The sequence below is a fragment of the Mycobacterium persicum genome (assembly GCF_002086915.1).
Lineage (GTDB): Bacteria > Actinomycetota > Actinomycetes > Mycobacteriales > Mycobacteriaceae > Mycobacterium > Mycobacterium persicum.
This window is the reverse complement of sequence record NZ_MWQA01000001.1, coordinates 4,234,950-4,292,620: the sequence shown is the minus strand read 5'-3', so window position 1 is coordinate 4,292,620 and position 57,671 is coordinate 4,234,950. Positions and strand designations below refer to the sequence as shown.

At 66.6% G+C, this 57,671-nt stretch carries 51 protein-coding genes and 3 pseudogenes (1 of these 54 only partly in view); 23 read left to right on the top strand and 31 right to left on the bottom strand.

From position 1 onward, the window contains the following. Together B4U45_RS19670 and guaB are read right to left on the bottom strand one after the other, a co-directional pair. On the bottom strand, positions 1-162 hold the 5' end (the start) of the coding sequence (locus B4U45_RS19670; protein WP_075547125.1) for a GuaB3 family IMP dehydrogenase-related protein. 966 nt of this gene lie to the left of the window's left edge; the window shows 162 of its 1,128 coding nt (coding positions 1-162); its start codon is at positions 160-162; its stop codon lies off the left edge, out of view. Between the two features lie 9 nt (positions 163-171). Continuing rightward, entirely contained in the window at positions 172-1,791 is a 1,620-nt protein-coding gene (gene guaB, locus B4U45_RS19665; RefSeq protein ID WP_075547181.1) for an IMP dehydrogenase, read from the bottom strand. Positions 1,792-1,967: 176 nt separating this feature from the next. On the opposite strand from guaB, the gene B4U45_RS19660 reads away from it, so the two are divergent. Continuing rightward, positions 1,968-2,381 (top strand): DUF5319 domain-containing protein, encoded by a 414-nt coding sequence (locus tag B4U45_RS19660; protein ID WP_023371174.1) that lies wholly within the window; start codon positions 1,968-1,970, stop codon positions 2,379-2,381. A gap of 22 nt (positions 2,382-2,403) precedes the next feature. Here B4U45_RS19660 and B4U45_RS19655 read toward each other — a convergent pair whose 3' ends face one another. The 3 genes from B4U45_RS19655 to B4U45_RS19645 form a co-directional block, all read right to left on the bottom strand. Then, positions 2,404-3,285 (bottom strand): anti-sigma-D factor RsdA, encoded by an 882-nt coding sequence (locus B4U45_RS19655; protein ID WP_083153072.1) that lies wholly within the window; start codon positions 3,283-3,285, stop codon positions 2,404-2,406. Beyond that, on the bottom strand, positions 3,278-3,853 hold the full coding sequence (sigD, locus tag B4U45_RS19650) for an ECF RNA polymerase sigma factor SigD (RefSeq protein WP_075541136.1): 576 nt from the start codon (positions 3,851-3,853) through the stop codon (positions 3,278-3,280). Before sigD ends, B4U45_RS19655 begins: the two co-directional genes overlap by 8 nt. An 80-nt stretch (positions 3,854-3,933) precedes the next feature. Next, on the bottom strand, positions 3,934-4,746 hold the full coding sequence (locus B4U45_RS19645; protein ID WP_075547123.1) for a hypothetical protein: 813 nt from the start codon (positions 4,744-4,746) through the stop codon (positions 3,934-3,936). Positions 4,747-5,409: 663 nt separating this feature from the next. Here B4U45_RS19645 and B4U45_RS19640 point away from each other — a divergent pair. After that, on the top strand, positions 5,410-5,718 hold the full coding sequence (locus B4U45_RS19640) for a WhiB family transcriptional regulator (protein ID WP_023371166.1): 309 nt from the start codon (positions 5,410-5,412) through the stop codon (positions 5,716-5,718). Between the two features lie 29 nt (positions 5,719-5,747). Here the strand turns inward: B4U45_RS19640 and B4U45_RS19635 are convergent, their stop codons facing one another. Then, positions 5,748-7,400 (bottom strand): amidohydrolase, encoded by a 1,653-nt coding sequence (locus B4U45_RS19635; protein ID WP_099288639.1) that lies wholly within the window; start codon positions 7,398-7,400, stop codon positions 5,748-5,750. Positions 7,401-7,746: 346 nt separating this feature from the next. Here B4U45_RS19635 and B4U45_RS30480 point away from each other — a divergent pair. From B4U45_RS30480 to B4U45_RS19620, 4 genes and pseudogenes are all read left to right on the top strand, one after another. After that, positions 7,747-7,860 (top strand): annotated as a pseudogene (locus tag B4U45_RS30480) (PPE domain-containing protein); the annotation flags it as partial. 20 nt (positions 7,861-7,880) lie between these two features. After that, positions 7,881-8,099, top strand: a pseudogene (locus B4U45_RS30475) (PPE family protein); the annotation flags it as partial. 601 nt (positions 8,100-8,700) lie between these two features. After that, on the top strand, positions 8,701-10,482 hold the full coding sequence (locus B4U45_RS19625; RefSeq protein WP_075547121.1) for an N-acyl-D-amino-acid deacylase family protein: 1,782 nt from the start codon (positions 8,701-8,703) through the stop codon (positions 10,480-10,482). Positions 10,483-10,825: 343 nt separating this feature from the next. Next, positions 10,826-12,328, top strand: coding sequence for a Gfo/Idh/MocA family oxidoreductase (locus B4U45_RS19620; RefSeq protein WP_131808293.1), 1,503 nt, complete (start codon positions 10,826-10,828; stop codon positions 12,326-12,328). 140 nt (positions 12,329-12,468) lie between these two features. On the opposite strand, the gene B4U45_RS19615 is transcribed toward B4U45_RS19620, so the two are convergent. Then, positions 12,469-13,680 carry an Rv1453 family transcriptional regulator gene (locus B4U45_RS19615; protein ID WP_075547119.1) on the bottom strand — a complete coding sequence of 404 codons (1,212 nt, stop codon included), beginning with the start codon at positions 13,678-13,680 and terminating at the stop codon, positions 12,469-12,471. A gap of 93 nt (positions 13,681-13,773) precedes the next feature. On the opposite strand from B4U45_RS19615, the gene B4U45_RS19610 reads away from it, so the two are divergent. From B4U45_RS19610 to B4U45_RS19570, 9 genes and pseudogenes are all read left to right on the top strand, one after another. Next, positions 13,774-13,911 carry a hypothetical protein gene (locus B4U45_RS19610; protein WP_158006336.1) on the top strand — a complete coding sequence of 46 codons (138 nt, stop codon included), beginning with the start codon at positions 13,774-13,776 and terminating at the stop codon, positions 13,909-13,911. Positions 13,912-13,925: 14 nt separating this feature from the next. Then, positions 13,926-15,062 (top strand): aminotransferase class I/II-fold pyridoxal phosphate-dependent enzyme, encoded by a 1,137-nt coding sequence (locus B4U45_RS19605; RefSeq protein ID WP_122510386.1) that lies wholly within the window; start codon positions 13,926-13,928, stop codon positions 15,060-15,062. Between the two features lie 9 nt (positions 15,063-15,071). Further along, positions 15,072-16,169, top strand: coding sequence for a glycosyltransferase family 2 protein (locus B4U45_RS19600; RefSeq protein ID WP_075547117.1), 1,098 nt, complete (start codon positions 15,072-15,074; stop codon positions 16,167-16,169). Positions 16,170-16,560: 391 nt separating this feature from the next. Beyond that, complete coding sequence (locus B4U45_RS19595) at positions 16,561-16,860, top strand: PE family protein (RefSeq protein WP_083153081.1); 300 nt, start codon at positions 16,561-16,563, stop codon at positions 16,858-16,860. Positions 16,861-16,872: 12 nt separating this feature from the next. Next, complete coding sequence (locus tag B4U45_RS19590) at positions 16,873-17,979, top strand: PPE family protein (protein WP_075547115.1); 1,107 nt, start codon at positions 16,873-16,875, stop codon at positions 17,977-17,979. A gap of 36 nt (positions 17,980-18,015) precedes the next feature. Continuing rightward, the gene (locus tag B4U45_RS19585) at positions 18,016-19,566 is read left to right on the top strand and encodes an MFS transporter (RefSeq protein WP_082275400.1); all 1,551 of its coding nucleotides are present in this window, start codon (positions 18,016-18,018) and stop codon (positions 19,564-19,566) included. A 69-nt stretch (positions 19,567-19,635) separates the two neighbouring features. Continuing rightward, positions 19,636-20,754, top strand: coding sequence for an ADP-ribosylglycohydrolase family protein (locus B4U45_RS19580; RefSeq protein ID WP_219859485.1), 1,119 nt, complete (start codon positions 19,636-19,638; stop codon positions 20,752-20,754). Positions 20,755-20,809: 55 nt separating this feature from the next. Beyond that, positions 20,810-21,491: pseudogene (sodC, locus tag B4U45_RS19575) on the top strand (superoxide dismutase[Cu-Zn]). Positions 21,492-21,789: 298 nt separating this feature from the next. Continuing rightward, positions 21,790-22,278 carry a hypothetical protein gene (locus B4U45_RS19570; RefSeq protein WP_075547113.1) on the top strand — a complete coding sequence of 163 codons (489 nt, stop codon included), beginning with the start codon at positions 21,790-21,792 and terminating at the stop codon, positions 22,276-22,278. A 64-nt stretch (positions 22,279-22,342) separates the two neighbouring features. On the opposite strand, the gene B4U45_RS19565 is transcribed toward B4U45_RS19570, so the two are convergent. From B4U45_RS19565 to glmS, 13 genes are all read right to left on the bottom strand, one after another. Next, a complete protein-coding gene (locus tag B4U45_RS19565; protein ID WP_075547112.1) occupies positions 22,343-23,869 on the bottom strand; it encodes an adenylate/guanylate cyclase domain-containing protein in 1,527 nt (508 codons plus the stop codon). Between the two features lie 87 nt (positions 23,870-23,956). Beyond that, the gene (groL, locus tag B4U45_RS19560) at positions 23,957-25,588 is read right to left on the bottom strand and encodes a chaperonin GroEL (protein ID WP_083153090.1); all 1,632 of its coding nucleotides are present in this window, start codon (positions 25,586-25,588) and stop codon (positions 23,957-23,959) included. A gap of 78 nt (positions 25,589-25,666) precedes the next feature. Beyond that, a complete protein-coding gene (groES, locus tag B4U45_RS19555; protein WP_003418028.1) occupies positions 25,667-25,969 on the bottom strand; it encodes a co-chaperone GroES in 303 nt (100 codons plus the stop codon). Between the two features lie 319 nt (positions 25,970-26,288). Then, positions 26,289-27,323, bottom strand: a complete 1,035-nt coding sequence (tsaD, locus tag B4U45_RS19550; RefSeq protein ID WP_075547110.1) for a tRNA (adenosine(37)-N6)-threonylcarbamoyltransferase complex transferase subunit TsaD — start codon at positions 27,321-27,323, stop codon at positions 26,289-26,291. After that, complete coding sequence (gene rimI, locus B4U45_RS19545; protein WP_075547109.1) at positions 27,320-27,790, bottom strand: ribosomal protein S18-alanine N-acetyltransferase; 471 nt, start codon at positions 27,788-27,790, stop codon at positions 27,320-27,322. Before rimI ends, tsaD begins: the two co-directional genes overlap by 4 nt. Then, positions 27,787-28,410, bottom strand: a complete 624-nt coding sequence (gene tsaB / locus B4U45_RS19540) for a tRNA (adenosine(37)-N6)-threonylcarbamoyltransferase complex dimerization subunit type 1 TsaB (protein ID WP_075547108.1) — start codon at positions 28,408-28,410, stop codon at positions 27,787-27,789. The genes rimI and tsaB overlap by 4 nt, the downstream gene beginning before the upstream one ends. Then, on the bottom strand, positions 28,407-28,862 hold the full coding sequence (gene tsaE, locus B4U45_RS19535) for a tRNA (adenosine(37)-N6)-threonylcarbamoyltransferase complex ATPase subunit type 1 TsaE (protein WP_075547107.1): 456 nt from the start codon (positions 28,860-28,862) through the stop codon (positions 28,407-28,409). Before tsaE ends, tsaB begins: the two co-directional genes overlap by 4 nt. Beyond that, a complete protein-coding gene (locus B4U45_RS19530) occupies positions 28,855-29,913 on the bottom strand; it encodes an alpha/beta fold hydrolase (protein ID WP_371686882.1) in 1,059 nt (352 codons plus the stop codon). The genes tsaE and B4U45_RS19530 overlap by 8 nt, the downstream gene beginning before the upstream one ends. 59 nt (positions 29,914-29,972) lie before the next feature. Beyond that, a complete protein-coding gene (alr, locus tag B4U45_RS19525) occupies positions 29,973-31,133 on the bottom strand; it encodes an alanine racemase (RefSeq protein ID WP_082275399.1) in 1,161 nt (386 codons plus the stop codon). A gap of 187 nt (positions 31,134-31,320) precedes the next feature. Continuing rightward, complete coding sequence (gene gad, locus B4U45_RS19520; RefSeq protein ID WP_089024955.1) at positions 31,321-32,703, bottom strand: glutamate decarboxylase; 1,383 nt, start codon at positions 32,701-32,703, stop codon at positions 31,321-31,323. A gap of 27 nt (positions 32,704-32,730) precedes the next feature. Next, positions 32,731-34,152 (bottom strand): NAD(P)H-hydrate dehydratase, encoded by a 1,422-nt coding sequence (locus B4U45_RS19515; RefSeq protein WP_219859484.1) that lies wholly within the window; start codon positions 34,150-34,152, stop codon positions 32,731-32,733. Positions 34,153-34,182: 30 nt separating this feature from the next. After that, positions 34,183-34,908 carry a rhomboid-like protein gene (locus B4U45_RS19510; RefSeq protein WP_075547104.1) on the bottom strand — a complete coding sequence of 242 codons (726 nt, stop codon included), beginning with the start codon at positions 34,906-34,908 and terminating at the stop codon, positions 34,183-34,185. Between the two features lie 55 nt (positions 34,909-34,963). After that, a complete protein-coding gene (glmS, locus tag B4U45_RS19505; protein ID WP_075547103.1) occupies positions 34,964-36,832 on the bottom strand; it encodes a glutamine--fructose-6-phosphate transaminase (isomerizing) in 1,869 nt (622 codons plus the stop codon). A 99-nt stretch (positions 36,833-36,931) separates the two neighbouring features. Between glmS and B4U45_RS19500 the strand changes: the two genes are divergently transcribed. The 3 genes from B4U45_RS19500 to B4U45_RS19490 are packed head-to-tail and all read left to right on the top strand — an operon-like array spanning position 36,932 to position 39,238. Then, positions 36,932-37,771 (top strand): dienelactone hydrolase family protein, encoded by an 840-nt coding sequence (locus tag B4U45_RS19500; RefSeq protein ID WP_075547102.1) that lies wholly within the window; start codon positions 36,932-36,934, stop codon positions 37,769-37,771. Between the two features lie 46 nt (positions 37,772-37,817). After that, positions 37,818-38,168, top strand: coding sequence for a nuclear transport factor 2 family protein (locus B4U45_RS19495; protein ID WP_075547176.1), 351 nt, complete (start codon positions 37,818-37,820; stop codon positions 38,166-38,168). 26 nt (positions 38,169-38,194) lie between these two features. Then, positions 38,195-39,238 carry an LLM class F420-dependent oxidoreductase gene (locus B4U45_RS19490; RefSeq protein WP_075547175.1) on the top strand — a complete coding sequence of 348 codons (1,044 nt, stop codon included), beginning with the start codon at positions 38,195-38,197 and terminating at the stop codon, positions 39,236-39,238. A 5-nt stretch (positions 39,239-39,243) separates the two neighbouring features. Here B4U45_RS19490 and B4U45_RS19485 read toward each other — a convergent pair whose 3' ends face one another. The 9 genes from B4U45_RS19485 to eccCb all read right to left on the bottom strand — a co-directional run bounded on the left by B4U45_RS19485 (position 39,244) and on the right by eccCb (position 49,186). Further along, positions 39,244-40,611 (bottom strand): hypothetical protein, encoded by a 1,368-nt coding sequence (locus tag B4U45_RS19485; RefSeq protein WP_219859483.1) that lies wholly within the window; start codon positions 40,609-40,611, stop codon positions 39,244-39,246. Between the two features lie 2 nt (positions 40,612-40,613). Further along, a complete protein-coding gene (locus B4U45_RS19480) occupies positions 40,614-40,952 on the bottom strand; it encodes a hypothetical protein (RefSeq protein WP_075547174.1) in 339 nt (112 codons plus the stop codon). Positions 40,953-40,995: 43 nt separating this feature from the next. Then, the gene (glmM, locus tag B4U45_RS19475; protein ID WP_075547100.1) at positions 40,996-42,333 is read right to left on the bottom strand and encodes a phosphoglucosamine mutase; all 1,338 of its coding nucleotides are present in this window, start codon (positions 42,331-42,333) and stop codon (positions 40,996-40,998) included. Between the two features lie 138 nt (positions 42,334-42,471). Further along, entirely contained in the window at positions 42,472-42,924 is a 453-nt protein-coding gene (rpsI, locus tag B4U45_RS19470; RefSeq protein WP_075547099.1) for a 30S ribosomal protein S9, read from the bottom strand. Then, positions 42,921-43,364 carry a 50S ribosomal protein L13 gene (gene rplM / locus B4U45_RS19465; protein ID WP_023371098.1) on the bottom strand — a complete coding sequence of 148 codons (444 nt, stop codon included), beginning with the start codon at positions 43,362-43,364 and terminating at the stop codon, positions 42,921-42,923. Before rplM ends, rpsI begins: the two co-directional genes overlap by 4 nt. Before the next feature lie 252 nt (positions 43,365-43,616). Next, the gene (locus tag B4U45_RS19460; protein ID WP_075547098.1) at positions 43,617-43,919 is read right to left on the bottom strand and encodes a WXG100 family type VII secretion target; all 303 of its coding nucleotides are present in this window, start codon (positions 43,917-43,919) and stop codon (positions 43,617-43,619) included. 21 nt (positions 43,920-43,940) lie between these two features. Then, a complete protein-coding gene (locus tag B4U45_RS19455) occupies positions 43,941-44,255 on the bottom strand; it encodes a WXG100 family type VII secretion target (RefSeq protein ID WP_255245940.1) in 315 nt (104 codons plus the stop codon). An 87-nt stretch (positions 44,256-44,342) separates the two neighbouring features. Beyond that, positions 44,343-45,572 (bottom strand): type VII secretion-associated protein, encoded by a 1,230-nt coding sequence (locus B4U45_RS19450; protein ID WP_075547172.1) that lies wholly within the window; start codon positions 45,570-45,572, stop codon positions 44,343-44,345. After that, complete coding sequence (gene eccCb / locus B4U45_RS19445; RefSeq protein ID WP_122526377.1) at positions 45,569-49,186, bottom strand: type VII secretion protein EccCb; 3,618 nt, start codon at positions 49,184-49,186, stop codon at positions 45,569-45,571. Before eccCb ends, B4U45_RS19450 begins: the two co-directional genes overlap by 4 nt. Positions 49,187-49,301: 115 nt before the next feature. Here eccCb and eccD point away from each other — a divergent pair, with 115 nt between their 5' ends. Together eccD and mycP are read left to right on the top strand one after the other, a co-directional pair. Next, the gene (eccD, locus tag B4U45_RS19440) at positions 49,302-50,672 is read left to right on the top strand and encodes a type VII secretion integral membrane protein EccD (protein ID WP_075547096.1); all 1,371 of its coding nucleotides are present in this window, start codon (positions 49,302-49,304) and stop codon (positions 50,670-50,672) included. Beyond that, on the top strand, positions 50,669-52,033 hold the full coding sequence (mycP, locus tag B4U45_RS19435) for a type VII secretion-associated serine protease mycosin (protein ID WP_075547095.1): 1,365 nt from the start codon (positions 50,669-50,671) through the stop codon (positions 52,031-52,033). Before eccD ends, mycP begins: the two co-directional genes overlap by 4 nt. Here the strand turns inward: mycP and eccB are convergent. Beyond that, complete coding sequence (eccB, locus tag B4U45_RS19430) at positions 51,995-53,386, bottom strand: type VII secretion protein EccB (protein ID WP_075547094.1); 1,392 nt, start codon at positions 53,384-53,386, stop codon at positions 51,995-51,997. The genes mycP and eccB overlap by 39 nt on opposite strands. Before the next feature lie 120 nt (positions 53,387-53,506). On the opposite strand from eccB, the gene B4U45_RS19425 reads away from it, so the two are divergent. The 3 genes from B4U45_RS19425 (at position 53,507) to B4U45_RS19415 (ending at position 56,950) form a co-directional block, all read left to right on the top strand. After that, positions 53,507-54,310: a cutinase family protein gene (locus B4U45_RS19425; RefSeq protein WP_075547093.1), complete on the top strand. Its 804-nt coding sequence runs from the start codon at positions 53,507-53,509 to the stop codon at positions 54,308-54,310. Positions 54,311-54,350: 40 nt separating this feature from the next. Beyond that, entirely contained in the window at positions 54,351-55,007 is a 657-nt protein-coding gene (locus tag B4U45_RS19420) for a cutinase family protein (RefSeq protein WP_075547092.1), read from the top strand. A gap of 266 nt (positions 55,008-55,273) precedes the next feature. Then, positions 55,274-56,950: a purine-cytosine permease family protein gene (locus tag B4U45_RS19415; RefSeq protein ID WP_075547091.1), complete on the top strand. Its 1,677-nt coding sequence runs from the start codon at positions 55,274-55,276 to the stop codon at positions 56,948-56,950. A 78-nt stretch (positions 56,951-57,028) separates the two neighbouring features. On the opposite strand, the gene B4U45_RS30715 is transcribed toward B4U45_RS19415, so the two are convergent. Continuing rightward, on the bottom strand, positions 57,029-57,316 hold the full coding sequence (locus B4U45_RS30715; protein WP_082275398.1) for an Mtp family mycobacterial-type pilin: 288 nt from the start codon (positions 57,314-57,316) through the stop codon (positions 57,029-57,031). Positions 57,317-57,671 lie beyond the last annotated feature (355 nt).

The window sequence follows — 57,671 nt, the reverse complement described above, 5'->3', positions numbered from 1 at the left end:
ATCCGTCGGGTGTGCCAGCAGCGGGATCTCGAACCGGTAGGCGTCGAGCTGCCAGGCCGTGGACACGTCTTTCGACGAACGGGTCCGCCGCGACGGGACGATGCTGATGTCACTGAGTTCATAGGTGCGCCGTGCCGTGCGGCCCATGCCGATCTCGACCATGATGCGCCGTCAGCGGGCGTAGTAGTTGGGCGCTTCGACGGTCATGGCGACGTCGTGCGGGTGGCTCTCTTTGAGACCGGCCGCCGTGATCCGGACGAACTGCGCCTGCTGCAGCACTTCGATGGTGGGCGAGCCGGTGTAGCCCATCGCCGCGCGCAGGCCGCCGGTCAGCTGGTGGATCACCGAATTCAGCGGGCCGCGGAACGGCACCCGGCCCTCGATCCCCTCGGGCACCAACTTGTCCTCGGACAGCGCGTCGTCGGCGAAGTAGCGGTCCTTGGAGTACGACTTGGAATAGGAATTGGCCGCCGCGCCTGAGCCCCTGCCCGCCATGGCTCCCAGCGATCCCATGCCGCGGTAGCTCTTGTACTGCTTGCCGTTGACGAAAATCAGCTCGCCGGGCGCCTCGGCGGTGCCGGCCAGCAGCGAACCGAGCATGGTTGTCGACGCGCCCGCGGCCAGCGCCTTGGCGATATCGCCGGAGTACTGCAGTCCCCCGTCGGCGATCACCGGCACGCCCGCCGGCCGGCACACCGCAACGGCTTCCAGGATCGCGGTGATCTGGGGTGCGCCGACGCCGGCCACCACCCGGGTCGTGCAGATCGAGCCCGGGCCCACGCCCACCTTCACCGCGTCGGCACCGGCGTCGACCAGGGCCGCGGCCGCCGACCTGGTGGCGACGTTGCCGCCGACCACATCGACCCGGTCGCCCACTTCGGCCTTGAGCTTGCGGACCATATCGAGCACCAGCCGGTTGTGGGCATGCGCGGTGTCGACGACCAGCACGTCGACCCCGGCGTCCACCAGCATCATGGCGCGCACCCACGCATCGCCGCCGACACCGACGGCGGCACCGACCAGCAGCCGGCCGTCACTGTCCTTGGTGGCCAGCGGATGCTGCTCGGTCTTGACGAAATCCTTCACGGTGATCAGGCCGGTCAGCCGGCCCCGCCCGTCCACGACGGGTAGCTTCTCGATCTTGTGCCGGCGCAATAGACCCAGCGCGGCCGACGCGCTGACCCCCTCCTGGGCAGTGATGAGCGGGGCTTTGGTCATCACCTCGGCTACCTGCTTGCCCTGGTCGACCTCGAAGCGCATGTCCCGATTGGTGATGATGCCGACCAGCGCACCGTCGTCGTCGACCACCGGCAACCCGGAGATCCGGAACCGGGCGCACAGCGCGTCGACCTGGGCCAAGGTGTTGTCCGGCCTGCAGGTGACGGGATCGGTGACCATGCCGGCCTCGGAGCGCTTAACCATTTCGACCTGGCCGGCCTGTTCGGCGACCGGCAGATTGCGGTGCAGCACGCCCATGCCGCCGGCCCGGGCCATCGCGATAGCCATCCGAGATTCGGTGACGGTGTCCATCGCCGAGCTGACCAGCGGCACCTTCAGCCTGATCTTCTTGGTGAGCTGGCTGGAGGTGTCGGCGGTGGCCGGCACCACATCGGAAGCCGCCGGCAGCAGCAGCACGTCGTCGAAGGTCAGCCCCAGCATGGCCACCTTGTGCGGATCGTCACCACCGGTCGGCACCGGGTCACCGGTCAGGCCACCGACCTGCGCGTCGCGCACATAGGGGCTGCCGACCAGGTCGGAGCTTTCTTCCAGGCGAGACATGCCACGGGACATCGGGGGGCCCTCCATACGCATGCGGAGTGAGAAATCCATCCTATCGGCTCCCGCCCGGGCGACGACGCAGGCCGCGAAGCGCGCGAGATGGGGTTGCGGCGCGGGTGGGTCCGACCCGCACGGCGCGCCCACTGAATTTCTGGCGCGATGGCCGCCTGGCTGCGTACTGTAGAGGCGTGCGCGACCACCTGCCGCCGGGTTTGCCGCCCGATCCGTTTGCCGACGACCCCTGTGACCCGTCGGCGGCGCTGGAGGCCGTCGAGCCCGGTCAGCCCCTCGATCAGCAGGAGCGGCTGGCGGTAGAGGCCGACCTGGCCGACCTCGCCGTCTACGAAGCTCTGCTGGCGCACAAGGGGATTCGCGGCCTGGTGGTCTGCTGCGACGAGTGCCAGCAGGACCACTACCACGACTGGGACATGCTGCGGGCCAACTTGCTGCAGCTGCTGATCGACGGCACCGTCCGCCCGCACGAGCCGGCCTACGATCCCGAGCCGGACGCCTACGTCACGTGGGATTACTGCCGCGGATACGCCGATGCCTCGCTCAACGAAGCGACGTCAGACGCAGACGGGTTTCACCGCCGTCACTAGGCGGTCCGCCCGGTAGCTCCTTCTAGCCTGGTTCCCCGGCGGGTGCCGGCGATGAGCCGGGTTCCGTTGTGCCCGCGGCCGGAGACCCCGGCGTGCTGGTGGGCGGCGGCGACGACGGACTGGCCGTCGGCTTCGACGTTGGCACCGGGCTACCGGTCGACATCTCGGAGGTGACCGGACTGGTCGCCGTCGATTCCGGTGCCCCTGATGTCGCTGCCGGCTCGGTGTCGGGAGCCGGCGGGGCCGACGAGGTCACCGGGGCGTCACTCGGGGCAAGGACCCGGGAAAGCACGGACCGGGGCGACGGGGTCGGTGGCAGAGTCGCGTTGGGATCGCGCTTTTCCACCTTGGTGTTCAGCTGATTCAACTCGTTGAGCAGGTTCTGCCGTCGGCTGCCGTCGTTGACGGCCTGCAGGGTGCTGCTGACTTCGGCCAGCTGGGTTTCGGCCTGGTCCCACTGCCCCTGGGCGATCAATTGCTCGACCTTGGCCAGGTCGGCCTTGGCGGACAACACAATCGGGTCGTCGCTGACGCGCGGCTCGTTGAACATCATCGCGTGCAGCCCGTAGAGGGTGTCGCCGGGGCGGGCATCGGCCACCAGCGCACCGAATCCACTGAGCGCGAGCAGCGTCGCGGCCACCGACCCGACGGCGGCCAGCGCGCGGCGAGAGCGCCGGCGCTCGGCGATTCCTTCGATCAGCGCGTCGACGGCCTCATCGGGCGACACCAGCGCACTGGCCGGTGGCCACCGCAAATCGTCGCGCCATTGCCCCAGCAGGGCGGCCAGCGCGTCTTCGTGTGGATCGTCGAGGGTGACGTCGGCGCGGCTGGCGAGCGCGTCGAGGAGTAGCTCGGTGCCGGCCAGGTCGTCCAAGCCGGGGCGATCGAAACCGGAATCACGCATAGTCACCTGCCGCGACAATTTCGTCTTTGAGCCGCTGAAGTGCGCGATGCTGGGCCACCCGGACCGCTCCCGTCGTACTGCCGACGGCGGCCGCGGTCTCCTCGGCGGATAGGCCGACGACGACGCGCAGGATCAGGATCTCCCGTTGCTTGGCCGGCAAGATCTCGAGCAATTCGTTCATCCGGGTCACCGAATCGGCTTCGATGGCAAGCTGTTCGGGGCCGGCGTCGGCCGATCGGCGGTCCGGAACCGACTCGGCGGGGTAGGCAAGGTCACGGCCGGCCGCACGATGAGCGTCGGCGACCTTGTGCGCCGCGATGCCGTAGAGGAAGGCCAGGAACGGGCGGCCTCGGTCCCGATAGCGCGGGAGCGCCGTTATGGTGGCCAAGCACACCTCCTGTGCCACATCGTCTGCCGAGAGGCCACTGCGCTCGATCGTGCCGACTCGCGCCCGGCAATATCGCACCACGATCGGACGGATGGTCTCCAGCACCTCCCGAAGTGCGTTCCGGTCTCCTGCCACGGCCTCCGCAACCACCGCGTCGAGACGTTCCCCTTCAATTGTCATTGACGGCGATATCTCCAACGTTACGAACCGGACACATCCCGGGCTAACTCACGGATTGACAATAACGGTCGAGCGGCGAATCAAGCGGGACGCCAGGTCCCACCGGCGCGCCGTACTTGATCTGCGCAGATATCACGAATTTCGCGCAACTGACGCGTCGAAAACGTGACACTCCCGATATCGATCAGCAAGCAAGCCAACGCCCAGCGCAGCGGAGTCAGACCCAGCCGGCCGGTAGTCGCCAGCGCCTCATCACCGACGCCGCGAGCGCGCTCGGCGGCGCCGGCACTGCACAGCGCCGCCGCCAGCACCACCTCACTTTTGACCTGGTGTCTGGCCGACCCGCCGGACCGCGCCGACTCGACCGCTTGCTGCGCGTGGTCGACGGCGGTTGCCGCCTCACCTGAGGCCATCGCCAACTCCGCGGCCACCCAGCCACGGCGTACCGCCAGCCGGTTCGCCACGTCGGGCGGCAACCCGGCCGCATCGAGCACCGCGTCCGCACGCGTCAACAACGTCGCCGAGACCGCGAAGCGGCCGACGCCCAGAGCGTCGGCCGCCAGTCCGATCAGCGCATCAGCGCGGGCCTGCGGATCTGCCTCTGCCAGTGCCATGGCGCGTCCGTCCCAGCCCCGCGCCAGGGTGTGCCAGCCGAGCTGGCGCAGAAATGACCCCTGAGTGCTGCGCGCCAGCGACGCCCAGCGGCCCTCCGGAACGCGTCGTCGCAGCGACTCCAGGTCGGTGTACGCCGAGCCGTAGCGACCTTGTCCCCCGGCGGCCACGGCACGCAGCCACAGCTGTCGTGGCGTCGTCGCCGTCGGTAGCGGCCAGCTGCCCGGGCTACTACCAAAGGCTGCATCGGCTAACCGCGACTCAATCGAATCAATCGCCATATCGGTCGACGAGGTGTGTCGAGATTCCTGCGCGGTGATAGCTGCACCCTAGTCTGAAGCCACCGACGGACTTGCCACCTCGTCGTGGCATGACCGCAGCCCATGCCGGCGCGATCCGCGGCCCGGCCCCAACCGCCACCCGCGCGGCCGGCGTCGCCGCGGCCGGCGAAATCCGCCGGTGGGTGAATCGGCGTGGCGGGTGAATCGGCGTGGTGGGCGAATCGGCGTGGCGGGTGAAATAAGGAAAAGGCCGCACGACGCGGCGGCCGACGATTGAGGATGCGAACATTAGGGTTTCACACACCTTGAGTGGTAAAAAGTTTGTGGTTTCTGTGTTACGTGCACATTACTCACAGCCATCTGACGGCAAATTACAGCTTGCTCACAGCAGCCGGCTGAGCTGCGAAGATGAGATTTCTAACCGGTCTCGATAGCACGCCTGGCCGTCGCCCAATGCGCGGCAGATGAACACCGAGTTAATTCTCGTCCAACACACACGTATTTGGCCGCTCCGGCGGGCTATTGACGGAAATTCGGCAGTCCCCCTAGCGTTTAGCGTTGTCTGGTAGTCATCGGTGACTCCTCTGAAGTATCAGTTGCACACCTCGCGCGTTCGCGAACCTAACCTCCACTTGGATGTGCCGTGCAGAGAGGGAATGAGCAATGCCACAGCCGGAGCAGCTACCTGGGCCCAACGCCGACATCTGGAACTGGCAGTTGCAGGGTTTGTGCCGCGGAGTCGACTCATCGATGTTCTTCCATCCCGACGGCGAGCGCGGCCGCGCCCGCATGCTGCGCGAGCAGCGCGCCAAGGAAATGTGCCGCCGCTGCCCGGTGATCGAGCAGTGCCGCTCCCACGCGCTGGACGTCGGCGAGCCCTACGGCGTCTGGGGCGGCTTGTCCGAATCCGAGCGCGACCTGCTGCTCAAGGGCGGCATTGGGCGGAGCCGCGGCATCCGCCGCTCGGCGTGACGGGCCCGCTCTTCGAGCTCGACCGGTGCTCACGCGGCGGCGACCGGTCTGCGATAGATCGTGCGCCCCTCTTTGATCGTCTCGACGACCTCGATGTCTTTGATGTCCATCGGGTCGACGCTGAGTGGGTTGCCGTCCAGGATCACCAGGTCGGCGAGTTTGCCCACGGTGATCGAACCCTTGGACTGCTCCTCGCGGTACTGATACGCGGCGTTGATGGTGATCGCTTTGAGCGCCTCGAGGGCCGTGACACGCTGATCGGCGCCGATGACCTCGCCGCTGCGAGAGACGCGATTGACCGCCGTCCACACCACGAATAGTTGGTCGAGGGGCGAGACGTTGAAGTCGGTGTGATTGGTCGGGCGCAGGCCCATGTCGATCGCTGTCCGCATCGGGCTGAGGAAATGCGCCTGTTCCCGGCCGCGCAGCCGGACGTGGGTGTCGCCGAAGTAGAACGCGTGCTCGGTGAACAGCGACGGGATCAGGTTGTATTCGACGTACTTGTCGAGCTGGTCACGCCGCACGAACTGGGAGTGGATGACCGTGGTGTGGCGGTCTTTGGCGAGGTCGCCGGCAGCGGCGTATTCGTGTGCCTTGAGCAGGACGTCGATGGCCGCGTCACCGTTAGCGTGGATGTTCAACGGCACACCGAGGTCGTAGACCCGTTTGAACCAGGCGTCGACGGTTTCCTGCGGGAACGGCAGCTCACCGGTCCAGTTCTGCTGTCCGTCGGGTCCGTCGACGAGGTAGGGGGTGGTGAAGAACGCGGTCCGGCCCTGCGGCGAGCCGTCGAGAGTGACTTTGACGCCACCGAGCTTGACGCGGTTGTGGTAGGTCCCAAATGTGTCGGGCGGGTTGTCTTCGAGAACCGCGTCGAGATCGAGAATGAACGGATAGGCGACGATGTCGATCAGGGTGGCGCCGCCGGCGGCCGCCCGTTGCATCACAGCGATGTCCGCCGCGTGCGTCGCTCCCTCGTGAGCAGTCGTGATACCGGCTGCGGCGTAAAGCATTTGGCCGGCGATGCTCCACTCGACCTCTTGCTCGCGGGTAGGTTTGGGCAGCGAGGCAAAGATCGGCAGAAATGCGGTTTCCATGACCAGGCCGTCGGGTTCGTCCGAGCCGTCCTTGCGCACGATCACCCCGCCCGGCGGCGTGCTGGTGCTCGCGGAAATGCCGTATTTTTCCATGGCCGCGGAATTGAGCACGGCGCCGTGCAACGACACGTGCCCGACCATCACCGGGTTGTTCGGGAAGTCCTTGTCGAGGTCTTCTCGATGCAGGGTCCGGCCCTCGGGCATGACCGTCTCGTCGTAGCCGTATCCCATGATGACCTCGCCCTCACCGATGTCGCGCGCGTCGCGGAAGTTCTTCAGCTCGGCCACGATGGCGTCGACGTCGGCGCCGGGACCCGCCGGTGGCGCGAACACATTGACCTGGTTGGCCACCGTGAGCGAATTGATGTAGTGGCTGTGCGGGTCGATGAATCCCGGTAGCAGTGTTTTGCCGGCGAGATCGACGGTGCGCGTTCGCGGGCCTCGGTGTTGTTGTACAACGTCGTCGCGAGCCCCGACGGCAACGATGCGACCGTCCTTGATGGCGACTGCTTCGGCCGTTGGCTGCACATCGTCAATCGTGACGATGTCACCGTTCAGATAGATGGCGTCAGCTCCGCCCATCATGTTGACCTCCTTGTGATCGCCAGCCATCTTAGTGCGGCATTCACCAATCCGCGCAACTTCGGTTGTCGATACCGACTGCGCCGAGTTCTGAAAAATGTTGCCGCACAGCATATTAAATAACCGATGGTCGCACACCCGAGCGCCGGACCGATCGTGCGGCTCGATCGAGGTGGTCTTGGCGCCCGCTGAAATCAGCGAATCGCTCCGGCCGGAATTCTGGCGAAAAGCCAATATTGACGTCAGCGTCGGCGTAGCGTGCGTGGCGGGTTACTCGCTCCCGCGTCGGTGCCGGGTCGCCCGCAGAACTCGGCATGATATTGACAGGGGGACCATCGTGACCAATTTCATGGTGTTGCCACCGGAGATCAATTCTTTGCTGATGTTCACCGGTGCGGGGTCGGCGCCGATGCTGGACGCGGCGTCTTCAGTTCGGGCACCAACACCGTCTATCCGGGGCACCTCAACAGTTTCGGACTTGCGAACTCGGGTACCGGCAACCTCGGTTTCGGGAATGCGGGGGCTGGCAACGTCGGCTTTGCGAACTCGGGCCTGCTCAACACCGGCTTTGGGAACGCGGGTTCGATCAATACCGGCGGCTGGAATGGGAACAACCTCAACACCGGCTTCTTCAACTCGGGCGAGACAAACACCGGCTTCGGCAACTCGGGTCACGTCAATACCGGCTTTTGGAATGCGGGCAATCTGAACACCGCCGTCGGAAGCGCCACCGACCAGGGTCCGGTCGGCTTCGCCGCCACCGGCAACTCGGGATTCTCCAACACGGGTGTCGGCAATTCGGGGCTTGGAAACACCGCCGCTGATGGTCATGGTATTTCGGGCTTTTTCAATTCGGCCTCCGGTGGGTCGCTTGTCACCGGCGTCACCTCAGGCTTTTTCAACACCGGTGTCACCGACGTCATGGGCCCCTTCCCCAGCGGTATGCTCAGCGGTTTCAACTCGGGCTTCTTCAACACCGGGATCGCCAATTCAGGCGTGCTGAGCCTCGGCCGGCTGATCATGTTGGCTACCTGATCTGGTTAGCCCCGATCGCGGGGTAGGCCACAGTCGCGGCGTCGGCGCCGCGGTCGCGGAAACCGCCGCGATTTCGGGTCGTTCGGCGCGGGTTGCCGGGAACCGGTTAACCGGCCGTGCACACTTTTGCACCATCCGTTCGTGCAAATTGGGACATTGTGACCTTCAGCCGGCGGTGCCGCGACCTCGATCATGAAGAGCAGTTCGAGCACCTCAGCTCAGTGCGCCCGGCGGTATCGCCGAGGTCCGGCCGAAAGGATCTAGCCGAATGAACACCACAGCAGCCGCCGGCAAGCCCGGTCCACGAATCCTGATTTCGCGCGGGCTGGTTTTCGACGGCAGCGGCGCGGCAGGGGCGGTGCGTGACGTCGCGATCGCCGACGGCGTGGTGATCAACATGTCCGCGCAGGCGCTGAATCCGGGCAGCTTCGACGAAGTCATCGACGCCGACGGGAAATGGGTGATGCCAGGCTTTCTGGAGATTCACTCGCACTACGACGCCGAAATCGTCACCGCCCCAGGGCTGCCCGAGTCGGTACGGCACGGGGTGACCACGGTGGTTACCGGTAACTGTTCGTTGAGCATGGTCACCGTGGACGCCGACGATTCGGCGGACCTGTTCGCCCGGGTGGAGGCCATCCCGCATTCGGGCATCAAAACGATTCTGCAGCAGAGCAAGACATGGACCACACCGGGCGAATACCGGAAATGGCTTCAACAGCAGCCGCTGGGACCCAACGTCGCGGCCATGCTGGGTCACAGCGACCTGCGGGTCGGAGTGCTGGGCCTAGAAGCGGCCACGGACAAGCACTTTCGGCCGAGCGACACCCAGATGGCGTCAATGGAGCACATTCTCGAGGACGCACTGGACCAGGGCTTCCTGGGGTTGTCGACGATAACCACTCGTCGCGACAAGCTGGCCGGTGACCGGGCGTGGGCAGAACCGTTGCCGTCGACGTTCGCACGCTGGCGCGAATACCGCAGGCTGCACAAGCGGTTGCGCCGGCGGGGCCGCATCCTGCAGAGCGCCCCCAACGCCGAGACGCAGGTGAACGTGCTGGCGTTCGCATTGACCGCGGCCGGCCTCGGCCGTCGGCCGCTGCGCACCAGCCTGCTGACCGCGATGGACTTCAAGTCCAACCCCATGCTGCACCGGGTGACGCGCCTGCTGGCATTCTTGACCAATCGAGTGCTCAACGGCGACATGCGATTTCAGGCACTGCCCGGCCCGATGACGATCTTCTGCGACGGCGTGGATTTCGCGGCCTTCGAGGAGTTCAGCAGCGGCATCACGCTGCGGAACCTGCGCACCGCCGACGATCAGTACGCGCTGCTGACCGACCCGAAGTTCCGCGCCCAGTTCATCAAGGACATGGGCGGATTCATGATGAACGGCCTGTGGAACCGGCGTTTCGACGATGCCGTCATCATCGATTGCCCCGATGTCTCGGTGGTAGGCCGCACCTTCGAAGACCTCAGCCGCGAGCGCGGACAGCACCCCGCCGAGGTGTTCCTGGATCTGGCCGCCGCCTGGCGGGACAAGTTGCGGTGGTACACCGTGGTGGGCAACCACCGCCCCGAAATCGTGCTCGACTTGCTGGCAAGCCCCGGGACCCATATTGGATTCGCCGATTCCGGCGCGCACCTGCGCAGCCTGGCGAACTACAACTTCGGGCTGCGCGCCCTGACGATGGCCAAGCGGGCCGAACAGTCGCCGCGCCCCAAGATCACCGTCGGTGAGATGGTGCGCAAACTGACCTCGGATCTGGCCGACTGGTGGGGTGTCGAGGCCGGCCGGCTGCGCATCGGCGCACGCGCGGACGTGGTGGTGGTCGACCCAGACGGGCTCACCGACCAGGTCTTCGAGGTCTCCGAGGCGCCCGCCCCCGACGCCTTCGGGCTGGACCGCGTGGTCAACCGCAACGACGATGCCGTACACGCCGTCCTCATCAACGGCCGCACCGCCTACACCCAAACATCAGGGTATGCAACCGATCTCGGACAGTCTGCGGCCTACGGGACGTTTCTGCCGTCCACCCACACGAATTGATGCCGACCACAACAGATAACGACGCAAGCCTGTCAACGATGAGCCGCACCAGGATCAGCCGGGCCGACGTGGATTGGGCACCAACTGAATCCGGACCAACGAGCTACACCAATGCGTGGTGAATTTCGCCATACTCACGACACCAATGTGGACGCGGCGGATGGCATGGGCCGGGCGGACCGGGTGGACCTCCGGCACACGGTGAGCGCTACCGACCATATGGCCCCCCATTCGGAGCTGCTGGGACCGCCCGGCAGCATCGGTTCGCTGTGCCAAATTGGCGAAATTCGTGGACCGGTCAGATCTAGTACCGCAATCGTAGATCGGAAAGCTTGATGATGGCGTGTCTGCGCCGACCAAGCGTGACCGCGGCATTGCTCGGGTTATAGGAATTATTGACGTTGGAGGATCGATGAACAACCGAGTCGCACTGATCGGATTGGGACCGCATGCTAGAAAGGTGTATTACCCGTATCTGTCGGAATATTTCCAGGGCGATCCATCGGCAAGCTTTGAGCTGCTGGTTGAGCTAAAGACGCAGCAAGAAACCGCTGCAGCATTCCTGGAAAAGCAGAAAATCCAACCCAAGCGAGTCGAATTCTTGGATGCAGACACTCAGCTCAGATCGGGAACGATTGATCCGCTGGCGGCCGCCAGTCTTAAAGAACACAAAATCAACAAGGCCCTTATCGCAACCGAACCCAAAGCGCATAAAGTATATATCGAGGAGTGCATAAAGCGTGGTATTCACGTAATGACCGACAAGCCGGTTACAGCTCCAGTTGGCCTGGTGACGTCAATCGAGGCAGCGGAAAATATTTATAACGATGTTGCTCGTTTGGCAGAGATGACAGACCAGCATCCAAACTCACGGGTTTTGGTGCAAAGTCAGCGTCGGAACCACGCTGGTTACCGAAAGGTCTTTGACGTCCTGGAGTCTCTAATAAAAGAGTACGACGTTCCCATTACGTATATTTCTATCCATCACTCCGATGGTATGTGGAACATGCCGGACGAATTTGTGCACCGCGAAAATCACCCATATAAGTATGGTTATGGCAAACTGATGCATTCTGGATATCATTTTGTGGACCTGCTGACGCTCCTGCTTAGATTAAGCAGCCAGGCGAGCAGCAAAACCCCTGATACAATAACGTTGTTTTCTCAGTACATTCGTCCTGGCGATCAGCATACAGCCATCACTGAAGATACCTACGAGCGCTTCTTTGGGAAAGCGACGGCCGCCGCGTTCAGCGACTACATGCACGATCAGAAACTGCATGAATTTGGCGAAGTTGACAGCTATTCTCAGTTGCAGGCGATGAAGCACGGAAAAATATTGACGACTGCGCAGTTATCACTGATCCAGACAGGATTTTCACAGCGTGCCTGGCCGATCCTGCCCGACGACACATACAAGTCAAATGGACGATTGCGGCACGAATATATCAACATACATGTCGGGCCGTTGGCGTCAGTGCAAATTCACTCGTACCAATCGCAGCAATCAAAGCAGCAAGGTCTGTCTCACTATGATACGGGCGGCGCAAACCATTTTGACATTTACATCTTCCGAAATTCAAATCTCATCGGCGGCAAAGCATTTGAGAAGATTCAATTTGGGGAAATGGATCTGAAAGGACATGAGGCCGAGCTATATATGGGTCAGAATGAATACGCCAGGAGACAGACGCTCGACGAGCTATTGCAGGATCTTCCTTCGCAAAATGAGCTGCGGAATCACTTGCCTGCGAACAAATTGCTGTCGGCAATCTACAAAAACCATGCCCGTCAGTCAAAAGGCGAGACGCCATTCGTTTCTTTCAATGCCGTCGATATTCTATAGACCAATTGTCCGATAGTGCGCACCGCGCCGCCGCCAGCCCGAATCCGCTCACCAGTCGAAGCGATCCACCGCACCGCCGTGGCCACCGATCCGAATCCGCCAGATAAGCAACATTGACCGGCACCACCGCCCGACGCAGCTTAGGTGGTTGGCTTGCCGCGCCATTGCAGGAGCTCGAGTGCGACGGCGACGTGAACGCTGCTGTGCTCCAGGGGTCGAGGCAGGAGTTGCTCAGCGCGCTCGAGTCGACGCAGCAGCGTGTTGCGGTGTGTGTAAAGAAGTTTCGTGGTGCGCCCGACGCTGCACTGCTCGTTGATGTACGTCAGCACCGTCTTGTGCAGCTCGGGCCCGGCCGACTCGAAGTCGCCCAGCGTGTTCTTGATGAATTCCTCTGCGGCTTCCCGGTTTTGAGTGATCAATGCGATCAACTGGACATCGGCGAAAAACGCCACCCGCTGGTGGGATTGCAGCCCGGCCACCATGCGCTGGGTGGTGAGCGCCTCGAGGTGGCTGCGCCGGAAGCCCTCGATTCCCTTCGCGATCGTGCCGATGGCGATTCGCGCGCCGGGAGTGCCCTCGACCGCCCGGCGAACCAGCTCGACATCGAGGGCGGACTCGGGCACCCACACCCATCGGGTGGCCGCACTCGCGATCACGGTCAGTGGCCGCGCGAAACCGGCGGCGTCGCCGAAGGCGTCAGCGACGCGGTCAAGCTGGCTGAGGTCGCCGTCGGGTTCGTCGCTCCAGATGACCGCGCCGATGTGGGCGCGGTTGAGGGCGTAGCCAAGTCGCGCTTCGGCACGCTGGCGGCTGATCGGGGCGCCGTCGAGAATCAGGGCGGTCACTTCGCGGCGCTCGGCATGAGTGCCGCGGGCCAATTCGTCACGTTCCTGTTGCACCCGGGCGGCGATGCCGGCAGCCGTGGCGTCGATGAAGTTGCTGATGGACCGAAAGGACACATCGAGCAGCTCGCGCAGCTCGTCGGGGTCGGAGGCGAGCTGGAAGCCGATATCCATCCAGAGCCGCCAGCCCACGGTCAGTGCCGGACGGAAAGTGAACGGCTCCAGGCCGCGGCGCGCCATGTCCCGGGCGATGCTCAGTGGCTCGGGGCCCACATTGGGCGGCACCGGAGCGCCCGGGTTGCTGACATTGGCTGCGGCCCAATGCATCAGGCTGGACCGAATGCTCCGTCGGGCGGCCGCTGCCAGGACGGGATCGACGGCTATGGACGGGTTGGCCGCCATGGTTTGCCGGTCGTATTCGTCAAACCACTCGGGGGGAGCGTTGAGGACAATCCGCGCTCCCTGCCGAATCATCTCGCATACCTGCGGCGACGGACTTTGCCATACCACCCACTCACCCTAGACCCGTGTGCACACTTTTGCACCATTTGCCGACCCGATTGGGAGGTTTAGCCCTTGGACGGCAACGGCCCGATAACGATGATGGATCACAGATCGTCGGCAGCCATAGCCGTCTGCGGCGGTGGTGAGCAACTTGCCGGGCACGGGCACGGCGATGAGCGCGCATTGTGTGATGGTGGCCGCTCCGCCATCGAGGTCTTTCCGATCGCCGCCGAGTAACCCAATGGGGAAATATGAAAACCACATCACTTCCGCTGCACATTCCCGGCGGTACGACGACATCACCGGACCGAATTCACATACTCAGACGGCCCGTTCCGGGCTTACTCGGATATGGCGGGATCGGCTTGCACTGTCCGGTCAACCCGTACGCGTTGGCACCACACATCCAGAACGCGGTCATCGAAGCGGTCCGAGGCCAAATCGCAGCCATCAACACCTATCCCGACAGTAACGCGACCGTGTTGCGAACGAAATTGGCCGAATACATCTCCAATCATGTGCGTAGCGCAGTGTCGGCCGAAAACATCTGGGTTGCCAATGGCTGCAACGAAATACTGCAGCAGATCTTTCGCGCGTTCGCGGGGCCGAGCGGAACCGTACTGGGTTTGGAACCGTCGTACAGATATTTCCCGGTGATCGCGGAAGGGGTCGGCGCCCAATGGCGGAGCGTGCCGTCCCGCGATTTTCCGCAGCGCGACATAGACGCTGCCCTCACCGCCATAGAAAGATGCCAGCCCGATGTCGTGGTGATCGCGAATCCAAACAATCCCACGGGCGACAGCTTCAGCATGGATATGTTCGAGGAAGTGCTGTCCCGGCTACGGTCCGGAATACTTGTCATCGACGAGGCCTTCATCGAAATGTCGACCAAAGACAGTGCGGTCCAGCTCATACACCGGTACCCGGACAAGGTTGTGATCTGCCGGACCCTGAGCCAGGCGTTCACGTTCGCCGGCGGCAAATTAGGCTACATGATCGCTGCCCCGAACATTATTAATACGCTGCTCGCGACGCGACTTCCGTACCACGTGTCATCGATGACGCAAGCCGCGGCAGCGGTGATCATTGATCGCGCCGACGAGATCCTGGCTAAAGTTCCCGAGCTTCTGCTGGAACGTGACCGGATGGTCACCGCACTCCGGATGGCCGGATTCGATATTCCCCACAGCGACACCAGCTTCTTTCTCCTGGGGAAATTGGGTGATGCGCATGCGGTCTGGGAAGCCTATGCAAACGCGGGCATCTTTCTCGGCGACGTGGGCTTGTCACACTATCTGCGCGTTTCCGCCGGATTGCCACACGAAAACGACCAGTTTTTGGAGGCGACCAGCAATTTTCTCGATCTCGGCAAGATCGCTATAGGTTAGGAAGATGTCGTGAGCGCTGCACAGTTGGTATTGACGCGCGGACGGGATGACTGGGACGGCGGACAGCTGTCCGCCGTCCGACCCGCGCATGTCGCGGAAATCCGGCCCCCCGTCGTGTCGCCGCGGCCGTCCGTGGCAATAGTTATCCCTGCCTATAATGAGGGCCGTATTATCGGCCGATGCCTGGAATCATGCATTGCCCAGACATCCGCGCCCGACGAGATCATCGTGGTCAACAACAAATCAACCGACGATACCCTGGCGGTGGTGCGCCGATATCAAAAACACCACCGGCAGCTCAACATCCGGGTGCTCGAACAGAATGCGCATCAAGGGCTCATTCCGACCCGCAACCATGGATTCGACCATGCGCGCAGTGATGTCATCGGCCGCATCGATGCCGATACCATCATCGCCGCCGACTGGGTCGAGACACTTCGCCGCCGATTCACCAACCCGGCCGTGGCCGCGGCGACCGGTCCGGTTTTCTATCACGACATGCCTTTGCGAAGGTTCGGTTTCTGGGGAGACCACCGGATTCGCAGCTATCTGGAGAGGCACTCAACAGATCAGCGGTTTCTGCTAGGCGCCAATATGGCAATCCGGAACTCGGCGTGGCGAGCGATCCGTCAGCTGGCCCATCGGGATCCCGAAGATCTACTGCACGAAGATATCGACCTCGCCCTGACCTTGTTCAAGAACGATTTGAAGATTGCGTACGAACCGACAATGGTCGCAGGCATATCAGGCCGGCGGTTGGAAGCCCCGGTGCTTGACTTTTACCGGTACATCACGCGGTATACCAGGACGACAACGGCGCATGGCGTCAAGAGTTGGACGGCGCTGCTGACGATGGCCATTTTGCTGCTGGTGTATTTGCTGTTCCGACCGGTGCGGTTCTATTACGACGGCGAGAACCATCGATTCACCTTGTCGAAGTTGCGCGCCAAGCTTGGCCGCACAGCCACGACGCCGCAGTGCGGGTGCGGGGACGCGTTGCCGGCAGGGCACACCGCGGAACAACGTGGGGCCGACACTGCCGGGACCGGCACTCGGGCGGGGCCGATAGTGCTCAGCAAGCCGACGTATTCGGGGTCTTTGCCATGAGACCTGGGTAGTGACACGGATTCCGGTAAGAACCGGAAATCACCCTAGCGCCGCGCGGTGGGCGATGTAACTGTAATGAATCGCACAGCGGTGCAACGGGATTGGTGGCCGCGGCCGGATAGGCCGCATCGAGGGTGACAACGAAGTCCGAGAATTCCCGCAACCGGACCAGACACCGCAGGGCGTGGGCACAGGCCGCGGCATCCGCGGGCGGCGACCACGTCGGCGCCGCTCGTGCGGTGTGCGCACACTTTTGCACCATCCATCGAGGTGGGTTGGGTCATTTCGCCCTTGGGCGGCGGTGCTGTGGTCTCGATCATAGAGAGCACGTGGCCAGTACCCGGCCAGTTCAGGGACCAGCTCACAGGTCAACTCAGAGGGAGGTAAGCGCATGTCTTTCGTGACCACTCAGCCACCGGCGCTGGTGGCCGCAGCAGCCGATTTGCTGGGTATCGGCTCGGCGATGAACGCGCACAACGCGGCCGCGACAGCCACGACCACCGCGGTGGTGCCACCCGCTGCCGACGAGGTTTCGGCACTGATCGCCGCTCAGTTCGCCGCGCACGCCGTCCTGTACCAGGAGATCAGCGCCCACGCCGCGGCCATTCACGACCAGTTGGTGACCGCGTTGGGCACCAGCGCCGCCTCGTACGGCGCCGCCGAAGCCGCCAACACCGCTGCGTTCGGCTGATCGGGGGCCGCGATGGACTACGCAGCTTTGCCGCCGGAGATCAACTCCGCGCGCATGTATGCCGGGGTCGGTTCCGGGCCGCTGCTGGCTGCGGCGGCGGCCTGGGACGGGCTGTCTGCCGAGTTGTACTCCACCGCCGCTCGGTGCTGGTCGGTGATCTCGGGGCTGGTTGGCGGGCCATGGCAAGGTGCGGCATCGGTGGCGATGGCGACCGCGACCGCCCCCTACCTGGCGTGGCTGAACGTCACGGCAGGGCAGGCCGAGGCGACCGCCGGGCAGGCCACCGCAGCCGCGGCCGCCTACCATGCGGCGTTCGCGATGACCGTGCCGCCGGCGGAGATCGCGGCCAACCGCGCGCTGCTGATGGCGCTGGTGGCGACCAACGTCCTGGGCCAGAACACGCCGGCGATCGCGGCCACCGAGGCCCACTACGCCACGATGTGGGCCCAAGACGCCGCCGCGATGTACGGCTATGCCGCCGCCGCGGCGGCCGCAACCCGATTGACCCCGTTCGCCGTAGCGCCGGAGGTCGCCCACGTGGCCGGCCGGACGGCCGGTCACGTGGCCGCCAGCAACGCGGTGAAGTTGTCACAGTTGATCAGCACCGTGCCGCCGTTGCTGAAGTGGTTCGCCACCCGTCCGTTGATCGCCGGGGTGGTCACGGTGGAAGAAGGGATGCTGACCCCCGTCGAGGTCGTCATGGGCAGTACGTCGGCGACGATGTCCATCACGTCGGTCCTGAGGTCGTTCCTGTCGATTGGGCAGGCCGCCGCACAGGCCGCGGGACCGCTGGCGCAGGCGGCCACCAGCTTTCCGATCAAAATGCCGGGTCTGGGCCGGGCCGGGATGGTGTCGGCGGGTATGGGCCGGGCCGGTTCGATCGGGGCATTGTCGGTACCACACAGTTGGGGCGCCGCAGCCCCGAACATCAGCCACGCCGCCACGGCATTGCCGAACACCGGGCTGGCGTCCACGTCCCAGATTGCACCGGATGCGGCGGCCCCCATGCTGGGCGGTCTGCCGGCGGCCGGCAGAGCCGCCAACACGAGCGGCGCCAGCGCATCCCGATACGGCCTTGCGCAGCGCTTCGTGATCGTCGGCTCGCCCGCCGCCGGTTAACCCGACCCACCCCACACGCAATAACGGAGGAACCCCATGACCGCGCCCGACACGCAAACCCGGTCGGCCCAGGACAAGCTGACGTTCGCCCAATGGATGACCGTGCTGGCCATGGGTCTGGGCTTCGCCATCACCGGTGCCGACCCGGCCATCTTCTCCAGCAGCCTGGTGCCGGTGCGCGAGGGCCTGCATATGAGTACCGCCGCCGCCGGATTCACCGCAAGTCTGGCCACGCTGACTCTGGCCGCGACCATCCTCGGCGCCGGCACGCTGGGCGACATCTACGGCAAACGCCGGATGTATCTGCTGGGCCTGGCCGGCGTGATCGTCAGCGGTCTGCTTGCTGCGCTCTCGCCCAACGCGGTGATCCTGATGATCACCCGTGCGCTGACGGGTGCGGGTTTCGCCTTTCTGCTGGGGCTCTCCCTGGCAATCATCAACGCCACCTTCCCGCCCGCGCAGCGAGGCAAGGCCATCAGCCTCTTCCTCGGAACGGCATTCCTGGTAGGGGCGCCGCTACCACTGATCGGCGACATCCTGGTCGAGTCGCTGGGGTGGCGCTGGGCGTTGGTCGTCGCCCCGGCCGCGGCGCTGATCACCATTCCGATCACGTTGCGGTTCGTCCCCGAAACGTTCCGCATCCGGGGCCGCCGGATCGACTACCCCGGCATCGGCGCAGCCGGGCTCATGATGGTCAGCCTGGTCTACGGACTGTCCCGCCTCGCTCATGGCCCCGGCGCGGCCGTGCCGCCGCTGCTGATCGGGTTGGCCGGCGGAGTCTTCTTCGTCTGGTGGGAGCAGCACACCGACCAACCGGCGCTGGACCTGCGGATCTTCCGGGCCGGCCCCTTCAACGCCGCGGTCATCACCGGATTGGCCTTCAACTTCCTGCTGGCCGGCCGGGTGCTCCTGCTGGGCTACTACACCACCGTGGTCCGCGGGTTCTCACCGACCGTGCTGGGCCTGCTGCTGGTGCTGGCCGCCGCGGTGCAAGCACCCGCGGCCGTCCTGGGCGGTCGCATGATGATGCGGACGTCGGCGCGTACCACCATGCTGTGGGGTCTGGGACTGCTCACCCTGGCCAGCTGCATGTTCGCCACCTTCGGGGTGAGCACATCCCTCCCGGTGATCGGCTTGGGGGTGGTGACGCTCAGCGTCGGGGTTGCCATGGTCGAGCCCCCGCAGGCCAGCATCATGATGAGCTATGCCCCGCCGGGGCTGGAGGGATCGGTGTCGGCGGTCAAACCAGGGGCCGGCCAATCCTTCTACTCCCTGGGCCCCACCGTGGTTACCCTGCTGACCACCACGTTCTATGCCGCACGGGCCCGGCAGCGGTTCGCCGGCTTGGGTATCTCTCCCGCTCAGGCCGCCAACGCGTTGGAGGCATCGCGCTCGAACGGCGGCGGCCACCTCGGCAGCCTCGCGGCCCTCAACCCGGAGTTGGCACATCGGGTTTTGGCAGACACCCAGGAGCTCATTGCCTCGGCATTGCGCACCACCAGCCTGGCCATGGCCCTGATCCCGCTGGCCGCGGCAGTCGCCGTCTGGGTGCTGCTGCCACGGAATCGAGCAGATCAGAGCGCATAACGGCTGGTGGGGCCGGGCCCCGCCGGATTGACCGGCGGGGTGCGGCCGGCTCCGTTAGCGTCGGCGAGCATGACTGTCAACGACCGTGAACGCTTCGTCGGTTGCCTGCTCGGCGGGGCGGTGGGCGACGCATTGGGCGCGCCGGTCGAATTCCACCCCCGCGAGCAGATCCTGGCCCAGTTCGGCCCGGGGGGGATCACCGCGTATGCACCCGCCTACGGCGGCGTCGGCCTGGTCACCGACGACACCCAAATGACCCTGTTCACCGCCGAAGGGCTGCTGCGGTACTGGGTCCGCGGACGCATGAAGGGCGTATCGACGTACACCGGGGTCACGGCCAACGCCTATCTGCGGTGGCTGCGCACCCAGAGTGAAACTCCCATGCACCGAGTCGGGATCGGCGAGCCGTTCGGTGAAGGCCAGCCGGGCTGGCTCTATCAGCAGCGCCGGCTGCACAGCCAGCGCGCGCCGGGCACTACCTGCGTTTCGGCGCTTCGCAGCATGCGCCACCTCGGCGAGGCCGCGGACAACAACAGCAAGGGCTGTGGCGGTGTCATGCGGGTGGCGCCGGTGGGGCTGTTTGTCGCGCGCCGGCCCGAGGCCACCCTGCGGCTGGCGTTCCGGATCGGTACCGAACTTGCGGCCCTGACACACGGTCACCCCACGGGTTCGTTGTCGGCCGGGGTCTTCTCGGCACTCATCTACCAGCTGGTCCTTGGAATACCGCTGACGGAAGCGCTGCCGGAGGCCAAACGCATCCTCATCGAGTTCGCTGACCATCACGAAACCCTCACCGCGGTCGAGGCGGCCGAGGCCGCGGCACGTCGCGGTGGGCCTCGCCATCAGGCCCATGAGGCCATTGCCGGGTTGGGGCAAGGGTGGGTCGCCGAGGAGGCGCTGGCCATCGGGTTGTACTGCGCGCTGGTAGCAGAGTCATTCGCCGACGGTGTTGTGCCGGCGGTCAATCACGACGGCGACTCGGATTCGACGGGCTCGATTGCCGGCAACCTCCTCGGCGCAGCGCTCGGCGTGGGCGCCATTTCCAGCGAATGGCTGGATCCGCTGGAACTTCGCGACGTCATCAGCGAGATCGCCGACGACCTCTACGACTATGCGGCCTGGCATCTGTCCGAGCACAGCTTTGACGACGACGCCCAGCGCATCTGGCGCAAGTATCCGGGGTATTGACCGCTTACCGCCGAGGCCGCGGTTTGGCGTCGGCTGATCCGGGTAAGCGCAGGCCATGACGGGCTTGAAAAGACCTGCGGCCGGTGCGGCCGCGGTGCTTACCGCGGCCATCGCACCGATAGCTGCGTGCACCAACCAGAACACCACCAGCCCAATACGTCGCCGCTCACCGCCCCGCCGCCCGGCACCGAGCGGATGACCTCGCAGTTGAAGAGCGCCGACGGAACTCCGGTGGGCAACGCCACCTTCGATTTCGCCAACGGCTTCGTGACGATGACCGTAGAAACGGTCCCCAACCAGATCCTCACGCCCGGTTTCCACGGGCTCCACATCCACTCGGTGGGTAAATGCGAGGCCAATTCCGTGGCACCGACGGGAGGCGCATCCGGCGACTTCAACTCCGCCGGGAGCCACCACCAGGCGCCGGGTCACACCGGTCATCCCGCCAGCGGCGACCTGACTTCCTTGGAGGTGCGCTCCGACGGCGCGGCGAACTCGTCACCACCTCGAACTCATTTACCGCGGCGGACCTGCGAAACGGCTCGGGCACCGCGCTGATCATTCACCAGGACCCGGGTAACTTCGGCAATATCCCTCCCGCCCGCTACACCCAGAAGAACGGCACACCGGGCCCGGACGAAGAGACACTCGCCACCGGTGATTCGGGTAAGCGGGTGGCCTGCGGTGTGATCGCGCCTGCGGCCAGCTCGTCCACCACGGCCACACCTAAGAGTTGACCCGTAATGGGTCATGCAGCGCCAATCAGCTTGAGGGCTGGTTGTTTTCGGCTGTTCCCGCGACGTCCAGGCGTGCCTGGTCTGTTCGGGGGTTGCTCGACAATCACCGCAGCGCCATCGTGCACTTCGCGAACTCGACCGAGGATGCACGCCCAACATCGGCCCCCGCTTGCCTCGATTCTCAGCAGTTACCTCCGGTGATGAACCGGTCGGGATAGAGTTCACTGCCGAACGGCCCCAGGCGGTCGGCGCCTTCCGAGAGAGGGACATACCGATGCCGAAAAAATGCAGCCGTCGGATGACCACCATTGGAGCCATAGCCGTCCTGTCTTTTACGGCCCTTGTGAATGTCGCCGAGGCTCACGGCGCCCCGCTGCCCGATTTGTGCGTTCCGCCTAACGTCGTCGAAAACGTCTGCACGGCGCGGCTGAAGTCGGTGACAGCCGATGTCACCGATGGAACAATTACCGGCGCGCCAGTCGGTGGCGGGGCGGCAATTACCCTTACCGGACCAACGGATGCGTACCTGAAGTCGGCGGGATTCGGAGGTACACCGCCAGACCCGGTGCAACGCTGGGACGCCGAGATTGAACGCATCGGCAACCTCAGCGTCGACCCGTCCAATCCCAGTTGGTACAACGACGCCAAGGCCGTATACCTGCTACCCAGGACCCTCAATGACTTCGCCAGCCGGTTTCCTCCCGGCGTGCTGGTTGTCCGGTTCACGCCCTACGACGATCACCCTGGCTGGTTCTGGCTCGTATCCATTCAGCCGGTGTCGCAGTGAGCCCAACGGGGCGATGACCGTGGCCGTCGTCTTTGGCATCCGCCGGCTGGCGAGCGTTCGCCATTCAGCCGAGGCGATGCGAGGGTGTGACCGCTGGGTCGAGGCCGAAAACCTCTGTGGGGGCTGACTTGCCCTTCAGCGCATGTGCACCCCGGTCGGTAAGTCCCGGCGGTCGGGAAACCAATGCGTCGACGGTCTGCTGGGTGAGAAGGATAGTGTTGCCGGTGGTTTTGGTGAGTTGCTCGACGCGGGCCGCCACATTGACGGCGTCACCGATGAGGGTGAATTCGAGTTTGCCGCCGCCGCCAATGGTTCCGGCGATCACTACACCAGTGTTTATCCCGATGCCGACGCGAAGCTCCCCGCCGAATCGCTCGGCGACAAGGCGGCTGATCGATGCCGCTGCGCCCACTGCGGCGTCCGCGTGATTCGGGAGATCGCTCGGAGCGCCGAAGACGCCCAGAGCGCCGTCGCCGAGGAACTTGTTCACGTGGCCACCAGCCTCGACGACGGCAGGCACGACGATCTCGAACAACGCGTTGAGGCGGGCAACGGTTTCCTCAGCGCTGTGTGCCTCGGCGAACGGCGTGAAGTCGCGGATGTCAACGAACATCACCGTCGCCTCACGGCGCTCCCCGGTGAACACATCATTACCCTGCTCAAGCAGCCGTGCTGCGAGGGCCGGGTCGACATAGGTTCCAAACGCCGCCTGCAGGCGTCGCCGCTCAGCCAAACCCGCCTGCATGCGATTAAACGATGCTGCGAGCGCACCGAGGTCATCGTCTTGAGCCACAGGCAGGCGTTGGCTGTAAACACCCGCCGCCACACGTTCAGTTCCTTCGGCGAGGTCGCGAACGGTTTGCAAGGAGGGTGAAAACGCGGAGGCGAGCGTGATCGGTACCCCCATGCCAAACGCCAATCCACAGGCGATCACGACGGCGAATAAGGGAACCTCACTGACCCGATGAAACACTGCCCCCAGCATCGCGCCCGCGAGCGCGAACACAAACGCGACGCTGACCATGAATACGCTGGACCACGCTGCAAAAGTCGGACGTGAGCGGGGCAGGGAATCACCGATCCCCGTATCACCAGTGAGTGCGACTCGCGATGGCCGAAGCGATGCTTCCACGAAGCTGTGGCTTGCGGCCTGGGTGGCAGTTCCGAGGACGGCACCCCATATGCCGTACTGGACAAGCTGCGAACAGGTCGCCCCCGCGATCGCACCGACAACGACAGAAAGCACGGCAGCCCAAACAGCGGTGACAACCACGCCTCGGAGAACCGCCTCGCGAGCGTACGCATAGGTGTTTTCCAGGGCTGTCGCCGGATCGACCTTCTGGCCCGCCGCCCACTGCTCGACGGAGCGGATTCGGCCTAGGCCAGGAAGAACAGTGGCGTACACAGCCACCGGCACGGCGACAACCGTCACTGCAGCCGTCTCGAAATAATGATCGGAATGCTCGTAAGCCGTAAGGATTATCGACGACACAAGCCAGATCGGTAGCGCCACGAGAACACTGATCGCGAAGATCGCCCACGAGTACCTCGCTCTGTACTGATCCCACGCCCACTGCCAGATACGGTCCATGCCGGGAGACTAAGCCTAAATCCCCGTGACCGGCGGAGACACGAAACACCCCGGCCGCCGGGGCCGGGGTGTTTCGTCACCGCTTACCTAGTGATGGTGGTGATGGCCGTGACCATGACCGTGATGGTCGTGCTCGTCCGCATTGGCGGGCTTCTCGACCACCGCCGTCTCGGTGGTGAGCACCATCCTGGCCACCGATGCGGCGTTGAGCACCGCGGATCTGGTCACCTTGACCGGGTCGACGACACCGTCGGCGGCCAGGTCGCCATAGGTCAGCGTGCTGGCGTTGAGGCCGTGTCCGGCGGGCAGCTCGCTGACCTTGCTGACCGCGACCGCGCCGTCCAGCCCGGCATTGGTGGCGATCCAGTACAGCGGTGCGGCGAGGGCCTCGGAGAACACGTCGACGCCGAGCGCCTCATCGCCCGACAGTGACGCGCGCAGATCCTTCAGCGCCTGGCGGGCCTGAATCAGCGCGGAGCCGCCCCCGGGGACGATGCCCTCCTCGACCGCAGCCTTGGCGGCAGCGACCGCGTCCTCGACGCTTTCCTTGCGTTCTTTGAGCTCGGTCTCGGTGGCGGCACCCACCTTGATGACGGCGACCCCGCCGGCCAACTTGGCCAGCCGCTCACCCAACTTCTCGCGATCCCAGTCGGAGTCGCTTCGCTCGATCTCGCCGCGCAGCAGATTGACCCGGGCCGCAACCGCTTCCGGAGCGCCGCCGCCGTCGACGATGATGGTCTCGTCCTTGCTGACCACCACCCGACGGGCCGAGCCCAACACCTCCAGGCCCACTTCCCGCAGCACCAGGCCGGCGTCGGGGTTGACCACCTCGGCGCCCGTCACCGCCGCCAGGTCCTGCAGGAACGCCTTGCGCCGGTCGCCGAAGTACGGCGACTTCACCGCGACCGCTCGCAGCGTCTTGCGGATGGAGTTGACGACCAGCGTCGCCAGCGCCTCGCCCTCGACGTCCTCGGCGATGATCACCAGCGGCTTGCCGGCTTCGGCAACCTTCTCCAACAGCGGCAGCAGGTCCGGCAGCGAGCTGATCTTCTCCTGGTGCAACAGGATCACCGCGTCTTCGAGCACGGCCTCCTGCGAGTCGAAGTCGGTGACGAAGTACGCCGACAAGAAGCCCTTATCAAAGCCGACCCCCTCGGTGAATTCCAGCTCGGTGCTCAATGTCGAGGATTCCTCGACGCTGACCACGCCGTCGGCGCCGACCTTGGTCATCGCCTCGCCCACCAGCTCACCGATCTGCTCGTCGCGCGAGGACACCGTCGCCACCTGAGCGATGGCATCCTTGCCCGATACGGGTGTGGCCGACGCGAGCAGCGCTTCGGACACCGCGTCGGCAGCCTTGCCGATGCCGGCGCCGAGTGCGATCGGGTTGACACCCGCAGCGACCAGCCGCAAACCGGCCTTGAGCAGAGCTTGGGCCAGCACCGTGGCGGTCGTGGTGCCGTCGCCGGCAACGTCGTTGGTCTTGGTGGCCACCGATTTCACCAGCTGGGCGCCCAGGTTCTCGAAGGGGTCTTCCAGGTCGATCTCACGCGCGACGGTGACGCCGTCGTTGGTGATAGTGGGTCCGCCGAAAGACTTGGCCAACACCACGTGCCGACCACGCGGGCCCAACGTCACCCTTACCGTGTCGGCGAGCTTGTCCGCGCCCGCCTCCATTGCGCGACGCGCGATTTCGTCGTACTCAATCAGCTTGCTCATCAGGCTCCTTTACGCATGCCGCCCCGGAAATCACCCGTGGCCGAGCACGGGGATCGCCGGGGCGGAACACGGTTTCTGTTACTTGGAAACGACAGCCAGCACGTCGCGTGCCGACAGGATCAGGTATTCCTCGCCGTTGTACTTGATCTCAGTGCCGCCGTACTTGCTGTAGATGACGGTGTCGCCTTCGGCGACGTCCAGCGGGATGCGCTTCTCGCCATCCTCGTCCCACCGGCCGGGGCCGACAGCGACGACGGTGCCCTCCTGGGGCTTCTCCTTGGCGGTGTCGGGAATGACCAGACCGGACGCGGTCGTGGTCTCGGCCTCGTTGGCCTGCACGAGAATCTTGTCCTCGAGTGGCTTGATGTTCACCTTCGCCACGATTGGAGCCCTCCACTATTGGGTCGGGTCCGGGTTCAGGCCCGGACCGGAGTTGGCGGTCGGTCCGGGGCTTGCCCCGGAACCGTCCGAATTACCAGGTGATTCGGCATTCTTCCGTGCCCTCGCGCCGTCGTCGCGGGTGCCGGCAACAGGGGTCGTCCGACTGCCACCTAGCACTCTATACATGAGAGTGCTAGCACTCAAGGGCACCCCGGTGCTTCTGCGTGTTTGCGTTGCGGAGGCGGCCGACACCGAGATTGCCGCCATGGTTGTGGTCCGCTCACCAACCACAGCCATGACGGCAATTTCGCGCAAAGGGCTAGCTTACCTGCCCTGTTACCACGGGCAGGCCGGGATCGGTGGCTGCATCCAGCGGTGACGGCGGCGCCCCCGCGACAACCAGGTGCGCCGCGAACGCGGCGATCATGGCGCCGTTGTCGGTGCACAGCCGGGGCCTGGGGATACGCAGACTCAGCCCCGCCTCGGCGCAGCGCTGGGTGGCCAGCTCGCGCAGCCGGGAGTTGGCGGCCACCCCGCCCGCGATCAGCAGGGTCGACACCCCCATGTCGGTGGCCGCGCGCACCGCCTTCTTGGTCAACACGTCCGCGACGGCCTCCTGGAATCCGGCGGCGACGTCGGCGGGCCGGAAGTCCGGATGGCTTTCCAGGTGGCGGGCTACCGCGGTCTTGAGCCCGGAGAAGCTGAACGCGTAGCGATCATCGGCCGGCCCGGTCATGCCGCGCGGGAACACGGGGATCTCCGCGGCCTCGCGGCCGCAGGTGCGGGCCAGGTCGTCAAGCACCTTGCCGCCCGGATAACCCAGGCCCAGCAGCCGTGCCACCTTGTCGTAGGCCTCACCGGCGGCGTCGTCGACGGTGCTGCCCAGCTCGACGATCGGTTCACCGAGCGACCGCACCTGCAGCAGGTGGGTGTGCCCGCCCGACACCAGCAGCGCCACGCACTCGGGCAGCGGGCCGTGTTCGTAGACGTCGGCGGCCAGATGCCCGCCCAGGTGGTTGACGGCGTAGAACGGCACTCCCCACGCCGCCGCATAGGCTTTGGCCGCGGCCACCCCCACCAACAGCGCACCGGCCAGGCCCGGGCCGATGGTGGTGGCGATGATGTCCGGTCGTTTCACACCGGCCGCCACCAGTGCCCGACGCATCGCGGGACCAAGCGCTTCCAGGTGTGCCCGGGAGGCAATCTCGGGGACCACCCCGCCGAAGCGCACGTGCTCGTCGACGCTGGAGGCCACCTCGTCGGCCAGCAATGTCACCGTGCCGTCAGCGTCTAGCCGCGCGATGCCGACTCCCGTTTCGTCGCACGAGGTTTCGATGGCCAGCACGATAGTCATTCGCGCGCCTCCCGTCGCATCGTGTAGGCGTCGGCGCCGCTGACCCGGTAGTAGCGCCGGCGCAGGCCGATCTGCTCGAATCCCACGCTGCGATACAGCGCGAGGGCGGCCTCGTTGTCGGTGCGGACCTCCAGGTATACGACGCCGCCATCGGCGAAATCGAGCAGGTCGTTGAGCAGCCGGCGGCCGATGCCCTGTCGCTGGTAGGCCGGATCCACCCCGATGGTGTGCACCTCGTACTCGTAGGGCGGGATGCGACCCAACCGGGAAATGCCGGCATAGCCGACCAGGGCGTCGCCGCAGCGCGCACCTACATAGTGGTTGCGCGCACTGGCCAGTTCCCGTTCGAACGCCACCGCCGGCCACGGGTCGTCGCCGTCGAACAGCTGCGCTTCCAGATCGGCGCATCGCCCGGCATCGGCGGGGGTCAGCGCACCAAGGATGACGGGTTCGGTGTGGGCAGTCATGCGCGGGCCGCCAACGGTTTGGCATCCGGGCGTCGCAGATACAGCGGCATCAGCGGCGGCGGGTCGTCGCTCCATTCGCGCACCGCGCCGACCAGCCCGGCCGGCGTAGGGTACACCGGCTCGCACCGTGGCAGGCCGAACAACGACGCGTGCTCGGGCGAGCCCGCGACCGCGCGGGCCGGTCCCGGATCGACGTCGGCCGGGGCGTTGACGGCCGGCCCGACGGTGCGGACCCCGTCGCGGTACCGAGCCCAGTACACCTCGCGCCGGCGTGCGTCGGTGACGACCAGCGTGTCACCGGTGGTGTGGCCGCCGATGGCGTCCAGGCTGCACACGCCGTACACCGGGATCTGCAGCGCGTGCCCGTAGGCCGCGGCCGTCGCCATCCCGACCCGCAGCCCGGTAAAGGGTCCAGGCCCGCAGCCGACCACCACGGCGTCCAGGTCGGTCATGCTCAGCCCCCCGTCGGCAAGTGCGGACAGCACGTTAGGTGTCAACCGTTCGGCGTGTGCTCGGGCGTCGACGGTGACCCGCTGCGCCACCGTGACAAAGCCATCGAGGCGCACCACGCCCGCGGTCACGGCCGGGGTCGCGGTGTCGATGGCAAGGACGACGCTCATGAACACACCCACTGCCAGGTCGCGATCCGCACGTCGGAATGGCTGACTCGCTCCAACCGGACGTCGAGGTGGCGCTGCGAAAGGCGTTCGGCCAGGCCCTCACCCCACTCGACCACCACCACCGCGTCGTCGAGTTCGGTGTCGAGGTCCAGGGAGTCGAGTTCGCCGAGCAGAGCGGCACCGGGCCGGTCCAGCAAGCGGTACAGGTCGACATGAATCATCGCCGGACGGCCGGGGCGGCGCGCCGGGTGTACCCGCGCCAGCACGTAGGTTGGCGAGGTGACCGGACCTTCGACATCCAAGGTTGCGGCAATTCCCTTGGCCAGCACGGTCTTTCCAGCGCCCAGCGGACCGGACAGCACCACAACGTCGCCGGCCCGCAGCTGCTCACCCAACCGGGCTCCCAGGGCGACGGTGTCCTCGACACGCTCCAGCTTCTGCTGCTCAGCCACGGCGTCTCAACTGTTCTCGCAGTTGCCGGTACCGCAACGTCATTGCACCCGGAGTGGCCCGGTCGACCAGCCGAATCAATCCCTCGTTGATGGCGTCGGGCTTCTCCAGCAGCGCCAGATGACTTGCCCCGCTGACGATGACCAGTTCCGACTGCGGCAGCGAAGCCGCCATCTTCTTCGAGTATTCGTCCGGGGTGAGCAGGTCGTGGTCGCCGCAGGCGATCAGGGTCGGGACCTTCAGCAACGTCCACAGCCCGGCGGTTTCGTCGTGGACTTCCAGGGCCTGCAGGAACTCCACCAGGGTGGCGATCGGGGTGTCGTTCATCATCCGCTGCGAGAACGCGTCCAGGCTCCGGCTGACCTGCAGGTCACTGAAGGACGCGGCGCGCAGGATCGGGGCGATCAGCGACCGGGACACGGTACGGCCCCGGTGTACCAGCTTCGGCGCGGAGCGCGCGGTGAACCGCACGGCTTCCAACGCCGGGTTCTTCAGGAACTCGCCGAGCGGTGAGCGCGTCACCCCTTCGGCGGCCGAGGAGATCACCGCTGCCCCCACGATCCGTCGCCGGCGTCCATAGTGCTCGGGAAACTGGCGGGCATGCGACAACACCGTCATGCCGCCCATGGAATGACCGACCAGCACAGTCGGCCCGCGCGGCGCGGTGGCCCGCAGCACCGTTTCCAGGTCCTGGCCCAGCTGGGTCAGTGTGTAGGTCTCGGGTGCGGCTTCGCCGGACTGGCCGTGCCCACGCTGGTCATAGAAGACCATGCGCACCCGCGAGCCCCAGTGTTCGCCCAGCCGCATCCGCTGAAAGTGGAAGGCGCCCATGCGGAGGCAAAACCCGTGTGCGAACACCACGGTCACCGGGGCGTCGATCGGCCCGGCCTCGCGCACCGCCAGCTGCACCCCGTCGGGGGTGGTCACCACGTGGCCGCGCTCGCTGTCCAGCCGCTCGAAATCCTCGTCGGCGTAAGGGTCTTCGACGACGCCGCTGCGTTCGGCCAGCGACCGGCGGGCAGCGGCTCCGACGATCGTGGCGACCGCGGTCAGCCCGGCGCCTCCCGCAAGCCAGGCTCTACCCTGGTAACTCTTATGGGATTCGTTGGGATTCAACGGTTTTCGGCCTCGCGATAGGTCCTGGTGATCCGCCCGCGCGGGCTGGTGACCACTTCGTAGTGGATGGTGCCGACCAGATCGGCCCAGTCCTGTGCGGTGGGCTCGCCGCGGGTGCCAGGCCCGAACAGAATGGCCTCGTCGCCTTCGGCCACGTCGATCCGGCCGGGGCCGAGGTCGACGACGAACTGGTCCATGCAGATCCGGCCGACCCCAGGTCGGCGGCGGCCGTTGATCAGTACCTCCAGACGGCCGCCCAGCGAGCGGAACACGCCGTCGGCGTAGCCGATCGGCAGCAGCGCCACCGTGGTGTCCCGCGGCGCGATCCAGGTGTGCCCGTACGACACGCCTTCTCCCGCGGGAACCGATTTGACTAGGGCTACAGCGCATTTCACGGTCATCGCCGGCACCAGGCCCATCTCGCCCAGCTCCGGAACCGGGCTCAAGCCGTACACCGCGATGCCCGGCCGCACCAGATCGAGGGTCAGGTCAGGACGGGCCATGGTCGCCGACGAATTCGACAGGTGCGCCACTTCGAACCCGACGCCCTGTTCGCGGGCGTATGCCAGCATGTCCCGGAATCGTTGGGCCTGAACGTCGTTGATGGGCTGTTGCGGTGCGTCGGCATATACCAGGTGCGACATCAGCCCCCGCAGCCGGATCGCATTTTCGGCGACGGCCTGACGCAACCTGGCCAGCATGTCCGGGTACAGCGCCGGCGCCACGCCGTTGCGGTTCAGCCCGGTGTCGACCTTGACGGTCACCGTCGCCGTCTTGCCGGTACGGGCCGCCGCATCCAGCAGTTCGTCGAGTTGACGTGCCGACGAGACCGCGATTTCGACGTCGGCAATCAGCGCAGGCCCGAAATCGATGCCGGGCGGATGTAACCAGGCCAGCACCGGCGCGGTGATGCCGTCGGCGCGCAGCGCCAGCGCCTCGTCGACGGTGGCGACACCGAGTTCGGCCGCCCCCGCCGCCAGCGCCGCCCGGGCAACCCTGGTCGCGCCGTGGCCGTAGCCATCAGCCTTGACGACGGCCATGATCTGTGCGTTCCCGGCGTGTTCGCGCAACACCCGCACGTTGTGTTCGACGGCGCCCAGGTCGACCACGGCCTCGGCCAGGACGCCCGGTGTCCGGGATATCGGCGTAACGGCCAACGAAGTCGTGCTCCCACTCGTCTGGATGTCGGGTTCGCAGCCATTCTCCCAGAACGGGAAAACTACGCGGCGTTGGTCACATGGGTCACACCCGTCTCTACGTTGGCAGGCACAACGCGCACCGTCCCCGGCAGAGGCCAATGTGACGGATGTGACATGACGCCGCCCGCCTCCCAACGGGTCGGCGCTAGTGCGCGAAGTGTTGGGCGTCGTAATGCCCGCCGGGCTTGAGCTTGTCCAGCGTCCGCACCGCGGTAGAGATGTCGTCATGCAATGCCCGGGCCAGGTCGGCGGACAGCCCTTCCCGCACCACAATGCGAAGTACGGAGATGTCAGTGGCGTTGTCCGGCATGGTGTAGGCCGGCACCTGCCATCCGCATGTCCGCAACTCGTGCGAGAGGTCGAACTCGGTGTAACCGCGGTCCCCAGCGAGCCGGAAGGCGACCACCGGAATCGCCGAACCGTCCGAGATCAACTCGCAATGCTCGGCGCACTCCAGCTGCTCGCCGAGCCACCGCGCCGTCTGCGACAGCGCCTGCATGATCTTGGTGTAACCCTCGCGGCCCAGCCGCAGGAAGTTGTAATACTGGCCGACGACCTGGTTGCCCGGACGCGAGAAGTTCAGTGTGAACGTCGGCATGTCGCCGCCGAGGTAATTGACCCGGAACACCAAGTCCTCCGGCAGGTACTCGGGACCGCGCCACACCACGAACCCGACGCCGGGATAGGTCAACCCGTACTTGTGGCCGCTGACGTTGATCGACACGACCCGCGGCAGCCGGAAGTCCCACTGCAGGTCGGGGTGCAGGAACGGCACCACGAAGCCGCCGCTGGCGGCGTCGACGTGCACCGGGACGTCGACACCGCCACCCGCCGCCACTGCGTCCAGCGCCGCGCAGATCTCGGCAACCGGCTCCAGCTCACCCGTATAGGTGGTGCCCAAAATCGCCACCACACCGATGGTGTCCTCGTCGACGGCATCGATGACCTGCTCGGGTGTAATGACGTAGCGCCCTTTTTCCATCGGCAGATAACGGGGTTCGACGTCGAAGTAACGGCAGAACTTCTCCCACACCACCTGCACGTTGGAACCCATCACCAGGTTGGGTGTGCGACCCTTCCAGTCCTTGGTCTTTTCCCGCCAACGCCACTTCATGGCCAGCCCACCCAGCATTACCGCCTCACTGGAGCCGATCGTCGACACCCCGGTGGCGCTGCCCGGGTCGTCGTCGCGCAGCCCCTCGGCGTGGAAGAGGTCGGCGACCATCGATACGCAGCGCGACTCGATGGCCGCGGTCGCCGGGTATTCGTCTTTGTCGATCATGTTCTTGTCGAACGTCTCGGCCATCAGCTGCCCGGCCTCGGGGTCCATCCAGGTGGTGACAAAGGTGGCCAGGTTCAGCCGCGAACTGCCGTCGAGCATGAGTTCGTCGTGGATGAACTGGTAGGCGGCTTCCGGATCCATCGATTCCTCGGGCAGCCGCAGTGCCGGGACGGGAGCGGTGAACATCCGCCCGGTGTAGGCCGGGGCAATCGAGTGCGTGGGCACGGACGGGTCGCTGGGGGGCACGGCGGGGCCTTTCGTTGTGACAGCGCTTTACAGAGCGGCCAGGGCGGCCCTGATGTGGTGCAAGATTCGCGACGCCGACGTCGGCGCGCCGCCCGGCCCTGGATCACTGGCCGACAGCCCGGCCGCCCGGGCATGCACGAAGGCCGCTGCCGCGGCCGCCTCGGCCGGTGCAAGCCCTGAGGCCAGCAGGGCACCGATCATCCCGGACAGCACGTCACCGGAACCGGCGGTTGCCGCCCACGATTGTCCGGCCGGGCTCAGGTACACCGGGCCGCCTGGATCGGCGATAACGGTGACGTTCCCCTTGAGCAGCACGGTGGCGCCGAAGTTGTCGGCGAGCCTGCGGCAGGCGCCGACCCGATCGGGGCCCGGCGGTGCGCCGGCCAGCCTGGCGAATTCCCCGGCATGCGGCGTCAGCACCGTCGGCGCCCGGCGATTGACCGCCAACTCCGGGTGGGCCGCCAGCATGGTCAGCCCGTCGGCGTCGACCAGGACGGGCAGGTCGGTTTCCAGCGCGAACCACAACGCGGCGGCTCCGGCGTTATCGGTACCCAGTCCCGGCCCGGCGACCCAGGCCTGCACCCGTCCGGCCGCCGCCGGGGTGGGCGACGCGATCACCTCCGGCCAGTGGGAGAGCACCTCGGCGTGGGCGCTGCCGGCGTAGCGGACCATCCCCGAGGTGGCCGCAACCGCTGCACCGGTGCACAGCACCGCCGCGCCCGGATACGTCGAGGACCCGGCCAGGACGCCGGTGACGCCCTGGGTGTACTTGTCGTCGTCGGGGCCGGGCACCGGCCAGCGCGCGAGTACGTCGGCGGCCTGAAACCCCCGCAGATCGGTGTCGGGCAGCTCGAGCCCGATATCGACGAGCGCGACGCGACCGCAATCGGCCAGCGCGTGGACCGGTTTGAGGCCACCGAAGGTGACGGTCAGCGCGGCGCGCACCGCGGGGCCGGTGATCGCCCCGGTCGCGACGTCGATGCCGCTGGGGATGTCGACGGCGGCCACCGGGATCCCGGCGTCGTGCACGGCGCCGAACCCCTCGGCCGCCGCGGGCCGCAGCGGCCCCGAGCCGGAGATGCCCACCACCCCGTCGATAACGAGATCGGTTGCGGCAGAAACCGTTTCGACGATGCGACCGCCGGCTTTGGTGAACGCTGCCAGCGCCTTACGGTGGGTGCGTTCCGGGTTGAGCAGCACCGCGCGGGCCGACGCGCCGCGGCGGCGCAGGAAGGTGGCTGCCCACAGCGCGTCGCCGCCGTTGTCGCCGGATCCGACGACCGCGCACACCCGGCGGCCGGCGACCCCGCCGGTGCGGTCGCTCAGTTCCCGGATGATCTCGGTGGTCAGTCCGTAGGCCGCCCGCCGCATCAGCGCGCCGTCGGGCAGGTTGGCCAACAGCGGTGCTTCGGCGTCCCGGATCTGGTCTGCAGAGTAGTAATGCCGCATCGGTGTCAGCATTCCATGCGTGCGAGTGGCTTAGACGGTATGGGGGGCCGGCGCCTCCTGCGAGCCTCGCTTGCGGAAAATCTCCTTGAGCCTCGCCGGATTCCACGCCGGCCGGTGGCGTTCTCGAGCCATCGGATAGAAAGCCAGGCCGATCAGGATGGCCGTGAAGTGTCCGATCGCGGTGAAGTCCAGTTCGGTCTTGTCCATGGTGATCAGCGGGAAACCGAAGATGACGAACAGCACGCCCAGGTAGCCCCACCGCCAGGGCTTGGCGATGTGGTAGGTCAGCACGGCCATCACCCCCACCAGGAAGTAGCTGACCCCGATATCGCGCGCCTGCACCAGACGTTCGGATGCGTCACGCATTTGGATCGCGAAATAGAGCAAACCTTCGCTGAAATAAGTAGCGCCGATGTGAGCGGTCAGTCCTACTGTGAGCCAACGTAACTGGCCAAGCCAATGCTCGGCGGGAGCCAGAAACAGCGTGAACAGCAAAAGGTAGGGCTCCAGGTTCCGGCCGTCGATCCACAACAGGCTGGAGAACAGCACCTCCAGCGGATCTCGCCCCAGGTGCCTAATGTTGGTCGACCGGTGCAGCAGGACGGTGTGCAACTGCCGCCCGGTGAGCTGGTTCTGGATGATCGTCGTGATCGCCAGTACCAACAGCCAGGTGTACGTCAATGGCGCGCTGCTGACGAAATGCCACACCGCAAGCGCCCAGCTGCGCACTCGCGCCGATACCGATACATTCGTCACGCGTCAACTTTTGCATGCCCGGCGTTGCCGCGTGAAGGGTCGGGCCGTGCGTCCGCTACTCCACGGTGACGGACTTGGCAAGGTTGCGCGGCTTGTCCACGTCGTAACCCCGCGCCTGGGCGACCGCGGCGGCGAACACCTGAAGCGGGATGGTCGACAGCAGCGGTTGCAAAAGCGTTGACACCGCGGGGATTTCGATCAGGTGATCGGCGTAGGGACGGACGGTTTCGTCGCCCTCCTCGGCGATCACGATGGTCACCGCGCCGCGGGTCTGGATTTCGCGGATATTGGACAGCAGCTTTGCGTGCAGTGTGGCCGAGCCCTTGGGCGAAGGCATGATGACGATCACCGGCAGGTCGTCTTCGATCAGTGCGATCGGACCGTGCTTGAGCTCGCCCGCCGCGAAACCCTCGGCGTGCATGTAGGCCAGTTCCTTGAGTTTGAGCGCGCCTTCCAGCGCCACCGGGTAGCCGACATGGCGACCCAGGAACAGCACCGTCGACGACTGCGCGAACCGGTAGGCCAGGTCGGCCACCGGCTTGACTCCGGAGATGACCCGGGCCACCAGGTCGGGCATCGCTTCCAGCTCGCGGTACTCGCGCTCGACCTCGTCGGGGTATTTGGTGCCGCGGGCCTGCGCCAAGGCCAGACCGAGCAGGTAATTGGCGGCGACCTGCGCCAGGAACGTCTTGGTGGAGGCGACGCCGATCTCCGGGCCCGCGCGGGTGTACAACACCGCGTCGCACTCCCGTGGGATCTGGGAGCCGTTGGTGTTGCAGATGGCCAGCACCTTGGCCTTCTGCTCCTTGGCGTGGCGGACCGCTTCCAGCGTGTCGGCGGTTTCCCCGGACTGTGAGACCGCCACGACCAGCGTGCTGCGGTCCAAAACCGGGTCACGGTACCGGAATTCGCTGGCCAGCTCCACTTCCACCGGCAGTCGCGTCCAGTGCTCGATGGCGTATTTGGCGAGTAGCCCGGAGTGATATGCCGTGCCGCAGGCGACCACGAACACCTTGTCGATATCGCGCAGTTCCTGATCACTCAAGCGTTGTTCGTCGAGCACGATCCGGTTGCCGACGAAATGCCCCAGCAGCGTGTCGGCCACCGCGGTGGGCTGTTCGGCGATCTCTTTGAGCATGAAGTACTCGTAGCCGCCCTTTTCGGCGGCGGCCAGGTCCCAGTCGATATGAAACTCTCTCGCATTCGCATCATCCGGGTTGCCGTCGAAGTCGGTGATCCGGTAGCCGTCCGCGGTGATCACCACCGCCTGGTCCTGGCCGAGTTCGACCGCATGGCGGGTGTGTTCGATGAACGCGGCCACGTCGGAGCCGACGAACATCTCGCCGTCGCCGATGCCGACCACCAACGGAGTCGAGCGGCGAGCAGCGACGATGGTGCCGGGATCGTCGGCGTTGGCGAAGACCAGGGTGAAATGGCCCTGCAGTCGGCGCAGCACGGACAGCACGGAGGCAACGAAATCGCCGGCCGTGTCGCCCTGGTGATACGCCCGCGACACCAGGTGCACCGCGACCTCGGTATCGGTGTCGCTGGCAAACTCCACGCCGGCCGTCTCCAGCTCCTGGCGCAGCATGGCGAAGTTCTCGATGATGCCGTTGTGGACGACGGCGATCCTGCCGGCCGCGTCGCGGTGCGGGTGCGCGTTGCGGTCGGTAGGACGACCGTGGGTTGCCCAGCGGGTGTGACCCAAACCGGTGGTGCCGGTCAGCTCGGACGGCGCCATGTCGGCCACCGCCGCCTCCAGGTTGGCCAGCCGGCCGGCACGGCGGCGCACTGTGAGCTTGCCCTCACCGTCGACCACGGCCATGCCCGAGGAGTCGTAGCCGCGGTACTCCATCCGGCGCAGCGCGTCCAGGACGACCTCGCAGGCAGGACGCTGTCCCACGTAGCCGACAATTCCGCACATAGCAGACCAGGGTAGTGCAGCCGCCGCCGAGACGGCGCGATCCCGACGACGCAGTCGGACCACTGGACCCATCCTCAGCGTCACCGCTAACGTCGACGGGTGGCCCGCACCCGCAAGCTCTTCGCCGCCCTCAGCCGCCGTGGTCCCCACCGCGTCCTGCGCGGTGACCTCGCCTTTGCCGGCCTACCGGGGATGGTGTACACCCCCGAAGCCGGACTCAACCTGCCCGGCATCGCCTTCGGCCACGACTGGCTGACCTCCGCCACCCGCTACTCGGGCCTGCTGGAACACCTCGCGTCATGGGGCATCGTGGCCGGAGCTCCCGATACCCAACGGGGCTTGGCGCCGTCGGTGCTGAACCTGGCCTTCGACCTGGGTGTTGCGCTCGACATCGTGGCGGGAGTGCGGCTGGGTCCCGGCAAGATTAGCGTGCACCCCGCCAAGCTGGGGCTGGTGGGACACGGCTTCGGCGGCTCGGCCGCGGTGTTCGCGGCGGCCGGCATGCCCGCCAAGCCGGCAGCCGTGGCGGCGATCTTTCCGACAGTGACCGCTCCCCCGCCGCAGCGGCCCGCAGCGACACTGAAAGTCCCGGGCCTGATCATCAGCGCACCAGGAGATCCCAAGACGTTGACGTCCAATGCCCTGGAGCTGTCGCAGGTCTGGGACGCGGCCACGCTGCGCATCGTCAGCAAAGCCAAGGCCGGCGGCCTGGTCGAGGGCAGGCGGTTGACGAAGGTGGTCGGGCTGGCCGGCGCGGACCGCAGGACGCAGCGATGCGTTCGGGCGCTGCTCACCGGATATCTGCTGTACACCCTCGGCGGGGACAAGGCATATCGCGAGTTCGCCGATCCCGATGCGCAGCTGCCCAAGACGGACGCGCTGGATCCGGAGGCTCCGCCGGTGACCCCCGAAGAGAAAATCGTCACGCTCTTGAAGTAGCCCGCGCTGCGGTCTGCTGACAGCCAGAATCGGGTAGTTCTCCATGATGCCCACTGTGCAAGTGCTCTACGACCGCTGGATTACCGAACTCTGGGCCGGTCGCCGGATTGGCGCCGAAATAGTGGCCGAAGACTTCGTGGGCCATTGGCCCGGGCGCGACATCCATGGACCCGCCGAGCTAGAGCAGATCATCGATGACACACGAACCAGGTTCGCGGACTTGACCTTTGCTGTCGAAATCGGCCCGCTGTGCGACGGTGACTGGGTCGCCGGCCGCTGGGTGGGCGCTGGCCACGGTCCGGACGGTCCCGTGGCGTTCACCGGCAACGACATCGTGCGTCTCAGCGCCGACCGGCAACGGTTCGCGGAGTATTGGGCGGGTACCTCGACGGGCTGATCCCGGCGCCGTGGTAAGTGTCGTTGATGCGAATCGGCATCGCCCTGGACTACTCGGGCGGCTTTCACGAAGCCGTCGACCGCGTCGTCGAACTGGAGAAGTCCGGCATTGACATCGCAGTGGTGGCTGAGGCGTATTCCTTCGACGCCGTCAGCCACCTGGGGTATCTGGCGGCCAGGACAACCCGCGTGGAATTGGCCTCCGGGATACTTCCGATCTATACCCGCACCCCGTCACTGCTGGCGATGACCGCCGCCGGCCTGGACTTCGTGTCCGACGGCCGCTTCCACCTCGGAATCGGCACCTCCGGACCGCAAGTGATCGAGGGCTTCCATGGCGTCGAATTCGACGCCCCGATAGGCCGTACCCGCGAGGTGGTGGAAATCTGCCGGCGGATCTGGCGCCGCGAGCGGCTGCACTACGCGGGCAAGCACTACCAGATCCCGCTACCGGCCGATCGCGGAACGGGTTTGGGTAAGGCCCTGCAGCTGATCAACCATCCTGTGCGGGAACGCATTCCGATATCGATTGCCGCGCTGGGACCGAAGAACGTCGAACTAACCGCGGAGATCGCCGAAGGCTGGCAGCCGGTGTTCTTCTATCCGGAGAAGGCTCGCGGGGTCTGGGGAGAAGCGCTGGCTGCCGGTGCCGCCAACCGAGATCCCGCGATAGGCCCGCTGGACGTGATGGTCGGCACCGCGCTGGCAATCGGGGAAGATGTCGAGGAGCGGTTGGGCTGGACCAAACCGCAATTGGCCCTCTATATCGGCGGCATGGGCGCCAAGGGCCGCAACTTCTACCACAGCCTGGCCACCCGGTACGGCTTCGGGGCGGCCGCAGACCGGATCCAGGAGCTGTATCTGGCCGGCCGCAAACAAGAGGCGATCGATGCGGTTCCCGACGAACTGGTGCGCGGGATCTCGCTGGTCGGGCCGCGGGGCCACGTCGCCGAACGACTGGCCGCCTTCGCCGACGCCGGTGTCACCACGCTGATGGTCAGACCGGTGACCGGCGACTCCGGTGAAGCGATGCGCTATGTCGAGGAACTGCTACGCCTGCGTCCCCCCTGACCCGCTCACTGCCCGGCCTTCGGAAGCTCGTCCGCGGCGATCTCGCAGGGGGTCGACCCATTCGTGGCCGGCTGCGGTGGAGACCCGTGCACCGGAGCCGACGCAGGCGGTGCTCCGCTGGGCGGCGGTTCAGTCACCGGCGGCCCGGCAGCCGGCGGTTCGGCGCCGGACGGCAGTCGGGCGACCGGTGCCAATGCAGCGGCGGCGTCGGTCCCCGTGGCAGCCCGCGGCTCGCCGGCTTCTTTAGCTGCGGCCACAGTTTCCGCCTCGTCAGCTCCGGCGTCGTCGGCGACATCGCCACCGAGGGGATCGTCGGGCACGGCCGGACTCTGCGAAACCAACGGGTCGGCAAGCGGTCCGGTCGCCGTCCCCAGCAGGTCCGCCATCGCGTCGACAATTCGGCCGGCGAGCTCACCCAGGCCGCCGGCTCCCCCGAATCCGCCCGAGCCGTCGAGCGGAGCCGGGGCACCATCGCCCATCGCGGCTCCCAGTCCCGACGGCGTCGGCGCGGTGGTCGGGGCTGCGGGGGTCGCCGGCGCAACCGCCGTCTGAGCCGGCGCCGGGTCCGAGGGCGCGGTATCCTGCACGCCCGCCGCGGGTATGGCTGCCGCCCTCGGCGTGGTCGGCCACGAGGACCGGCCGGGGCGCCAGTCGGGGCGCCAGTCGGGGCGCCAGTCGGGGCCAAGGGCGCCGGCAATCTCAAAGCACGCCCGCGGCGCGGCGGCCAGCCGGTCGGTGACCATGTCGTAGGACGCCGCCACCCCGGCCAGAGTCGAACGCATGGCAGTCAGCCAGTCGCCGCGAATATCGTTGTCTACGTCCGGCATTACCTGGCCGCGAAGCACTTCCTCGGCACCAGACCGGTCTCCCGCTCCCGCCAGCACCGTACCGGCCGCGGCCGACCACAGCGGCCGCGGCACGAGCGTGCGATCGTCGATGGCGATGGCCGTCGCCACCTTGGAGTCGATCAGCTGCCACAGGTTGTCGCGCAGCGACTCGCAGCGCTGCGCGGCCGCGCGCACCTCGGTGGCCAGTGCGGTTGCGCCCTCGCAATGCCGCTGCAGAAAGCCGACGGCGGCGTCGGCTCCGGATCCCGTCCATGCGGCCGCCAGCTCGAGCACCTGCGCACGCTGGATCCGCAGCGCTTCGCTGATCGCCGTACCCGCAGCCCGCAGCTGGGCGCAGTCGGAGTCCAGCGCGTGCAGGTCGAGTCCCTCTTCGCTGCCGTACCAGTCGCTGAACTGGGCGGGACGTGCTGTCAGGTCCGGATGGTGGTAGCCAAGGCGCTGGCAGGCCAGCAGGTAGGTCGCGGTTCGCTCGACCGCGGCCCGGCCTTCCGCGAGGCGTTCGGCGACGTCCAGCCGATCGGCCACGATCAGGCGATCCGGCCGGCGGCGAACAGATCGGCATCGGCATAGCGCTGGGCGCCGGTCCGCAGCGCGACCGCGATCTCGGCGGCGGCACGAGACCATAGCGACAACTCGGCGGCCAGCCGGTCCAGCACCGTACGCAACGCCTCACCGCGCTGCGTGTGCGCCCGACCGGCGCTGGAGCCGCCAAAAGCCAACCGGGACAAAAGGTTTACTGCTGCGTCGTCGACAAGCTCGGCTGCGGCGTCGATCTTGTCAGCGACCGCGAGCACCGCCGTCACGTCGATAGCGGTGCCGGCTTCACTAGCGCTGCCGGCGCAGTTTTTCCCATGATCGAGTCTCATGCTTGGTTCGACGCCGGATACGGCGCCCGGGTTCCGCCGAAATTCAGCGCGCGGCGCTGACCGCATCGGCGACGCTGGCCGCCAACCGCCGAGCGACGTCCTCGTCGGCCGCCTCCACCATGACGCGAATCATCGGCTCGGTTCCAGAGGGACGCAACAGGATCCGGCCCGTGTCGCCCAGCTCGGCCGCAGCCCGGTCGACGGCCGTCTGGACCGACGGCGCCGCGGCGGCGGTGACCTTGTCGGCAACCTCGACGTTGATCAGTACCTGTGGCAACGTCTGCATTGCCGATGCCAAGGAGGCTAGCGACGAGCCGGTCTGCACCATGCGGGTCATCAGCCGCAGCCCGGTGACGATCCCGTCTCCGGTCGATCCCAGCGCCGGCATCACGATATGGCCGGATTGCTCACCGCCCAGGCTGTAGTCGCCGGCGCGCAATTCCTCGAGGACATAACGGTCACCGACTGCGGTGGTGCGCACCGTGACACCCGCGGCGCGCATGGCCAGATGCAGGCCGAGGTTGCTCATCACTGTGGTCACCAGCGTGTCGGCGGTCAATTCGCCGGCTTCCCGCATGGCCAGTGCCAGCACCACCATGATGGCGTCGCCGTCGACGAGCTCACCATTGGCGTCGACGGCCAGGCAGCGGTCGGCATCTCCGTCGTGCGCCAGACCCAGGTCGGCACGATGCGCAATGACGGCCGCTCGTAGACAATCCAAGTCCGTCGATCCGCAGGCGTCGTTGATGTTGACGCCGTTGGGCTCAGCGTTGATCGCGATGACCCTGGCCCCGGCGGCCCGATACGCGCGCGGCGCCACCGCCGACGCGGCGCCGTGAGCACAATCGACCACCACGGTGAGACCGTCAAGCGGCGTGGTGCTGGCCTTGCTCACCTGACGCAGGTAACGTTCCGCCGCATCCTCGGCGTCGACGACGCGGCCGATTCCCGCGCCGACCGGACGCAACCCGGGACCGGAGGCGACCAGGTTCTCGATCTGGTCTTCGGTCACGTCGTCGAGTTTCTGGCCGCCGGCGCCGAAGATCTTGATGCCGTTGTCGGGCATCGGGTTGTGCGACGCCGAGATCATCACCCCGAAGTCGGCGTCGTAGGCGCCCGTCAGGTAGGCCACCGCCGGTGTCGGAAGCACCCCGACCCGCAGTGCGTCCACACCCTGGCTGGTCAGCCCGGCGATCACAGCGGCCTCCAGCATTTCGCCGCTGGCCCGCGGATCACGGCCGACCACGGCAACCCGCCGGCCCGGTCCACCCGAGCTCGCCAGGTGCCGCGCGGCGGCGGCGCCCAGCGCCAGGGCCAACTCTGCGGTCAGCTCGCGGTTGGCGACCCCGCGCACACCGTCGGTGCCAAATAGTCGACCCATGCGGACAAACCTCTCACAGTTGACGTCCTGCACCCAAAGGTGCCCACTTCTTTGTCGCCGAAACCGTGCCCACGGATGCGCCGACACGCCGCACACGATGCATAAAAAGCACGGTTGCGGCCCGAAAGTGATGTTCGATCAGCGCTTGCTGTACTGAGGCGCCTTGCGGGCCTTCTTCAGCCCGTACTTCTTGCGTTCGGTGGCGCGCGGGTCGCGGGTGAGGAACCCGGCCTTCTTCAGCGGGGGCCGGTCCTCCGGGTTGGCCAGGATCAACGCGCGGGCTATGCCCAGGCGCAACGCCCCCGCTTGGCCTGACGGGCCGCCGCCGTTGAGGTGGGCGAAGATGTCGTAGCTTTCCACCCGATCGACCGTGACCAGCGGAGCCTTGATGAGCTGCTGGTGCACCTTGTTGGGGAAGTAGTCCTCCAGGGTGCGGCCGTTGAGGTCGAACTTGCCGGTGCCGGGCACCAGACGCACCCGTACCACGGCTTCCTTACGGCGCCCGACGGTCTGGATGGGCCGTTCGAACACGAACGCCTCGTGCCGGACTGGCTGGCTCTCGACGGCGGGAGCCTCGCTGATTTCGGTCACTGCGCCACCTGCTTGATCTCGAACGGAACCGGCTGCTGCGCGGTGTGGGGATGCTCCGGCCCGGCGTAGACGCGCAGCTTTCGCTGGATCTCACGGCTCAGCTTGTTCTTGGGCAGCATCCCCACAATCGCCTTTTCCACCACACGATCCGGGTGCTTTTGCATCAGCTCGCCGATGGTGCGCTTGCGCAGGCCGCCGGGATATCCCGAGTGGCGGTAAGCCATTTTGTGGCGCAGTTTGTCGCCGCTGATGGCGACCTTGTCGGCGTTGACGATGATGACGAAGTCGCCACCGTCGACATTGGGCGCGAACGTCGGCTTGTGCTTGCCACGCAGCAGGTTGGCCGCTGCGACGGCAAGGCGGCCAAGCACCACGTCCGTGGCGTCGATGACATACCACGACCTCGTGGTGTCACCCGCCTTGGGCGCGTATGTAGGCACAGCGCTTACCACACTTTCTCTCGGGCGGATCCCGGTGCGAGCCGGGTGCCGGTCAAGCGTTCACGGTTGGGGTAGTTCTCGACGACCGACATTGACCCGAGGCCCCGGCGTACCGCACGCCAACGGAGCAGCTTACCGACGGCCATCCCCGCAGGTCAAAATCGCGGCAGGTGATGACCGCCGCAGGTCAACATCACTGTGCGGTCCCGACGGCTCTCCTCCGCCGGGACCGCACAGAGCTTGAGGCGTCGCCTAGCGCGCCCACACACCGGCTGCCCGGCGGTCGGCGTGCGCCACCTCCTCGGCGCCGTCGCGGACGGCATTTCCCAAGCCGACCAGGATCTCGTTGAGGGCGCTGGCCGCCTGATGCCACCTGAGTTGTTCGAGTTGGTATGCGGCCGCCGCTTCCCTCGTCCAGAGTTGCTGCAACGGCGCGATGTGGGATCTCAGCTCCTCGAGCGCGGCGTTGAAACGCGCCGAGGTGGTGTGGATCTCCTGACGAACGCCGTATTCGATGGCGTCGAAGTTGTACGACAAGGCGGGGTCTGTGGTCATCTCGGATGCTGGTCCTGTCGATCACAAAGTTCCGCCGGCGGCGGCGATATGGTGGGCATGGTTTTGACCGGCCTCATGCAGCATGGCCTCGTTGTGCCGGATGGCTTCGGCGATCGTATGCAGCGCGTGGTACAGCCGCGTCGACTCGGCGTTCCAGCGATCCACCACGTCTTTGAATCGCGCGGCCGCCATCCCGCCCCACGTCGACGCCGGCACGCTGCTCATCCGGCCGATGAATGCCTGAAGCATCGCCCGGATTTCCTCGTTGCGCGCGTCCGTCGTGGCCGCGACCGACCGCATCAGGTCGAAATCGGCATTCAGTGCGTTCGGGCTCACCTTTTTCCTCTCCAGTTGCTCCCCAGTTGTTCACCACCTAGTACGACTACGGGCGACGCCATTCGGTTCCGTCCAAATTTCCCCGGCTCAGCCGACCGCATGCGCCGACCGCACGGCACGTTCGCAAACGTCGCGGACGGCGTCCTGCGCACCGGGCCGGCTCTGGCATCCGATGCTGATCCGGACGCCGCCGTCGAGCAACACCGCCCACCACACGTCATGTCCGGCGCGCGCCTCGCGGTAGGTCACCGCGGGCCGGCCGGCGCTCACGCCGGACGGGTTGAAGTCGACGAATACACCGGCTGGTTCGGCATCGACGGCCCGTCGCAATCGTTCGACGGTCTGCGTCAGCGTTTCCCCGGGCACCTGCGATTGGGTGATGTGCAACGCCACCTCGGGATCTGTCGGCGACGTGAGCTGTAGTCGAGCCGAACCCGGCCCGCCGATCACTCGCTGCGTAGGCCAGCCGGCGGGAACAGTGAGCGCGACGCGGCCCTCCACCAGAAACGTCGTCGACACCACCGGCACCGCCGTCGCACCCTGATGCGCCGTTGCGGCTACCACCAGCACCGTCAGGGCGACGCCGGCGGCCGCTAGCCCCGCGAACCTGCCGGCGCGGGCGCCACGCTGCACACCCGGGGATCCACTCGAGAACCCCGTCGGCTTCTCCGTCGCGTCCTTCGCCAGCCGCGACAGTCGAGCATCGTCGACCTCGGCGACGGCTTGGCGCGCCCGCAACACACCCGCGATCGCCGTCGCGAGCGCAGCCGCTCCCGCGACAGTGCCCGGCACGTCGATGACCACCGCGGCCCCGGTGCCCCGGGTTATGCCGGCGACAACCCCGGCGACCTCGTCGGCCTCCACCCGAGCCTTCGCCAAGCGCGGCACGGCGGTCATCACGTCGGAGCCGACGACCACCACCAACCGATCCGCGATCTCCACCACGACGGCTTCCGCGGCGGCCCCAGCGGCGGCCCCTACGGCGGCTCGGGTGAGCAACCACGACCGCGGCCGCACCACGACGTCACCGGCAGCCACCGCTCGGGCCGCCCTGGTGACCACAGCTACCCGCGCCACCGGCCACCACGACGGATGCACGACGACCATGCCGTCGCCGTGGTCGCGCGCCAGTCTGCGCAACGTAGCCGACCAGAGCGCCGAGACGGCGACCGGCCGCCCACCGACCAGCGCAACCGGGTCGTCGATCGCATTCAGGGCAGCCGCGCGCACCTCGGTGTCGTCAAAAACGCCTGCGCCACAACATAGTCGGCGGATGGCGCCGGGGCCCGCCTCGATCACCACGGGATGCGTGCTCATGGCGGCGGACTCCACGCCACCTGAACCCGCCGCTCGTCACCGGTGCGGGTGATCAGGACGCCGCGGCCCGCGGGCAACGGTCCCGGGCGGCTCGAGCCGAACAACGCGCCTTCCTCCGCACGTCCGCTCATCATCAGCGCCATGCAGCCGAAGTCACGCAGACCCGCCAGCAGCGGCTCGAACATGGCTCGCGCGACTCCGGCGCTGCGCCGCGCGATCACCAGGTGCAGTCCGAGATCCGTTGCAAACGGCAGGTATTCGAGCACGGCCAGCAGTGGGTTACCCACGGTTGTGGCGACCAGGTCGTAGTCGTCGACCACCAGAAAGATGTCCGGTCCGGTCCACCAGGACCTGGTACGCAACTGCGCCTGACTGACCTCGGCGGGCGGCATTCGTTGCTGCAGCAGCGATACGACGCCCGGCAGCATTGCATCCAGTGCGGGCGCCGACATGGCATAGCCGCCGAGGTGTTCCGACTCGACAACACCGAGCAGGGCGCGCCGGTAGTCGACGATGAAGAGTCGGGCCTGGGCAGGGGTTCTGGCCCGGCCGATCTCCCGGCACAGCAGACGGAGCGTGGCCGACTTCCCGCACTCGTTGTCGCCGAAAACCACCAGATGGGATTGCTGTTCGAAATCGATTGCAGCGGGCTGCAGTTCGCGCTCATCCAGACCGAGCAGGATATGCTGGCCGGCTGCGGGGCGCAGGACCCTGTCGTAGTCCACCCGCGCGGGCAACAACGGTATCGGCGGCGCGACCGCGTCACCGCCGTGCTGACCCAGATCGACTACGTTCGGCCCGGGCAGGGCGACCATCATGTGAGAACCGTCGGGCGCGAGCCCGCGTCCGGGCCGGTCGCGGGGCACCTGCCGCGCCTGCCTGCGGTCCACTTCTGATTCGGCGGGCTCGCCGAGTCGCAGCTCGATCCGGGTGCCGGTCTGGTCTTTGAGCGACGGCCTGATCTCCGCCCATCGCGACGCCGACACCATCACGTGAATCCCGAATGAAAGGCCCTGTGCCGCAAGCGCGGTGATGGGCTCCTCCAGTTCGCCGAATTCGTGGCGCACCGTTGCCCAGCCGTCGACCACCAGAAACACATCGGCGGGCCGGCCGCAGCTCCCGCCGTGCCCGCATGCCGACGACTCCCGCGACCGCAGCACCGACTCCAGTTCGGCGACGATGCGCCGGACCAACTCCGGCTCCGAGCGTCCGGCAACCGCCCCCACATGCGGCAGATCGCGGATCGCGGCCAGAACACCGCCGCCGAAGTCCAGGCAGTAGAACTGGACGCGGCCCGCATCGTGGGTGGCCGCGAGTGCGGTGATCAACGTGCACAAGGCGGTCGACTTGCCCGATCGGGTCGCCCCCACGACCGCGACATGGCCTGCGGCCGCGGACAAGTCGACAGTCAGCGGCGAGCGGGACTGGTGAAACGGCCGGTCCACGAACCCGATCGGCACCATCAGTTCGCGCCGCGCATCGTCGGCCAATAGGGCATCCAGCGCCGGTGCCTCCTGAAGCGGCGGCAACCAGACTTGGTGTGCGGGTGGACCGTGACCGGCCAATCGGTCCAACACCGCATGAAACACGCTGCGCGCGGGCTTAGCACTGCCCTCGGCGGCGCCCGTGACCGCCCCGGCATGCTCCGATGTGAACAGCCGCACCTCCTGCGGCAGGGCCGATCGAGCCGCAGCCGCGGGCCGCGGCAGCGGTCCCGAAACGAACGCGGTCTGAAACCGGGTCAGCTCGCCGGTCGCCGTGCGCAGCCACCCGGCGCCCGGAGTGTTGGGCAGCTCGTAGGCGTCGAGTGTCCCCAAGACGGCCCGCGAGTCACCGGCGGACAACGTCTTCAGGCATACCCGGTAGGAAAGGTGGGCTTCCAGTCCACGCAGCCTGCCCTCGTCGAGCCGTTGACTGGCGAGCAGCAGATGCATCCCCAGCGAGCGTCCGAGCCGGCCGATCGCGACGAATACCTCGGCGAAATCGGGGTGCTGGCGCAGCAATTCGGAGAACTCGTCGACGATGATGAACAGCGTCGGCAGGGCGGCCAGTCGAGCACCGCCGCGGCGCGCATTCTCGTAGGCGGCCACACTGACAAAGTTGCCGGCCGTCCGCAGCAGCTGTTGCCGGCGGTTCATCTCGCCGGCCAGGGCCTCTTGCATCCGGGCGACCAGCGGCGCCTCGTCGGCAAGATTGGTGATGACCGCGGCCACGTGCGGCGACCGGGCCAGGTCGAGAAATGTTGCGCCGCCCTTGAAATCGATCAGCAGCAAATTGAGCGCCTCGGGGCAGTTGCGCGCCATCATGCCCAGCGCGACGGTGCGCAACAGTTCCGACTTTCCCGACCCGGTGGCACCGACACAGAGGCCATGCGGCCCCATACCGTTTTCGGCGGGTTCCTTGATGTCCAGTTCGACGGGCGTGCCGTCGGTCCCGGTTCCAATCGGCGCGCGGAGCCGGTCTCCGACGTTCCGGTTGCGCCACCGGGCAGCCGGGTCGAAGGCATCGACCTCACCAATGCCGACCAGGTTGGCCCACTCTGAGCCGACGGCATTGCTGTCCGCCCGGCCGCCGGCCCGGTACCCCGCCAGCAGCCGCGCGCAGACGAGCGCGTCGACGGGCCCCATCCAGTCGGCGCGCGCCGGTGTCTCGACCTCGCCGCCACGCCGGATCACCACGGCCGAACCGCCACCGCAGCGGCCGACCGCGAGGATCTTCGCGCCGGCGGGGAAGGCGCCGGCGGGTTCGTCGGTGTCGACGATCACCACGGTCGGCAGCGCCGCACCGCTAAGCGAGGCGTGCGCCGCCGCCCACGTGGCATACACCATCCGAGCCGAGCCCAGCGCATCGACACAACGTTGGTGTTGGTTGTGCGGCAACCACTTCAGCCAGTCCCAGTGCCGGCGATTCCGGTCGCTGGCCACCGCTGCGATGGCCACCTGATCCGGCGGGTGCAGCACCGCGACTTGACAGACCATTGCGCGGATCAGCCCACGCACCCGGGCCGCGTCGCCCTCGATGGTGACTGCATCGCGTAACGAGATCGCCAGAGGTGCGTCGGTTAGCGTCGAATGCGCACGCAGAAAACGGCGCAGCGCGGTCACGGTGACCGGATCGGCTGGCTGCCCGGCCGGCAGCTGCGGAGCCACCAAACGGGTTGCCAGCGGCCGGGTTCCACGGCCGACACGCACGCGGCAGAAGTCGGCATCGGCCGGGCGACGTTCCCACATCCGCGGTCCACCGACCACGGTGAACAACATATCGGGCTCGGGATGCGTCCAATTCAGTGAGCAATGCTGTGCCACAGCGATTTCAGTGACCGTTGCGCGCAGGCCAGTCAGGTATCGGAGGTAGTCCAGGCGCTCGTCGTCCAGGCCGCTATCGCGGCCGCGACCGAGGCCGCTTATCGCGGTGACGACCAGCGACGCCACCGTCATCGCCGGGAACGCCAGAAACGCGGGGCTGCGGGCTGCCGACGATCCCGAAAGGAAAGCCGCTGCCGTTATGCCGAGCATCACCACCGATATCGCCAGCGGCGCAACGCGTACCAGCAGACCCGGTGATGCGGATCGCCGGACCTCCGGTGGTGCGGCGACCACCACTTCGGCTGACACAGTGCGACGACGCTAGGCAGCGCCGCGACCGGCCGCAAGTCAGCTGTGCACAGCCGAAAACGACTCCGGGGCAATCCGGTTAAAGTCCGTTGGACCGAACCTGAGAGGAGCTCCGTTGTCTGCAGCCGATCCCGGCCTGCGCCGCGTCGCGGTTCATGCCGGCACCACGGTCGTCGACCTGTCACTGCCCGCGGCGCTTCCGGTCGCGGCGTTGATCCCGCCGATCATCGACGTCCTGGGCGATCGCCTCGAGCGGGACACCGCGACGGGCTACCACCTGTGCACGCCGGGCGGGCAATTACTGGCATCAACGACGACACTGGCGCACAGCGATATCCACGACGGCACCGTGCTGGTGCTCAGCCGGTCCGTTCCCGAGCCGCCCGCCGAGCGCCACGACGACCTGGCCGAGGCGGTATCGGCAATGCTGGGCTCCGCGGCCCCCCGCCCGGGTCGCCGCACCGCTGCGCTCACCGGTGCGCTGGCGGCCGGTGCTGTGACCGCTGTCGGGTCCGGGGTGCTGATTCGGGATGCGTTGCGCGCCGGCGCTCAACACGGCGCGACGGCGGGTGGCGCGGCGGCGGCCGGCGTGATCGCTCTGCTACTTGCGGGCATTGCACACCGGATCCACCGCGACCCGATCGCCGCACTCACGTTGAGCGTGATCGCCACGGTCTTCGTCGCGGTTGCCGGTCTGCTGGCGGTGCCCGGTGCCCCGGGTATTCCGCACGTCATGCTCGCCGCCACGGCGGCGGCCGTCACGGCGGTGCTGGGTATTCGCGTAACCGGTTGCGGCATAGCGCCTTTAACCGCCATAGGGGGCTGCGCGACCGTCATCGCGGTCGCTGCGCTGGCAGGGGTGATGACCGCGGCGCCGGTGTATGTCATCGGTTCGTGGGCCGCGCTGGCATCGTTGGGTCTGCTGGAAGTGTGCGGGCGGATGTCCATTGCGTTGGCGGGCTTGTCGCCACGGCTGCCACCGGCGATCGACCACGACGACCCCGACGACCTGCCGCCGGCCGAGGTGCTGGCCACCAAGTCGATACGCGCCGGCAAGTGGCTGACCAGCCTGCTGGCCACCTTCTCCGGCTGCGCCGCCGTCGGGGCAATCGTCGCCGCGCTGACCACCCATCGCGGCGTCCCCCTGGCCACCACCACCGCCGCGCTGTTGCTGCTGCGCGCCCGCGCACACCGCCACCGGACACGGTGGCTGCTGCTCGTCGTCAGCGGAATCATCACTGGCACAACAGCGTTTCTCACCGCGACGACCAACTGGATGCAGCACGGAGTCCGGATCGCCGCGCTGACCGCGATACTGACCGCGGCGGCGCTGTTTCTGGGCTTCGTTGCTCCCGGGATGTCGCTCTCGCCCGTCGCCAGGCGAGGTATCGAGGCGCTGGAGTTGGCGGCCTGGGTCGCCGTGGCGCCGCTGGTCTGCTGGACATGCGGGGTCTTCGACGCCGTTAGGGCCCTCGACCTGATATGAACATCGCGACGGTGCGCGTCACCCATCTGCTGGTGGTAGCGCTGACCACGGCGCCGTGGTGCGTGACGCCATCGGCGCACGCCGTGTCGCCGCCGCGGGTAGACGAAAGGTGGCTGCCCGCGGCGGCGTCACCGGCCCCGCCACAACCCACCGTGCAACGCGAGGTCTGCACCGCGGCCACCGCGGTGCCCGGCCACGACGCCGCCACCGCACAACTGGCGGATCTCGAGTTGCCACAGCTCTGGCAGTTCACCCGGGGGGCCGGCCAGCGGGTCGCCGTCATCGACACCGGCGTCGCCCGGCACCGACGACTGCCGCACCTCGTTGGCGGCGGCGACTACGTCGCCGCCGGCGACGGCACCCGGGATTGTGACGCACACGGCACCGTCGTCGCCGGGATCATAGCCGCCGCAACGGATTCCGGCGCAGACGGGTTCAGCGGGGTAGCGCCCGAGGTCACCGTGATCAGCATCCGGCAGTCCAGCGCCAAGTTCGCTCCGGTCGCCGACCGCTCCGGCACCGGGGTCGGTGACGTCGACACGATGGCGCAAGCCGTCCGCACCGCAGCCGACCTCGGCGCGTCGGTGATCAACATCTCGTCAGTCGCCTGCGTCCCGGCCGAACCCTTACTCGACGACCGTGCCTTGGGCGCCGCATTGGCCTACGCGGTCGACGTCAAGAATGCCGTCGTGGTGGCCCCGGCCGGCAATACCGACGGCGGCGCGCGCTGTCCGGCCCAGCGGCCCGACGTATCCCGGGACACCGTTACCGTCGCGGTCAGTCCGGCCTGGTATGACGACTACGTACTGACCGTCGGGTCGGTGAACCCGGCCGGTGCACCGTCGTCGTTCACCCTTGCCGGGCCATGGGTCGACGTCGCCGCCACCGGCGAGGACGTGACCTCGCTGAGCCCCGTTGGTGGCGGGCTGGTGAATGCCCTTGACGGACAACATGGCTCGGTGCCACTGTCCGGCACCAGTTTTGCCGCACCCGTCGTCAGCGGGCTGGCCGCCTTGATTCGCGCCCGATTTCCGGCGTTGACCGCCCGACAAGTGATGCAGCGGATCACCTCGACCGCCCATCACCCACCGGCAGGATGGAATCCCCTGGTCGGCAACGGCACCATCGACGCCCCGGCCGCGCTGAGCACGGATTCCGCGCCGCCGGCGCCCGCGGCCAAGCCCGACACCGCGGCCGCGCCGATCACGACGATGCCGGTGTCTGCCGATCACCGCAGCCGTGACGCGGCTTTGGGCGGGACCGCCATCGGCCTGGTGGTGCTCGTGGCGGTTCTGGTCTCGTTCGGAGCCACCAGGCTTCGGCTAGGACGGTCGGGCCGAGACGGTGTCATGGGCGACTGACGCCTCCTGCCTGCCGAGTTCGGGTCCCTGCGGCAGCGCCGCCACTATCGGCCACGGCGCCGGGACCGGCGCCGGCAGCCCGAGGTGACGTGCGGCCTCGTCGTCGCGGATCGCGAACCGCACACCCGTGTCGGTGACCAGGTAGCGCCAAACCGTCCGGATTTCCGCGCCGGACAAGCTCCGCGCGGCCGCGTAGGCGCTGCGACCCGGCGGTAGGTAGACCGCGTCCAGTGCGGGCCCGCGACCATCGGCTTGCGCCAGCGTTACCGGGGCCGCCGCGGCCGGCAACGGCAGGCCGCTGCCGGTCAGGAACGCGAGTTCGGGTCGATCCGACTGCGCCGGCAGCCACGTCACGCACAACGTGGTGGCGCTATCGGCACCAGAGGTCGCCACCTCATCGGGGAACGTGGACAGCGGCAGGACGTTTGCGATCGGAGCGGAGCGGATCGCATCGGGTGCCGCGGCGACGACGTGAATGTTGCCTTGCGAGTCGCTGAACCGCAGCAGGTCCGCGGCGACCCGGCCGATCCGTTGGACACCGGTTTTCAGCACCACGTAAAACTCCTCGTTCACGTCGCGTGTGAGGCTCAGCACAGTGCCGACGGGAAACCCGGCCGTGGTCGGCTCGCCCGCGTGGCTGATCGGCGGAGCGCTGATCGGCGGGACCTCCGGCACGGCGCTGAGCAAAGACTGCGAGACGACCCGCGGAGTCCGGCCCTCCAGCCGCAGCGCCCGCAGCACCGCGGAATCGGCAAGATCCACCACGGCACGGCGTCCGTGGTACAGCAGATACGCCGGTGCACCGGACCCGACGGTGACCAGGAGTGTCTGCTCGGGGGCCAGCCGGCGAACCGACGTCTCGGAAACAGGACCGACCAGCACCGTGGTTGCCGCTCCCCGATCGGCGTCGCAGACGGTCCACCGCGACTCGGCGGCGGCCAGCGACGGCCCGATCAGCTGCGGCGCTCCCGAAATGCCCAGCAGCGGACCGCGTTTGGTGTGACGCAGGTCAGCCTCACGCACCCGCCGGGGATTGGCGTCCGATGCTGCGATCAATCGCGCCGAGGCCAAGTTCAGCACCGGATGCCAGGTATCGCCCACTCGCACGTACAGCGCCCCGGTGTCGCGGCCCATCACGATGTGCGCGTCACCGAGGCCCGGCTGCGGCTGCGCCAGCGCGCCGATCGCGCAGGCGGCCGCCGCGACGGTCGCCAGTACGCAGCCGACCGCCAGCGCCAGCGTGGGGGCCCGCAGTCCCCGATCACCATCCCGATGCAGCAACACACACTCGAGGCGTCGGAGCAGAAAACGGTAGGCATTGACGTGCCGCCCTGCACTCGATTGGCCGGACATTTAATCCCCACCGTCCATGCCCAGACAGTAGGCCTTGAGCAGGAGCTTCTTCAGTCACTCATCCACAGACCGGAAATTGTCGCAGGTTTTGTAGCGGTCGGCAGCGGGTAAAATCTCGGCGTGAACACGCACCCCATGGGCCTGTTGGCCGGCGCTTTTGTCGCCGCCGCCGGCATGGTTCTCGCCCCGTCCACCGTTTCGTCCGCGATCCCGTCGGCCGCCGCCACCGACTGCCCGGACGCGGAGGTCATTTTCGCCCGCGGTACCAGCGAACCTCCCGGCATCGGCCGGGTCGGCGAAGCATTCGTCGACTCACTGCGCCAGCAAACCGGCAAGAACATCGGCGTGTACGCCGTGAACTATGCCGCCAGCCGCCTTCAACTGCATACCGGTGACGGCGCCAACGACGCCATCGCACACATCAAATCCATGGCCTCGTCATGCCCGAACACCAAGCTGGTTCTCGGTGGCTACTCCCAGGGCGCCGACGTGATCGACATCGTGGCGGGAGTTCCGTTGGCGGGCATCAGTTTCGGCAGCCCGCTTCCCGCCGAATACGCCGACAACATCGCGGCGGTCGCCGTCTTCGGCAACGTGGCCGACCGCTCCGGCGGGTCGTTGACGACCCAGAGCGCGTTGCTGGGTTCCAAGGCGATCGATCTGTGTAATCCCGGCGACCCGATTTGTCATGCGGGCCCGGGCAATGAGTGGAGCGACCACACCGACGGCTACGTCCCCACCTACACCACCCAGGCGGCGAGCTTTGTGGCGGCCAAGCTCGCGGCCTCCTCTACGCCACCGGTACTGCAGTTGCCCGGCCCGGTCCCGCCGGCGCCCGGACCGGCTCCACAGGCGCCCGGACCGGCGGACGGGGTACCCGGATCGGTGGTGGGAGCGCCCGGGTCGGTGGTGCAGGTTCACTGACGCCAGCAACGCATGTGCAATAAGCCCGTAAGATCGCGTCATGCGGCTTATCCCCACGGGCAGAGCAAGACTCATCAGCCGCCTGGCGGCCGCCGCACTCGCGGCGGGCGCGTTGTCACTTGCCTGGCCACTGCCACCCAGGGCCTCCGCGTCCTGCCCGGACGTCGAAGTCGTGTTCGCCCGGGGAACCGGCGAGCCACCCGGGCTCGGCCGGGTGGGCAACGCCATGCTCGCCTCACTGCGCCAGCGGACCGGCCGGAACATCGGAGCATACGGAGTGAATTACCCCGCCAATAAGGACTTCTTGGCGGCCGCGGACGGTGCCAACGACGCCAGCGACCATGTGCAGCAGATGGCGAACGCGTGCCCGAACACCAAACTGGTGCTCGGCGGGTACTCCCAGGGCGCGGCGGTCATCGACATCGTCACCGCCGCTCCACTGGCCGCCTTGGGCTTCACTCAGCCACTACCGGCCGAAGCGGCAGATCACGTCGCCGCGGTCACCCTCTTCGGTAACCCGTCCGGCCGCGCGGGCGGGCTCATGAATGCCCTGAGCCCGCATTTCGAGGGCAAAATCCTCAACCTGTGCAACCAGGGCGACCCAATCTGCTCCGACGGCAACCAGTGGAAGGCCCACACCGGCTACGTGCCGGGACTGACCAACCAAGCCGCCAATTTCGTCGTGGGCAAGATCTGACGCGGCGGCCGGGTCACCGACCGCGACCGCCGGGCGGTCCGGCTGACCTTGTGAGGCAACTGAGCAACCGCTTGGGTATCGCTGTGCCGGAGCGCTTTCAGCTGGCACGCGGTCGAAACCCGGGGTTACGATCACGCCGGACCGCAACGACGTTCACCGAACGCGTAGCCGCACGAGTTCACTTGCACACTTTCCACGAAGGCAAGTGCGTGGGCACACCATGGAATCTGATTGCCATCGACCGGCGAATGCGCTGAGGAGAGTTGATGTCGGGCACCGATATAGACGTCAAGCCAACGGCGCCAAGCGACTTCGATCACATCACGACCACCGGCGAGACGCTTGAAGATTACCCGCTGCGCTTCGCCCCGCGCGGCTACCGACGGTGGTCCCCGGCGGTGGTGGGGATCTCGGCCCTCGGGGGAATCGCCTACCTGGCCGACTTCGCGATCGGCGCCAATGTCGGCATCACCTGGGGTACCGCGAACGCCCTCTGGGGCATAGGAATTTTCGCCGTCGTGGTCTTCGCCACCGGGCTGCCGCTGGCGTACTACGCGGCGCGCTACAACATCGATTTGGATCTGATCACCCGCGGTAGCGGTTTCGGCTACTACGGGTCGGTGGTCACCAACGTGATCTTCGCCACCTTCACGTTCATCTTCTTTGCGCTCGAGGGCTCGATCATGGCGCAAGGCCTCAATCTGGGCCTGCAGGTACCGCTTTGGCTGGGTTACGCCTGCTCGACGCTGCTGATTTTCCCGCTGGTAATGTATGGGATGAAAGTCCTTTCGCAGCTGCAACTTTGGACCACTCCGCTATGGCTGCTGCTGATGGTGGCCCCGTTCGGCTACCTGGTCGTCAGCCACCCGGAATCCATCGGAGAGTTCTTCTCCTACGCCGGCAAGCACGGTGGCGGCGGCGTCACCATCGGCTCGGTCCTGTTGGCGGCAGGCGTATGCCTATCGCTGATCGCCCAGATCGCCGAACAGATCGACTACCTGCGCTTCATGCCGCCACGGACGCCGGCGAATGCCCGCAGCTGGTGGACCTGGACGCTGCTGGCCGGGCCCGGCTGGGTGGTCTTCGGTGCGCTCAAGCAGATCATCGGGTTGTTCCTGGCGGTGTATCTGATCTGCCACATCGCCGGGGCCACGGCGATCGCCAATCTTCCGGTGCACCAATTCATGCAGATTTACCGCAATGTGATGCCGGGCTGGCTGGCGCTGACGCTCGCCGTGATCCTGGTGGTCCTCAGTCAGGTCAAGATCAACGTAACCAACGCCTATTCAGGCTCGCTGGCATGGACCAATTCGTTTACCCGCGTCACCAAGCATTACCCCGGCCGCATCGTGTTTCTCGCCGTCAATCTCGCAATCGCGTTAATCCTGATGGAAGCCAACATGTTCGACTTCCTGAACACGATCCTCGGGTTCTACGCCAACTGCGGCATGGCATGGGTGGTGACGGTGGCTTCCGACATCGTCGTCAACAAGTACCTGCTGCGCCTGTCGCCGAAGACCCCGGAATTTCGCCGCGGCATGTTGTATGCCATCAACCCGGTCGGCTTCGGCTCCCTGCTGTTGGCCGCAGGGCTCTCGATCGTCGCGTTCTTCGGCGGCCTCGGCGAGACCCTGCGGCCCTATTCACCCCTGGTCGCAATCGTTATCGCGGTGGTGATGCCACCGGTCCTGGCGATCGCCACTCGCGGCCGGTACTACCTTCGGCGCACCCACGACGGCATCGACCTGCCGATGTACGACGAACACGGCAACCCCTCGGCCGAGCAACTGAACTGTCATGTCTGCCGTCATGATTTCGAGCGGCCCGACATGCTGGCCTGTCATACACACACCGCCCACGTCTGCTCGTTGTGCGTCTCCACCGACAAGCGAGCCGAGCATATCCTTGCACGGGTAATCCCAGCGTCGACATCGAACGCCTAGATGCTCAGAATGTGACGAGCCGCTTCACAGAATACGCGTAAGGCGTGTGGAATTCCGATTCGATGAGCGGATTACTCGTTAACCTCCGCCGCCAGCAGCCGGCGGAGGCGGCGCGTCATCCGGATCGTCGTATATTGGCGGTTGGTCCTGAAGGCCCGGGAAGTAGCGATTGTCGTCATGGCAGTCATTCGGGTCCCAATTTGGTCCCCAACTCGGGTCAAATGGCTGGCCCGGACACCAGAAATAAGTTGGCATCAGCGAGGGCTGCGCTATAGCGTTCGCTTCCCAGGCGAATTCTGTCGAACACAACGCGGCGGTCGCGGCGAGCGTCGCCGACAAAGATGCACGGTAAACCAACCTGAACATGTTCCACCTCAGCGCTAATACTCGGTCTCAACGGAAATACAAGTCACATGGCGCGCGTCCCCGGCTGCAGGGTTGCCATTTCCTCACATTAGTGCTCGTGCACGTACAGCGCAGCCTAGGTCATCTGCGCGCTCTTGCATACCCCTGAGCGCTTGCACCTGAAGTGCCGGCAAGATTACCAATAACTTAAAGTTATAACGCCATTCGAAATTTGTATCGCCCGACTTCCTTTATCGCGGTTATAGTCAGGTCGAACGGAAGCGTCGCTTGGCCGAGGCGACACGGCCGAGCGGCCCGACGACAGCAACCTCCTCAGCCCGCTGACGCTCGTCGATAACCGCGCGTTCGCGTGATC

Coding starts and splice junctions, on each gene's coding strand:
- eccB (WP_075547094.1), bottom strand. CDS start 53,386: ATGTCCGGCCAATCGAGTGCAGGGCGGCACGTCAATGCCTACCGTTTT.
- B4U45_RS19590 (WP_075547115.1), top strand. CDS start 16,873: ATGGACTACGCAGCTTTGCCGCCGGAGATCAACTCCGCGCGCATGTAT.
- tsaD (WP_075547110.1), bottom strand. CDS start 27,323: ATGACTATCGTGCTGGCCATCGAAACCTCGTGCGACGAAACGGGAGTC.
- sigD (WP_075541136.1), bottom strand. CDS start 3,853: ATGACAATTGAAGGGGAACGTCTCGACGCGGTGGTTGCGGAGGCCGTG.
- B4U45_RS19415 (WP_075547091.1), top strand. CDS start 55,274: ATGTCGGGCACCGATATAGACGTCAAGCCAACGGCGCCAAGCGACTTC.
- B4U45_RS19645 (WP_075547123.1), bottom strand. CDS start 4,746: ATGGCGATTGATTCGATTGAGTCGCGGTTAGCCGATGCAGCCTTTGGT.
- B4U45_RS19460 (WP_075547098.1), bottom strand. CDS start 43,919: ATGACCACAGACCCCGCCTTGTCGTACAACTTCGACGCCATCGAATAC.
- glmM (WP_075547100.1), bottom strand. CDS start 42,333: ATGGGTCGACTATTTGGCACCGACGGTGTGCGCGGGGTCGCCAACCGC.
- B4U45_RS19605 (WP_122510386.1), top strand. CDS start 13,926: ATGAAAACCACATCACTTCCGCTGCACATTCCCGGCGGTACGACGACA.
- B4U45_RS19565 (WP_075547112.1), bottom strand. CDS start 23,869: ATGGACCGTATCTGGCAGTGGGCGTGGGATCAGTACAGAGCGAGGTAC.
- B4U45_RS19570 (WP_075547113.1), top strand. CDS start 21,790: ATGACCACCATTGGAGCCATAGCCGTCCTGTCTTTTACGGCCCTTGTG.
- B4U45_RS19480 (WP_075547174.1), bottom strand. CDS start 40,952: ATGAGACTCGATCATGGGAAAAACTGCGCCGGCAGCGCTAGTGAAGCC.
- rimI (WP_075547109.1), bottom strand. CDS start 27,790: ATGACTGCCCACACCGAACCCGTCATCCTTGGTGCGCTGACCCCCGCC.
- tsaB (WP_075547108.1), bottom strand. CDS start 28,410: ATGAGCGTCGTCCTTGCCATCGACACCGCGACCCCGGCCGTGACCGCG.
- guaB (WP_075547181.1), bottom strand. CDS start 1,791: ATGTCCCGTGGCATGTCTCGCCTGGAAGAAAGCTCCGACCTGGTCGGC.
- B4U45_RS19655 (WP_083153072.1), bottom strand. CDS start 3,285: ATGCGTGATTCCGGTTTCGATCGCCCCGGCTTGGACGACCTGGCCGGC.
- mycP (WP_075547095.1), top strand. CDS start 50,669: ATGAACATCGCGACGGTGCGCGTCACCCATCTGCTGGTGGTAGCGCTG.
- B4U45_RS19595 (WP_083153081.1), top strand. CDS start 16,561: ATGTCTTTCGTGACCACTCAGCCACCGGCGCTGGTGGCCGCAGCAGCC.
- B4U45_RS19495 (WP_075547176.1), top strand. CDS start 37,818: ATGCCCACTGTGCAAGTGCTCTACGACCGCTGGATTACCGAACTCTGG.
- glmS (WP_075547103.1), bottom strand. CDS start 36,832: ATGTGCGGAATTGTCGGCTACGTGGGACAGCGTCCTGCCTGCGAGGTC.
- B4U45_RS19610 (WP_158006336.1), top strand. CDS start 13,774: ATGGATCACAGATCGTCGGCAGCCATAGCCGTCTGCGGCGGTGGTGAG.
- B4U45_RS19490 (WP_075547175.1), top strand. CDS start 38,195: ATGCGAATCGGCATCGCCCTGGACTACTCGGGCGGCTTTCACGAAGCC.
- B4U45_RS19625 (WP_075547121.1), top strand. CDS start 8,701: ATGAACACCACAGCAGCCGCCGGCAAGCCCGGTCCACGAATCCTGATT.
- B4U45_RS19580 (WP_219859485.1), top strand. CDS start 19,636: ATGACTGTCAACGACCGTGAACGCTTCGTCGGTTGCCTGCTCGGCGGG.
- B4U45_RS19635 (WP_099288639.1), bottom strand. CDS start 7,400: ATGATGGGCGGAGCTGACGCCATCTATCTGAACGGTGACATCGTCACG.
- B4U45_RS19515 (WP_219859484.1), bottom strand. CDS start 34,152: ATGCGGCATTACTACTCTGCAGACCAGATCCGGGACGCCGAAGCACCG.
- B4U45_RS19585 (WP_082275400.1), top strand. CDS start 18,016: ATGACCGCGCCCGACACGCAAACCCGGTCGGCCCAGGACAAGCTGACG.
- B4U45_RS30715 (WP_082275398.1), bottom strand. CDS start 57,316: ATGTTCAGGTTGGTTTACCGTGCATCTTTGTCGGCGACGCTCGCCGCG.
- B4U45_RS19640 (WP_023371166.1), top strand. CDS start 5,410: ATGCCACAGCCGGAGCAGCTACCTGGGCCCAACGCCGACATCTGGAAC.
- groL (WP_083153090.1), bottom strand. CDS start 25,588: ATGAGCAAGCTGATTGAGTACGACGAAATCGCGCGTCGCGCAATGGAG.
- B4U45_RS19450 (WP_075547172.1), bottom strand. CDS start 45,572: ATGAGCACGCATCCCGTGGTGATCGAGGCGGGCCCCGGCGCCATCCGC.
- B4U45_RS19420 (WP_075547092.1), top strand. CDS start 54,351: ATGCGGCTTATCCCCACGGGCAGAGCAAGACTCATCAGCCGCCTGGCG.